Here is a 57,380-nt window from a genome sequence, read left to right on the forward strand (position 1 = left end):
GCTCCGGCGCGGGAGACGCCCTCGCCGCGCGCACCGGCGCCTCCGGCCGCCTTCGCTCCCGCGGCCCCGCCGCCGCCCGACCGGGCCGCCGCCGAAGCACGCGAGGCGGCGGCGACCGCGCCGGATCTCGAAGCGCTGCGTGCATTGCTGGAGCGCTTCGACGGCTGCCCGCTCAAGCACACCGCCACCCGCCTCGTCTTCGCCGACGGCAACCCGCAGGCGCGGCTGATGCTGGTCGGCGAGGCGCCGGGCCGCGACGAGGATATCGAGGGCAAGCCCTTCGTCGGCCGCTCCGGCAAGCTGCTCGACCGCATGCTGGCGGCCATCGGCATCGACCGCACCAAGGCCTATATCGCCAATGTCGTGCCCTGGCGCCCGCCGGGCAACCGCACGCCGACGCCGCAGGAAACCGCCATCTGCCTGCCCTTCATCCGCCGGCAGATCGAGCTCGCCGACCCGGACGTGCTGGTCTGCCTCGGCGGTCCCTCGGCGCAGACGCTGCTCGGCATCCGGGACGGCATCACCAAGGCGCGCGGGCGCTGGGGAGAGTACGATACCGGCACGCGGCGCATCGCGGCGCTGGCGACCTTCCACCCGGCCTATCTGCTGCGCTCGCCGCTCGGCAAGCGCATGGCCTGGCGCGACTTCCTCGCGATCGAGCGCAAGCTGGCCGATCCCCCAGCCGCATCCCCGCCGGCATCCGACTAAAGTCGGCGCGCGGCATCGCGCCGCCGCGACAGCGTGCGCGCTGTCTTTCCTCCGCGAAACCACCGATGTGAGAGTCATTCCATTGTGGCGTGACGGCGCGTAGACTTTCCCCTGGGGGCGCGTCGCCGCCCGCGGATCGACAGGGGCAGCCGATGGATTTCGATCCCGTATTGCTGGCACGCATCCAATTCGCCTTCACGATCTCCTTCCACATCATCTTCCCGAGCTTCACCATCGGCCTCGCCGCCTATATCGCGACGCTGGAAGTGCTGTGGCTGACGACCGGGCGCGAGCATTTCCACCGCATCGCCCGCTTCTACACCAAGATCTTCGCCGTCTCCTTCGGCATGGGCGTGGTGTCGGGCATCGTGCTGTCCTACCAGTTCGGCACCAACTGGAGCCATTTCTCCCGCGTGGTCGGCAATGTGGTCGGCCCGCTGATCGGCTACGAGGTGCTCACCGCCTTCTTCCTGGAGGCGACCTTCCTCGGCATCATGCTGTTCGGCTGGAACCGGGTGCCGAAGGGGCTGCACGTCTTCTCCTCCATCGCGGTGGCGGCCGGCACCAGCCTCTCGGCCTTCTGGATCCTCTCGGCCAACAGCTGGATGCAGACCCCGGCGGGCTATGAGCTGATCGACGGCGTCGCCCATCCCACCGACTGGCTGGCGGCGATCTTCAACCCGAGCTTTCCCTATCGCTTCGCCCATATGGTGACCGCCTGCTACCTCACCACCGCCTTCGTGGTGCTGGCGGTGGGCGCGCGCTACGTCTATGCCGGCCGCTACCCGCAGGACGGCCGCACCATGATGCGCATGGCGCTCGGCCTCATCGCCATCCTCGCGCCGGTCCAGGCCTTTATCGGCGACTCGCACGGCCTCAACACGCTGGAGCACCAGCCGGCCAAGATCGCGGCGGTGGAGGCGAACTGGGGCGGGCATGCGCCGGGCACCGGCGTGCCGCTGGTGGTGTTCGCGATCCCCAACGAGGCGACGGAAAGCAACGATTACGAGATCGCGATCCCGCATCTGGGCAGCCTCATCCTCACCCATAGCTGGACCGGCACCTTTCCCGGCCTCAAGGACTTCCCGCGCGCCGACCGTCCGCCGCTGCTGATCCCGTTCTTCGCCTTCCGCATCATGGTCGGGCTCGGCGTGCTGATGATCGGCATCGGCTGGCTCGGCGCCTTCCTGCTGTGGCGGCGCCGCCTGTTCGAGACCGACTGGTTCCTGTGGCCGTTGCAGCATGTCTGGCCGATCGGCTTCGTCACCGTGCTGTCCGGCTGGTTCGTCACCGAGGTCGGGCGCCAGCCCTGGATCGCCACCGGCATCCTGCGCACCGTGGACGCCGCCTCGCCCGTCGCCGGCTGGGCGGTGGCGACCACGCTGGCGCTGTTCGTCCTCGTCTACGGCATCGTGTTCTCGGGCGGCATCTACTACATCAACCGCCTGATCGTCCGCGGCCCCACCGGCGCCTCCATCGAGACGCCGGACGAAGGCACGCCCGGCCAGCCGCTGTCCTCGGTGCGCGAGGCTGCCCGCGCCGCCATCCAGACCCCGGGGGAGTGAGCCGCGATGATGAGCCTCGGCATGGAATACTACCTCCCCATCGTCTGGGCGCTGCTGCTGGCGGTCGCGATCGCCATGTACGTGGTGCTGGACGGCTTCGATCTCGGCATCGGCATCCTGTTCCCCTTCGCCCGCAGCGAGGTGGAGAAGGACCAGATGATGAACTCGGTCGCCCCGTTCTGGGACGGCAACGAGACCTGGCTGATCCTCGGCGGCGGCGGCCTCTTGGTCGCGTTCCCCCTCGCCTATTCGATCCTGATGCCGGCGCTGTACCTGCCGGTCATCTTCATGCTGCTGGCGCTGGTGTTCCGCGGCGTCGCCTTCGAGTTCCGGCACGTCGCCGACACCAGCCGCTTCCTGTGGAACATCTCCTTCGCCGGCGGATCGACGCTCGCGGCCTTCTTCCAGGGCGTGCTGCTGGGCGGCTTCGTGCAGGGCGTCAAGGTGGCGGACAACGCCTTCGCCGGCGGCCCGCTCGACTGGGCGACGCCGTTCGCGCTGCTCTGCGGCTTCGGCGTGGTCGGCGGCTATGCGCTGATCGGCAGCGCCTGGCTGATCATGAAGACCGACGGTGCCGCGCAGGCCCGCGCCCGCGCCCATGCGAAGCTGCTGCTGCCGGCGGTGCTGGTCTTCATGGGGCTGGTGAGCCTGTGGACGCCGATCGCCTTCCCGCGCATCGCCGAGCGCTGGTTCAGCCTGCCGAACCTCTATTATCTGGCGCCGGTGCCGGTGGTGACGCTCGCCCTCGCCTTCGGCGTGTGGCGCTGGCTGGAGCGCGGCCACGAGCACCTGCCCTTCCTCGGGGTGATCGGCCTGTTCCTGCTCGGCTATGCCGGCATCGGCATCTCGATCTTCCCGCACCTCGTGCCGCCGACGCTCGACGTGTGGCAGGTGGCGGCGGCGCCGGCGAGCCAGGTGTTCATGCTCATCGGCACGGTGTTCATGCTGCCGGTGATCCTCGGCTATACCGCCTTCGTCTACTGGCTGTTCCGCGGCAAGGTGTGCGAGGGCCACGGCTACCACTGAAGCGGCGGCCGCCACTGAAACATGGCGGGCACCGGACCGCCGGCGGCCTATTCCGCCGCGTCCCGCGCGAGGCGCAGCCGGATCGGCGCGAAGGTGGCGCGGTGGTGCCGACAGGCGCCGAGCCGTTCCAGCGCCTCGCTGTGCTGGGCGGTGCCGTAGCCCATGTGCTGCTCGAAGCCGTAGCCGGGATGCTGCCGGCCGAGCCCGCCCATCAGCCGGTCGCGCGTCACCTTGGCGACGATGGAGGCGGCGGCGATCGAGGCGACCAGCCCGTCGCCGCCGATGATCGCCTGGGCGGCGCAGCGCACCTCCGGCACGTCGCGCCCGTCCACCAGCAGCAGCCGCGGCAGGCGCGGCAGGCCCTCGGCCGCCCTGGCCAGCGCCCACAAGGTGGCCTTGCGGATATCGGTGGCATCGATGCGCGCCGGCGGGGCGAAGGCGAGCGACACCTCCGCCGTCGCGCAGATGATCTCGTACAGCGCCTCGCGCCGTGCCGCGCTGAGCTTCTTGGAATCGTCGAGCCCGGCCGGCACCCGCGCCGGATCGAGGATCACCGCCGCGGCGACCACCGGCCCGGCCCAGGGCCCGCGGCCGACCTCGTCGGCACCGGCGACGGGCACCTCGCCCGCCGCCCAGGCGGCCTGCTCGCGGGTGAAATCTGGCGCGATGCGAAGGGTCGGTCGGGTGTTCATTTTCGATAATGATTCGTCGCGGGATGGATTGTGCGCCGCGACCATGCGTCTCTATGCTGCCGCGCGCAATGCCGCCCTGCCTGTCGGCGCCGGACGGCGCCTCGATGGGATTGAGACATGAACTGGTCGGAGCGGCTGCAGGAATTCGTGACGCTGTGGGTGGTGATCGACCCGCTCGGCACGCTGCCGGTCTTCCTCGCGGTCACCGCCGGCATGGAAGCCGCCCATCGGCGCAAGACGGCGCTGCTGTCGATCGCCATCGCGTTCGGCGTGATGATCTTCTTCGCGGTTGCCGGCCACTGGCTGCTCAGCGCGATGGACGTGTCGATCGAGTCGTTCCAGATCGCCGGCGGCATCGTGCTGTTCCTGTTCGCGCTGAGCATGATCCATGGCGGCGGCCACGGCGACGCGCATCCCCAGATCGACACCAACCCGCTCGATATCGCCATCTACCCGCTGGCGATCCCGTCCATCGCCAGCCCGGGCGCCATGCTGGCGGCGGTGGTGCTGTCGGACGACGCGCGGCACGATTTCCCCGACCGCATGCTGACGCTGGCCACGATCAGCGCGGTGCTGCTGGTCACGCTCGTCATCCTGCTGGCGGCGGGGATGCTGTCGCGGGTGATCGGGCGCGGCGGCGGCTCGATCATCAGCCGGGTGATGGGCATGATCCTCGCCGCACTCGCCATCGACCTCATCCTCAGCGCCGCCTCCAAATGGCTGAACCTGCCGCCGATCTGACGGCTCGGGGCCGGATGACGGGGTGACAGCCGCAACGGCCCGGAACGAAAAAGGCGCGGCTTTCGCCGCGCCCTTCTGTATTTCAAGAGCCGATGGGCTTGGATCAGAAATCCATGCCGCCACCGAAGCCGGGCCTGCCCGGCTTCGGTCCCGACCGATCCGCGTGGGCGGAGCGGATTTCCTCAGAAATCCATGCCGCCACCGAAGCCGGGCCTGCCCGGCTTCGGTCCCGACCGATCCGTGTGGGCGGAGCGGATTTCCTCAGAAATCCATGCCGCCACTGAAGCCGGGCCTGCCCGGCTTCGGTCCCGACCGATCCGCGTGGGCGGAGTGGATTTCCTCAGAAATCCATGCCGCCCATGCCGCCGCCCGGCATGGCGGGGGCCGACGAGCCCGACTTCGGCAGATCGGCGACCATGGCTTCGGTGGTGATCAGCAGGCCGGCCACCGAGGCGGCGTCCTGCAGCGCGGTGCGCACGACCTTGGCCGGGTCGACGATGCCGGCCGCGATCATGTCGACGAACTCTTCGGTCTGGGCGTTGAAGCCGAAGTTCTGGTCCTTCGATTCCTGCACCTTGCCGACCACGATCGAGCCTTCCACGCCGGCATTCTCGGCGATCTGGCGGATCGGCGACTCGAGCGCCTTCAGCACGATCTTGATGCCGGCCTGGATGTCCGGGTTCTCGGAGGTCAGCTTCTCGACCGCCTTCTTGGCGCGCAGCAGGGCGATGCCGCCGCCCGGCACGATGCCTTCCTGAACCGCGGCGCGGGTCGCGTTGAGCGCGTCGTCGATGCGGTCCTTCTTTTCCTTCACCTCGATCTCGGTGGCGCCGCCGACGCGAATCACCGCGACGCCGCCCGCCAGCTTGGCCAGGCGCTCCTGCAGCTTCTCGCGGTCGTAGTCCGAGGAGGTCTCCTCGATCTGCGCCTTGATCTGCGCCACGCGGCCCTCGATGTCCTTCTTCTTGCCGGCGCCGTCGACGACGGTGGTCTTTTCCTTCTCGATGATCACCTTCTTGGCGCGGCCGAGCATGTTGAGCCCGACGCTCTCAAGCTTGATGCCGAGTTCTTCGGAGATGACCTGGCCGGCGGTGAGGATGGCGATGTCCTCGAGCATGGCCTTGCGACGGTCGCCGAAGCCCGGCGCCTTCACGGCCGCGACCTTGAGGCCGCCGCGCAGCTTGTTGACGACCAGCGTGGCCAGGGCCTCGCCCTCGACGTCCTCGGCGATGATGAGCAGCGGCTTGCCCGACTGCACCACGGCCTCGAGGACCGGGAGGATCGGCTGCAGGCCGGAGAGCTTCTTGTCGAAGATCAGGAAGTACGGATCGTCGAGCTCGACGACCATCTTCTCGGCATTGGTGACGAAATAGGGCGAGAGATAGCCGCGGTCGAACTGCATGCCCTCGACCACTTCGAGCTCGGTCTCGGCGGTCTTGGCTTCCTCGACGGTGATGACACCCTCGTTGCCGACCTTCTGCATCGCGCCGGCGATCATCTCGCCGATCGACACGTCGCCATTGGCGGAGATGGTGCCGACCTGGGCGACTTCGTCGGTGGACTTCACCTTCTTGGCGCGCTTGACGATGTCCTTGATCGCCTCGGCGGCGGCGAGGTCGATGCCGCGCTTCAGGTCCATCGGGTTCATGCCGGCGGCCACCGACTTCGCGCCCTCACGCACGATCGCCTGGGCCAGCACGGTGGCGGTGGTGGTGCCGTCGCCGGCGAGGTCGTTGGTCTTCGAGGCCACTTCGCGCACCATCTGGGCGCCCATGTTCTCGAACTTGTCCTCGAGCTCGATCTCCTTGGCGACGGTGACGCCGTCCTTGGTGATGCGGGGCGCGCCGAAGCTCTTGTCGATGACAACGTTGCGGCCCTTCGGACCCAGCGTCACCTTCACCGCATTGGCGAGGATGTCGACGCCGCGCAGCATCTTGTCGCGCGCTTCGACCGAGAATTTAACTTCCTTGGCAGCCATGAGGCTCACTCCTGAATTGTGTCGGATCCGGCCGTCGCGCGCGGTCAGCCTCGAGGGCGGCGCGGGGACAGCCGGTCGCGCGGGCTCGTGCGGCTCAGATCAGCCGACGATGCCCATGACGTCGGATTCCTTCATGATGAGGTAATCGACGCCGTCGAGCTTCACCTCGGTGCCGGACCACTTGCCGAACAGCACGCGGTCGCCGGCCTTGACGTCGAGCGGGACGAGCTTGCCGGCTTCGTCGCGAGCGCCGGGGCCGACGGAGACGACTTCGCCCTGCGAGGGCTTTTCCTTGGCGCTGTCGGGGATGATGATCCCGCCGGCGGTCTTCTCTTCGGCGTCGATGCGCTTCACCACGATGCGATCGTGCAGGGGACGGAATTTCAGCTTGGCCATCGGTGATCCTCGGCTATTCCTCTATGGCGCCGGCATGGCGCCCGGTGGGCAGGCCGGCTGGCACTCAGGGCAAGCGAGTGCCAAAGCCGCTGCCGAGATAGGCAGGCCGCATGGCGGAGTCAAGGCGAGGATCCGGGTAGGGTATGCGAAATTCCGCCGGACGGGAAATCGTCAGGCGCAAGCGCCGGCGCACGCACGAAAAACCCGGCCTGCGGGGGCAGGCCGGGTTTTGAGGGCCGGAGCGGTGGAGACGCTCAGGAAGCCTTCTTCATGTTCTTCTCGACCGAGGCCTTGATCGGCTCGGCGGTCTCGGAAGCGACCTTCTGGGCGAGGACCGAGAGATCCTTGGCCTGGGCGGAGAGCACGTCGAACTGCTTGCGCAGGTGGCCGGTGGAGAGCTCCACCGCCTCGGACAGGCTCTTGGTGCCGAGCAGGGCGCTGAAATAGTCGAAGGTCGCGTTCACGTTGGTGCGCAGGGATTCCAGCGCCATCGTGTTGTATTCGGCGACGCCCTTGGAGGCGGTCGAATAGGTGTCCTCGAGGAGGTCGGTGGTTTCCTCGGCGCTGGACTTCATCTTCTCATAGGCGTCGCGGGCGCTCTGGACGCTCTTCTCGGCCATTTCGCGCACGGCGGCGGGCACTTCGAGATTGGGCATTTCCATCTTCGGCAGGGCCGACTCGAAAGCGGCGGCGGCGGCCTTGACGGTCTTCTTCGGGGTGGGGGTAGCAGCGGCCTCGGTCATGGGTTTCTCCTCGCGTTCACGGGTGCTGATGAAAGTTGCCCGGTCCGGCCGAAGCGCGGATCGGGAACGGCGCTCGGAAAACGCGAACGGGATCGCCTGATCACCGCCCTTTCCGACTTCGCATCATTTAATTGTGCATTGCAATATCATATTGCAATGCACAATCAAGCTGCCTCGGAAGATTTTTTCTCGTCCCGCCGGACGCGCGGCTTCCCGATGGCCCGCGCGTGCGCCGACATATCAAACCGCGTGCGCGCGAAAATGTTGCGCCACCCGCTCATCAACGCCGCCCGCCCGGCGAGCGCTTGACCGGCGACGGCTTGGCGGCCGAGGCTTTGGCAGTCGAGGCTTTGGCAGTCGAGGCTTTGGCGGCCGAGGCTTTGGCGGCAGAAGGCTTGGCCGCGGCCTTCCCCGCTGCCGCGACGCCGGCCTGGGAAAGCGTGCGCGCCTGCTCGGACAGGCGCTGGGCCTGCTCGGTCACGAATTCGGCGTGCAACCGGTTCCATTGCTCCAGCGACGGCGCGCGGGCGAGCCGCGCGGCAAAGTCGAAGGCGGCGGCGATATTGGTCTCGGCGAAGTCGACCGTGGTGCGCCCGATGTCGCGGGCATTCTGCTGCGCCTCGTCCATTCGCTGCTCGACGTCGCTCAGCGCCTTGTGGGCGGCGCCGAACATCCCGTCTATGGCGGACCTGGCCTGGTCCACCCCCTTCTCGGCGAAGTTCCGCAACTCGTTCGGAATGTCCAGCTTAGGGTCGTCCAGTTTGGGATCCTGGGCCATGGCGCGCCTCCCGATGGATTGATCTTATGATAGTGGGGCGCAGCCTGCTGTCTATTCGTAGCCTCGCCTACGACTAAAGTATGTGATGCACTGCAAAAGGCAATCGGAAACCGCGCGGATGGCGTGGTCGCATCCGGTTAACCGCGAAACGCGAAGGTGACCGCGCGGCAGCCTCGCGCCATGGCGTGGCGGCAAGGCTCGCCTTATGATCCGGGCCGTGGACGTGCTCCGGCCGCAGCCGAAGGCGCGTCGCCATTTCTCTCGATCCCGCATGGGGCGGATAGTCTGGGTTCATGAGCACACCGACCGACGGACATGACGCGGCGGGCGCCGGCGATCCGGGCGGCATCGGCGCCCTGCCCGATGCATCGCACCCGCTCGCCGCCGATGCCCGCGTGGCCGGGGCGCTTGCCGCCGATCTCCGCGTGGTCGAGGCGCTTGCCGCCTCGGCGCCGGCGCTGCTGGTCGATGCCGCCGGCCGCGTGCTCGCCGCCAATGCCGCCGGGCGCGCTTTGGTCGGAGCCCCGTCTTCGCCATCGCTGGCGCGCGATCTCGCCGGGCTCGTCGCCCGCAGCGTGGCGGCGCGCGGCGCCCGTAGCCCGCGGCTGGAGCGCCTGCGGCTGCCCGCCCGCCTCACGCCCGTCACCCTCGCCTGCACGCTGATCGCCGGCGGCAGCCAGCGCGCCGTGCTGCTGGTCAGCCTCGATGCGGTCGCCGCCGGCGCGCCCCGGCCGGCCGCCCCGGCCGCGGCATCCCGGCCGGACCCCGTCGAACCGCCCCTCCTGGCGGCGCCACTTCGGGAGCCGGCCCGGACCGGTCCTCCCGCTCCCGCGGCGCCGACGGACATGCCCGCCGCGCCGCTGGCGCCGGCTCCGGCGCTGCGCTTCACCTGGCACGCCTCGGCCGAGGGCCGGCTCGGCCCGGTCGACGAGCGGCTTGGCACCCTGCTCGGCCGTCCGGCCGGCGAGATCGCCGGGCGCAGCTGGGCCGAGCTCGGCGCCCCCGAGGCGCATCGCGCCGTCACCGCCGGGGCGAGCTTCGCGCATCTGCCGGTGCGGTTGCCGAGCGCGCTCGGCGACGCCCTGCAGGTCGAGCTCGGCGGCGCGCCGCTGCGCGAGGGCGGCATGCGCGGCTTCGGCGTGGTAAAGGGCCGGGTGATGCACGCCGCCCCGCCGCAATCCCTCGGCCCTGCACAGCCCCTCGCCACCGGGCCCGCCGCCCGCCAGACGGTGGCGGCCGAGCCGACCAAAGCCGCCGACCTTCCGCCTGCCGACGAGGCACCTGCCGCGCAGGCGCCGCCCGCTGCTCCCCTGTCCGCCGCCCCCGCGCCGGCGGCCCCGACAATGCCGGCCGTCACCCTGCCGCCCGAGCGTGCGCCGGAGCTGCCGCGCCCGACGCTCAGCCTCGTGCCTCCGATCCCGAATGTCGTGCCGTTGCGCGCCGGCGAGAACGGGCGCGGCGACGCCGCCCGCACCTCGTGGGAGGGCCTGTCGACCGGCGAGCGCAATGCCTTCCGCGAGATCGCCCGCGCCCTCGGCGCCCGCATTGAGGGAATGGACCCCGACCTGCCGGCCGATATCCCCGCCGCGGAAATCCCGGCTCCTGCAATCCCGGCCCCGGAAATCCCGGCCGCTTCAACCCCGCCCGTGGCATCCCCTGCCGCCGAAGCCCCGGCGGCTCGGCCTCCGGCAGGCGACGACGACGTTCCGCCGGCCGTCGTGCTGGTCCCCGATGCCGGGGCGACGGCGCCCTCCACGCTTGCGCCCGCCGAACCCGTCCCGCCCGCCGAACCCGCCGCGCCGCGCCGGGCCGAAGGCCTGCGCCGCGTCGTCGGCGAGGGAGAGCGCCCGGTGCTCGACCGGCTGCCGGTCGGCCTCGTCGCCTATCGCGGCGACCGGCTGCTCTATGCCAATCGCGCGCTGCTGGACTGGACCGGCTATGCCGACACCCGCGCCCTGCAGGCGGCCGGCGGCCTTTCCGCGCTGTTCGACGGCGCCGGCGAGGGCGAGGACGGCGGCATGCTCGCCATCCGCCCGCGCGCGGGCAACCCCATCGCCGTCGAGGCGCGGCTGATGTCGGCGCCCTGGGACGGCAACCCGGCCATGCTCTATCTGCTGCGCCGCCTCGGCGGGGTGGCGGACGAGCGGCTGCGCCAGGCCGAGCTCGCGCTGCGCCAGTCCGAGGCCACCGCCCGCGAATTGCGCTCCATCCTCGACACCGCCACCGACGGCGTGGTGCTGATCGACCAGGCCGGCATCATCCTCAGCATGAACCGCCCGGCCGAGGCGCTGTTCGGCTTCGATTCCGCCGAGGTGCAGGGCGAGGCCTTCACCCTTCTCTTCGCACCGGAGAGCCAGCGCGCCGCCGTCGACTATCTCGACGGCCTCGCCTCCAACGGCGTCGCCAGCGTGCTGAACGACGGGCGCGAGGTGATCGGCCGGGTGCGCGAGGGCGGGCTGATCCCGCTGTTCATGACGGTCGGGCGCGTCGGCGAGGATTCGACCAAGTTCTGCGCCGTGCTGCGCGACATCACCCAGTGGAAGCGCGCCGAGGAGGAGCTCACCGAGGCCAAGCGCCTCGCCGAGCGCGCCAATCTCGCCAAGTCCGACTTCCTCGCCAAGATCAGCCACGAGATCCGCACGCCGCTCAACGCCATTATCGGCTTCTCGGAAGTGATGATGGAGGAGCGCTTCGGCGCCATCGAGAACCAGCGCTACCGCGACTATCTGCGCGACATCCACGCCTCGGGCGGCCACCTGATCTCGCTGATCAACGACCTCCTGGACCTCTCCAAGATCGAGGCCGGCAAGCTCGATTTGTCCTTCACCAGCGTGGCGCTCAACGAGATCGTGCAGCAATGCATGGCGATCATGCAGCCGCAGGCCAATCGCGAGCGCATCATCATCCGCTCCTCGCTGGCCGCCGACCTGCCGCCGGTGGTGGCGGATGCGCGCTCGATCCGCCAGATCGTGCTGAACCTCGTCTCCAACTCGATCAAGTTCACCCGGCCGGGCGGCCAGGTGATCCTGTCGACGGCGCTCACCGCCGACAGCGAGATCGTGCTCCGGGTGCGCGACACCGGCATCGGCATGTCGGAATCCGACATCGCCATCGCCATGGAGCCGTTCCGCCAGCTCGCGACCTCGGGACGTTCGGGCTCCGGCGGCACCGGGCTCGGCCTGCCGCTCACCAAGGCGCTCGCCGAGGCCAACCGCGCCTCCTTCGCCATCCGCAGCGCGGTGGATTCCGGCACCATGGTCGAGATCACCTTCCCCTCGACACGGGTGCTCGCGGAATAGTGCTCGCGGAATAGGTCAGTGCGCCGGGACGCTCACGGCGTCGGCGCCAGGATGCCGGTCGCCTCCATCCGCGGGCCGAAGAGCGGGCGCGCCGCGCCGGAGCGGCGGATCAGCGCCTGCGGGTCGGGCAGCAGCAGCGGATCGTCCCAGGGGCCGCGCACCACGAAGGGCAGGTCGAACGGGCTCGCCGTGCCGCTGGCATCCTTCAGCTGGGCGGTGCCGGCGAGATCGAGGTCGCGCGCTTCCAGCGACGCCGTGCCGGTCATGCGCACCGCCAGCCGCGCGCTGTCGATGGAGAGCGAGGCGAGGCTGGCAATGCCGGCCTTGATGGTCGCCTCGGCGAGGATGCTGTCGAAAGCGGTACGCCCACCGCGCAGGTTGCCGACGCCGGAGAGCGGGCGCTGCGCCAGCCGGGTGAGAATGCGCCCGGCGTCGATGCCGACCAGCGCCCCGTCGGCGCCGTCGAGCCGGAAATTGCCGTCGAGGCTGCCGAGAATGCCGGCGATGCTGGCGCCGGTGCCGGCAGCGACCAGGCGGAACGAGCCGGTCCCCTCCAGCCGCTGGGTGCGGAAGATGTCGCCGAGCGCCTGGGCGAGCGCCACGTCCTCGCAGGCGATCTCGACACGCACATCGGCGGCGTTGCCGGAGGCGGCCGGCGCCACCTGGGCGGAGGCGCGGAAAATGCCGTTCCAGCCCTCGGCCTCGCCGATGGCGAGCGACAGCCGTCCGCCCTTCACCACCGCGCTGGCGGCAAGGCGCTGCAGGCGGGTGCCGCCCGCCCGCACCTCGCCGGCCGACAGCCGCAGGTCGAGGTCGAACCGCCGCAGCTTCTGCGTCTGGATCGGGTCGCGGCTCCAGTCGCTGCCGTCCGGCGCCGCCAGGACGAGCTGGCCATAGGGGGTCAGGTCGAGCGAGCCGGCGGCCAGCGAGCCCTGCACCTGCGGGCGTCCGCCGTCGAGCCGCAGGTTGAAGCCGCCCTCGCTGACATTGCCGTCGAGTTCGAGCCGCACCCGGCTCAGCGAGGCCGCCTGCCCGGAATAGAGCATGTCCGCCTTGAGCGCGAACGGGCCGAAGCCGCCCTCGGTCGGCGCGTCGAGCCCCAGCCATTCCAGCGTCGCGCGGGCCGAGCGCGAGGCGGCGTAGATCGCCCCCTCGGCGGAAAGCCCGCCGGCGAAGCCGAAGCTGCCCTCATAGGACAGGTCGCCGGCCGGGCTGGCGGCGGAGGCGCGCAGCCGGGCGCTGCGTCCCTGCGCCAGCGCGCCCAGCTGCGAGAAGGCGATGTCGACATCCATCGGCTCGTCGCGCCAGATCAGCCGTCCGTCGAGCACCAGCCCGCTGCCGCCGCGCCAGCCGATATTGGCGTCGACCTTCGCCGTGACCGCCGCGTCGCCGTCGGCATCGACGAGGCGCAGCGTGCCGTCCACCACCCGCACCGCGGCGCCGATCGGCTCGGCGCCGACCCGGCGCAGCAGCCCGGCGAGCATGTCGGTGCCCGGCACATTGTCGGTGAGGGTGAGGACCGGGCGGGTCAGCACGATATGGTCGGCGCGCGCGGTGCCGGTAAGCATCGGCAACAGGTCGAGCACGATGCGCAGGCCGGGGACCGAGAGGGTGGTGCCGCCCTCGCTGCCGACCTTCAGGCCGTCGACTTCCAGCGAGGGCCAGGGCAGCACGGCGAATCGCACATTGCCGACAATGGCCGCGTCCATGCCGGTCGCGGCGCGGACCAGCGCATGCGCCTCGGTGCGCAGCCGCTGTTCCGACGCGAGCTTGGGGGCCAGTGCGGCGGCAATCAGGACCAGAACGATGGGCAGCAGCAGGATTGCAAGCAGTTTTCTCATCGAGTGTCGCCACAACCCCCGTCGGCATGCTGCGTCGTGCACCTGCCCGTTGAACCAGCCCGACGGCCTGCCCCGCCTGTCAGCGACCGATCCGCGAATTGGCATAAAAACCAATTGCCAGCATCCTGCAACATCCTGTCTGTCTGTGTCTGTTTCATGGCCTGACAACCGGTAGGCTCGGCGCTATGAATTCGCCGGGGCGCGCCAAGATCGCCCATGGGAAGCCTGGGGAGGAATGAACTCGATGAGTGCGGGCAACGAAACGCCGCTATGGACGCCGAGCGAGGAGCGCGTCGCGCGCACCGCCATCGTCTCCTTCATCCGCACCGTCAACGAACGCCACGGCACCAGCCTAGCGGATTATCGCGACCTGCACGCCTGGTCGATCGCCGAGCCGGCCGCCTTCTGGGAGGCGATCTGGGATCTCGGCGACGTCATCGGCGAGCGCACCGGGCCCAGCCTCGTCGACGGCGACAGGATGCCCGGCGCGATGTTCTTTCCCGAGGCCCAGCTCAACTACGCCGAGAACCTGCTGCGCCCGCGCGACCCGCTGAGCCTCGCCATCGTGTTCCGCGGCGAGGACAAGGCCGAGTGGCGCATGAGCTTCGGCGAGCTCAACTCGCTGGTCTCCCGCCTGCAGCAGGCGATGCGCGCCGCCGGAATCGGCGTCGGCGACCGGGTGGCGGCGACCATGCCGAACATGCCGGAAACCATCGCCATCATGCTGGCGGCCACCTCGCTCGGCGCCATCTTCTCCTCCTGCTCGCCGGATTTCGGCGAGCGCGGCATTCTCGACCGCTTCAGCCAGATCGCGCCCAAGCTGTATTTCGCCTGCGACGGCTACTGGTACAACGGCAAGCAGGTGCCGATCGGCGACAAGCTGCACGCCGTGGTGCCGCATCTGCCCAGCGTGTCGGCGACCGTGGTGGTCCCCTATCTCGGCGAGGCGGAAACGGTGGCCGGCTTCCTGCCGAACGGGGTGTCGCTCGACGGCTTCCTCGCGCCCTTCGCGCCGGCGCCGCTGGAATTCACCCCGGTGCCGTTCAACCATCCGGTGTTCATCCTGTTCTCCTCCGGCACCACCGGGGTGCCGAAATGCATCGTGCATGGCGGCGGCGGCACGCTGCTCCAGCACATCAAGGAGCACCGGCTGCACTGCGACCTCGATCCGGGCGACCGGCTGTTCTACTTCACCACCTGCGGCTGGATGATGTGGAACTGGCTGGTGTCCGGCCTCGCCAGCGGCCTCACGCTGTGCCTGTTCGACGGCTCGCCCTTCGCCCCGACCCCCTCGGTGCTGTTCGACTATGCCGAGAAGGAAGGCTTCGCGCTGTTCGGCACCTCGGCGAAATACATCGATTCGCTGCGCAAGGAGGGGCTGCGCCCGGCCGACACCCACGACCTGTCGCGGCTGAAGGCGCTCACCTCCACTGGCTCGCCGCTGGCGCCGGCGGATTTCGCCTATGTCTATGAGGCGATCAAGCCGGACCTGCACCTCGCCTCGATTTCCGGCGGCACCGATATCGTCTCCTGCTTCGTGCTCGGCGATCCCACGTCGCCGGTCTACAAGGGCGAGATCCAGGCCCCCGGCCTCGGCATGGCGATCGAGGTGTGGTCGGACGACGGCAAGCCGATTGTCGGCGAGCGCGGCGAGCTGGTCTGCACCCGGCCGTTCCCCTGCATGCCGGTGATGTTCTGGAACGACCCGGAGGGCGCCAAGTACCGCGCCGCCTATTTCGAGCGCTTCCCGAACGTCTGGTGCCATGGCGACTTCGCCGAATGGACCGCGCATGGCGGCATCGTCATCCATGGCCGCTCCGACGCGACGCTGAACCCGCAGGGCGTGCGCATCGGCACCGCCGAGATCTATGCCCAGGCCGAGCAGGTGCCGGAGATCGTCGAGGCCATCGCCATCGGCCAGGAATGGGACAATGACGTGCGCGTCGTCCTCTTCGTGCGGCTGAAGGCCGGCACGGCGCTCGACGCCGATCTGGAAAAGCGCATCAAGACCCAGATCCGCACCGGCGCCAGCCCGCGCCATGTGCCGGCGAAGATCGTCGCGGTGGCGGATATTCCGCGCACCCGCTCCGGCAAGATCACCGAGCTCGCCGTGCGCGAGGTGGTGCATGGCAGGCCGGTGAAGAACACCGACGCGCTCGCCAACCCGGAATCGCTGGAGCTCTACCGCGACCTGCCGGAACTGGCGTCCTGATCCGGCAGAGCCGCAGCCTGCTCCCTCTCCCCGTCGGAGAGAGGGATGGGATGAGGGGCTTTTTGCCGGCCGTCATTGTTCGGGAAGGCTCCCCAGACGTCTACCGTCGCGCGCCCTCACCGACCCGCGGAGCCTGTCCTCGGGCTCGCCGTAGGCGAGACCCGTGGGCGGGCCACCTCCCCCCAAATGAGGAGAGGAAGGTGGACGAGTTCAACATCTTCTCGCGGCCTCACCCCGCCCGCGGCCGCGACAGCCGCGCCAGCAGGATCACCGGCACCAGCCCGACCAGCACGATGAGCAGGGCGGCGAGCGCGCCGTCCTCGTAGGAGCCGCGCGCGGCCTCGCCATAGACCTGGCTCGCCAGCGTCTCGAAATTGAGCGGGCGCAGCATCAGCGTCGCCGGCAGTTCCTTCATGCAGTCGACGAAGACCAGCAGCGCCGCGGTGCCGAGCGCCGGGCGCAGCAGCGGCAGGTGGATGCGCTTCACCACCCCGCCCGGCCCCTCGCCGAGGCCGCGCGCGGCCATGTCGAGCGTCATGCCGACCTTCTCGTAGCCGGTCTCCAGCGAGCCGACCGGAATCGCCAGGAAGCGGATGACATAGGCGATGACCAGCGCCGCGCCGGAGCCGGACAGGATCAGCCCGGTCGCCGGCCCGCCGAGCGAGCGCACCGTCGAGGAGACGAGATTGTCGAAGCCGGCCAGCGGCACCAGCAGCCCGACCGCCAGCACGGTGCCGGGCACCGCATAGCCGAGGGCGGCGACGCGCAGCAGCCGCGTCGAGCGCACCGTGCCGGTGCGGGCGGCGATCGCCAGCAGCAGCCCGCAGCCGAGCGCCAGCGCCGTGCCGATCAGCGCGAACAGCGCGGTATTGATCGTCTCCTGCACCAGCGTCTCCGGCAGGCCGCGGAACATGAAGCGCCCATAGGCGGCGTGGACGAGATGGCCGGCCGGCATCAGGAAGCCGAAGATCACCGGCACGAGGCAGGCGAGCACGGCCATCGCCGCCGCCCCGGCGGAAAGCTGGCGGCGCATCGGCGGGCGGGCGCGGGCGCCGATGGCGGCGTGGCTGATATGGCGCCGGCCCCAGCGCTCCAGCATCACCAGCCCGATCATGATCAGCAGCATGAACAGCGCGATCTGCGCCGCCCCCGGCAGGCTGGAGCGGTTCAGCCAGGTCGAATAGATCGACAGCGTCAGCGTCTGCACGCCGAGGAATTCCGAGGCGCCGATATCGTTCACCGTCTCCATCAGCGCCAGCGTCACCCCCACCGCGATGGCCGGGCGGGCGAGCGGCAGCGCGATGCGAAAGAAGGTGCCCGTCGCGCCATGGCCGAGCGTGCGCGCCGCATCGAGCGCCGAGGCGGTCTGCACCAGGAAGGCCGCACGGGCCGGCAGGTAGACGTAAGGGTACAGCACGAAGCCGAGCAGCACGATGCAGCCCGGCAGCGTGCGCACCTCCGGCAGCCACAGGTCGCGCGGGCTGGTCATGCCCAGCAGCGCCCGGATCAGGGTGGGGATCGGCCCCAGCGGATGCACCGCGTCGACATAGACGAAGGCCTGGATATAGGTCGGGATCGCCAGCGGCAGCAGCAGCGCCCATTCGAACAGGCCGCGGCCGGGAAACCGGCACACCGCCACCAGCCAGGCGGTGCCGGTGCCGATGGTGCCGGCGATCAGCCCGACGCCGAGCACCAGCAGCGCGGTGTCGGTAATGGCGACCGGCAGCACGTTGCGCAGGATATGCGGCCACAGGTCGCCGGTGCTCTGCGCGGCGGTGGCGACCAGCGCGGCGAGCGGCAGCAGCACCAGCGCCGCCACGGCGAACGCACCGGCGCGCACCAGCCGTCCGGGCATGCCGGCAATGCCGGATACGCGGCTCGGCCTGTAGGTCGCCATCGAACTCAACGCCACCGAACGGATCGCCTCAACGAGAGCGGAAGGAGCGGGGCGGCGCGTGCCGCCCCTGCCCGTGTCGTCAATTGTCGAAGCCGACCTTGTCGACGAGATCGGCGGCGGCCTTGCGGGCGGCGGCGATCTTGGCGAGGTCGATCGTATCCGGCTTCAGCGTGCCGAGGGCGGCGATGATCGGGTCGACCGGCACGCCGGCGACGACGGGATACTCGTAATTCGCCTGCGCATAGACGTCCTGCGCCTCATGCGAGACCAGGAATTCGAGCAGCTTGGCGGCATTCGCCTTGTTCGGCGCGCTCTTGGCCACCGAGACGCCGGAGACGTTCACATTGGTGCCGCCGCCCGCGAAGGTCGGCAGGACCACGTTGATCGCGTCGCCCCATTTCTGCTGGTCCGGGCCGCCCTTGCCCGAGCGCATCAGGCCGACATAGTAGGAATTGCCCACGCCGATGTCGCAGATGCCGCCGAGGATGTCGCGGGCATTCTCGCGGTCGCCGCCGGCCGGCTTGCGGGCGAGATTGGCCTTGACGCCCTTCAGCCATTCCTCGGCCTTGGCCTCGCCGTGATGCACGATATAGGCGGCGATGAGCGCGGTATTGTAGGGGTGCTTGCCCGAGCGGATGCACAGCTTGCCCTTCCATTCGGGCGCCGCCAGGTCCTCATAGGTGATGGCGGTGAGCTTGGTGCGGTCGTTGGAGGCATAGACCACGCGCGCGCGCATCGAGACGGCGAACCACTCGCCATCGGCGCCGCGCAGATTGGCCGGGATCGCCTTTTCCAGCACCTCGGACTTCAGCGGCTGGGTGACGCCCTGGTCGACGAGGTCGAGCAGGTTGCCGATGTCGACGGTCATCAGCACGTCGGCCGGCGAGGCGGCGCCTTCCGCCTTCACGCGCTCGGCGAGCCCGTCCTTCACGAAGACGGTGTTCACCTTGATGCCGGTCTTCTCGATGAAGGCGTCGAATACCGGCTTGGCGAGTGCCGGCTCGCGGGTGGTGTAGACATTCACCACCTCTTCCGCCGCCGCGGCGAACGGGGCGAAGGCAGCGGTGGCGGCGACGAGGCCGCCCAGAATCGTGCGCCGCGCCACGGCGCCGGCCGAATGCTTCGTCATGCGTGAATCCTCCTCTCGGGTCCGACCGCCGGTTACCGACGACAGCCACCGGACGATGCGGAGGGCCCCTGCGCAGGTGCCGTAGAAGAGGGGTTACGGTAGGTCAATCAAAAGATGAGTGATATCAATTATTTATAGTGATTCCAACTTGGTGTCGTTCTAATCTCGCCGGTATCCGGCTGCACGAAAAAGGCCGGTCTCGCGACCGGCCCCTTGTCGTCACGCGGCGTCGGACGCCGACGGCCTCACCCTAGCTCGCCGATATGGTGCTGGGCGTAGAGTTGCACGCCGAGCCGGCCGATGAGGTCGAGCTGGGTCTCCAGGAAGTCGATATGGCCTTCCTCGTCCGCCATCAGCTCCTTGAACAGGTCGCGGCTGGGATAATCGCGCACCTCGGCGCAATAGGCGGCGGCCTCCTGATAGAGCGCGCGAGCCTCGATCTCGGCGGCGAGATCGCACTCGATCACTTCCTTGATGTCCTGGCCGATCCGCAGCGGGTCGAGCACCTGCAGGTTGGGGAAGCCTTCGAGGAACAGGATGCGGTCGACGAACTTGTCGGCGTGCTGCATCTCCTCGATCGATTCGGCGCGCCACTTGGCAGCCAGCTTCTTGAAGCCCCAGTTGTCGAGCATGCGGTAATGCAGCCAGTACTGGTTGATCGCCGTCAGTTCCGACCGCAGGCCGCGATTGAGATATTCGATGACTTTGGAATCGCCCTTCATGGCCTCGCCTCTTTCGATGTTCAGGCGAGCTTTTTAGAATTATTCCAATCGGATGACAAGCCGGGATCCCGCCTCAAACCGCTGGCAATCGGGGGAAAAAGGCTATTCGGCCGCCAGGAGGTCGGCAAAGTCGGCGCCTGCATGCGGCGCGGCGTCGGCATGCGCGGGGGCGGGGGCAGTGGCATGAGAATGGGCATGGGAATGCGCCGCATGGCCGGCGGCCGGGCATTCCAGCGGGCAGGCGCCGCAGGCCGGGCCGTTGATGTCGTCGATCAGCTTGCGGATGGTGCGGGCGCAGCGGCCGCATTGCGGGCTGCAGCCGAGGCAACGATAGACCTGACCAGCGGTGCGCACGCTCGAATCGGGGTCTGCGATGGCAGCACGGACCTGCCTGTCGGACAGCACATTGCAGGAACACACAATCATCGAGCGGCGGAACCAAGTGACGCTGTCTTTAGAATTATTCTAAATTTCAGCTTGTACTTAATTCCTTGCGCTATTCAGCCGCGCCGTCAATCGGGAAAACCCGATCGGGCGATCATATGGACGAATATTCATCTTCGTTAGCCAGTAGTTTTTAGGACTTCTAGACAAGAAGCGTGCGTTCAGATCTCGCGATCACCACCGATGGTGTGTACCAGCGTCGGGCGTGCCGCCCCCGGCGCCGGCGCGACCGGATCGCTGGAGAGCCGCGCGAACAGCAGGTGGTCCTGCCACACGCCGTTGATGCACAGATATTCCCGACCGTAGCCCTCGCGGCGGAAGCCGACCCGCTGCAGCAGCCGGATCGAGGGCGCGTTGTTCGGCAGGCAGGCCGCCTCGATGCGCCTCAGGCCGAGCGTGCCATGCGCATAGGGCAGCAGCGCCCGCACCGCGGCGGTCATGTAGCCCTTGCCGGCATGGGTCGCGCCCATCCAGTAGCCGAGGCTGGCGGTCTGGGTCACGCCGCGCCGGACATTCGACAGCGACAGGCCGCCGAGCAGCGCGCGGTCGGCGGCGCGGAACACCAGGAAGGGATAGGCGCTGTCCTCCTTCAGGTCGCGGGCATAGCGGCGCATGCGGCGGCGGAACGAGCCGCGCGTCAGGTCATGCGCCGGCCACAGCGGCTCCCAGGGGGCGAGGAAGCTGCGGCTCTCCTCGCGCAGCGCCGACCAGGCGGCGAAATCGGCCATCTGCGGCATGCGCAGCACCACGCCTTCGCCTTCGATCAGCGAAGGCGGTTCCGGCCAGGAGACGCTGCGGAACAAGGCCATGGAGGGTCGACGGAGCGAGAGGTCAGACAGACCCCAGACGTTCGGCGAAGCGCGCCGCGGATTCAAGGGGCTTTGAAGGCCCCAGCGCCGCGAAGGTCGGCTTGCCGCCGGTGAGCAGCCGCCGTCCGGCCGCCCGTGCATCGTCCAGCGTCACCGCCTCGACCTTGCCGACGATCTCCTCCAGCGGGATCGGCCGGCCGAAGGCCAGCATCTGCCGCGCCAGCTGGTCGGCCCGCGCGCCGGAGCTTTCGAGCGCCGCCAGCAGCCCGACCTTGGCCTGCGCCTTGGAGCGGGCGAGCTCCACCTCGGTCAGGCTTTCCGTGGTCTCGGCAATCTGGTCGATCACCATGTTGACCAGTTCGCCGAGGTCGCCGGCATCGGTGCCGGCATAGACGCCGAACAGGCCGGTATCGCCATAGCCCCAGTGGAAGGAATAGACCGCATAGCAGAGCCCGCGCTTCTCCCGCACCTCCTGGAACAGCCGCGAGGACATGCCGCCGCCGAGAATGTTGGTGAACACCTGCAGGGCATGGATGCCGGGGTCGCGATAGGACACCCCTTCGAGCCCCAGCAGCACATGCGCCTGTTCGAGGTCGCGCCCGCCGCCGATCTCGGTGCCGCCGCGGTAGTGCCCCTCGGCGGGCACCGGCTTGTCGCCCTTCGGCAGGCCGCCGAGCCGCCTGCCGGCCTCCTCCACCAGCGCGTCGTGGTCGACCGCGCCGGCGCCGGCGACGATCATCCGGCCGGCACGGTAGTTGCGGTCGAGATAGGTGCGCAGGCTGCCGGGCCCGAAGGAGCGCACCGTCTGCGGCGTGCCGAGGATCGAGCGGCCGATCGGCTGGCCGGGGAAGGCCCGCTCCTGGAACAGGTCGAACACCAGGTCGTCGGGCGTATCGGCCGCGGCGCCGATCTCCTGCACGATCACATTGTGCTCGCGCGTCAGCTCCTCGGGGTCGAAGGCCGGCTCGGTGAGGATGTCGGACAGCACGTCGAGCGCCAGCGGCATGTCCTCGCCCAGCACCCGCGCGTGATAGGCGGTGTGCTCGACGCTGGTGGCGGCGTTGATGTCGCCGCCCACCGCCTCGATCTCCTCGGCGATGGCGCGGGCCGAGCGGCGTCTCGTGCCCTTGAACGCCATGTGCTCCAGCAGGTGCGAGATGCCGTGCTCGTCCGCCGCCTCGTCGCGCGAGCCGGCCCCCGCCCAGATGCCGAGCGAGGCGGTGGCGAGGTGCGGCATGGCGTCGGTGACGACGGTGAGGCCGTTGTCGAGCGTGGTGATGCGAGGTTCGTTCATGTGTCCAATGCTCATGCCGCTGCTCATGCCGCGTCCGCGCGGATGCGCGCATGCGCCTCGATATAGGCGCGGATCGCCGCGATGTCGTTCGGCAGGGTCGGGGTGCGCTCGGGGCGCTCCATGAGGTCGGCGAGGTGCGGCGGCAGCGCCGGGCGCTCGCCGCAGGCCTTCTCCACCGCGTCGGGGAACTTGGCGGGATGCGCGGTGGAGAGCACCACCTGCGGCACCTTGGGGTCGTGCGCGATCTTCTCGGCTACCGCCACGGCGACGGCGGTGTGCGGATCGATGAGGTAGCCGGTCTCGCGGCGCACCCGCGCGATGGTCCCGGCGGTCTCGCCCTCGTCGGCGCGGCCGGCATCGAAATCGGCGCGGATCGCCTTCATCGCCTCGTTGCTCGGCGAGAAGGCGCCGGACTGCGCCAGCGAGGCCATCAGCCCGCGCAGCGCCCCGGCGTCGCGGCCGAGCACGTCGAACAGCAGCCGCTCGAAATTCGACGACACCTGGATGTCCATCGAGGGCGAGGAGGACGGCACCACGCCGGTCACCTCGTAGCGCCCGCTCGACAGCGTGCGGGCGAGGATGTCGTTCACATTGGTGGCGATGGTGAGCCTGGAGACCGGCAGGCCCATCTGCTTGGCGACATAGCCGGCCAGCACGTCGCCGAAATTGCCGGTCGGCACCACGAAGGAGACCGGGCGATGGGGCGCCCCCAGCGCTACGCCGGCGACGAAATAATACACCACCTGCGCGACGATGCGGGCCCAGTTGATCGAGTTCACCCCGGCGAGCGCCATGTCGTCTCGGAAGCGGTGGTCGTTGAACAGCGCCTTCACATGCGCCTGGCAGTCGTCGAACGTGCCGTCGACGGCGATGGCGTGGACATTGGCGTCCGCCACCGTGGTCATCTGCCGGCGCTGCACCTCGGACACGCGCCCGGTCGGATACAGGATGAACACATCGGTGCGCGCCCGGCCGCGGAACGCCTCGATGGCGGCGCTGCCGGTATCGCCGGAGGTGGCGCCGACGATGGTGGCGCGGGCGTCCCGCTCGGTCAGCACATGGTCCATCATGCGGCCGAGCAGCTGCATGGCGACGTCCTTGAACGCCAGCGTCGGGCCGTGGAACAGCTCCAGCACGAAGCGGTTCGGCGCGATCTGGACGAGCGGCGTCGTCGCCGGATGGCGGAAGCCGGCATAGGCCTGCTGCAGCATCGGCGCCAGCACCGCGGGGGCGAAGGCGGTGTCGACGAAGGGCGCGATCACCCGGCCCGCCACCTCGGCATAGGAATGGCCCGCCAGCCGCGCGATGTCGGCCGGCGCCATCGCCGGATAGGCCTCGGGCACATAGAGCCCGCCGTCGCGGGCGAGCCCGGCCAGCAGCGCGTCGGAAAAGGCGAGCGCCGGCGCTTCGCCGCGTGTCGAGATGTAGCGCACGGATCGCGCCTCCGCTTGAAGAGGTCGGGCAGGACCGGATCGCCGGCCCCGTGCCGGAAAGCGCCGCAACCTAGTGGCGGCGCGGTCCATAGGCAAGCATGTCGAGATCCGTCCTGCCGACGCCGCCGTCTCGCCACCTCCCACGGATAGCCGGCATGGTTGCGTCGACCTCCCGCGTCCCTCAAAGCTCGCTACGCTCGCTCCTCAGGATGACGGGGTTCTTTTCGAAGCAAGTCAAAAAAACCTTCGTCATGCTGAGGAGCGGGGTATCACCCCGCGTCTCGAAGCACGCACGCCCCGCCCGCGCCTATCCCCGCCGCCGCGCGCGGCGTCCCCGGCGCAGCAGCACCGCGAGGCCGACGCCGGCCAGCGACGCCGCGAGGCCGAACCAGGTCAGCGCATATTCGAGATGGCGGTTCGGGAAGGCGATGCGTGTCTGCCCGCCCAGCGGCCAGCCGCCGGCATTGGGCGCCGCATCCGCGTCGACCAGGAACGGCGCGACGCGGAGCAGTCCCCTGGCCTCGGCGATGGCGAAGGGGTCGCGCACGAACCAGACCTCCCTGGCCGGGTCGTTCTCGGGCGTGAACAGCCCGCCCTCCTCCGGCATGCGGACCAGCCCGGTCACGGTGACCGGCCCCTCCACCTGCCCCGCCGCCCGCAGGACGGGATCCTTCAGCGCCATCGGCACGAAGCCGCGATTGACCAGGATCGCCGCGTCGTCGGCGGTGATCAGCGGCGTGATCACCCAATAGCCCGGCCCGCCGCCGCCGTCAGGCGTCTGGTCGATCAGCGTATAGACCTGCACTTCGAGGTCGTGGCGGAATCGGCCGGTGACGCTCACCCGCCGATATTCGTCATCCTCGAAATTCACCCGGCCCCAGCTTTCCTCGTCCGGCAGCGGCACCGCCGCCTGATGGATGCGCGCCTCGACCTTGGCGATCAGGTCCTGCTTCCAGTCGAGCCGCTCCAGCTGCCACACCCCGAGCGCGATCAGCAGCGCGAAGGCGAGGACGCCGGTCAGCGCCGCGAGCCGCGCCGACAGGCGCGAGCCTTCCTCGGCAGCGTTCACGCATCACCTTTGTCGAGACGGCCCGGTGCGGCCTTCTTGGCATATTGCAGGGCGATCATCGTCGCCTTCAACGGCCGCAGCAGGCCGAGGGTGGAGATCAGCACCAGCGGCGTCCACAGCAGCGCGTGCACCCAGAAGGGCGGCGCGAAGCTGAGCTCCACCCACAAGGCGAGGCCGACCACCAGCGAGCCGGCGGCGAGGATGATGAACACCACCGGCCCGTCGCCGGAATCGTCGAAGCTGTAGTCGAGCCCGCAGGCATCGCAGGACGGCGCCACGGTGAGGAAGCCGGAGAACAGCCTGCCGCGGCCGCAGCGCGGGCAGCGGCAGGCCAGTCCCGCCGCATAGGGGGACACGCCGGTGTGGAAGGGTTGCAGGTCCATGTCTCGCCTCTCGGGGCCGTCTGGAAAGGAAGGTGGGGGCGGCCTCGTGCGTCCCTCGGGACCCGCAGGGCCGGGCGCCTCGGCGCCTCGCTCATCATTCAGCTCGGCCGGTCGAAAGCCGGCCTTTACCCTCCTGCCCGGGGCTCGACCCGCGCGCCCGACTGTCTTGCCTGTAGCTGAGGTCGGGCCGGGTTGCCGGGTCAAGTCCGGGGATGAGGGTATAGGTGAATTTTCAGTCGGGCGCCCGGAATGGCGAGGACTGCCCCTCGCGGGGACTCACCTCGCTGGAACGCCCTCGTCATGCCGGGATGCGCGATGACGTCCTGCGCCCGAAGCCGGCCCCCGTCCGGCGACGGTTTGCGAACCCGCCCCTGGCTCCCTGCCGGACGGTCGCCCGGCATCGCCGCGCGCTGTTCCCGAAACGCGAACGGGGCGGCCACCGCCGCCCCGTCCTGACATCGATCCGTGCCGGTCAGTGCGCCGCGACGGCGCCACCGCCCCACACATAGATGAAGGTGAACAGGAACAGCCACACCACGTCGACGAAGTGCCAGTACCAGGCCGCCGCCTCGAAGCCGAAATGCGCCGTCGGCGTGAAGTGGCCGGCATAGATCCGCCCGAGGCACACGGCGAGGAAGATGGTGCCGACGATGACGTGGAAGCCGTGGAAGCCGGTCGCCATGAAGAAGGTGGCGCCGTAGATGTTGCCCGAGAAGGCGAAGGTGGCGTGGCTGTACTCATAGGCCTGAAGGCTGGAGAACAGCACGCCGAGCGCCACCGTGCACCACAGGCCCCACTTGGCGCCCTGGCGGTCGCCATGCACCAGCGCGTGGTGCGCCCAGGTCAGCGTGGTGCCGGAGGTGAGCAGGATCAGCGTGTTCAGCAGCGGCAGGTGCCACGGATCGAAAGTCTCGATGCCGGTCGGCGGCCAGTGGCCGCCGGTGAATTCGGCGCGGGTGAAGTTGATGGCCTCGCCGGCGAAGATCGAGGCGTCGAAGAACGCCCAGAACCAGGCGACGAAGAACATCACTTCCGAGGCGATGAACAGGATCATGCCGTAGCGCAGGTGCAGTTGCACCACGCGGGTATGCAGATTGTGCTGTCCCTCGTGGATGACGTCGCGCCACCACACGATCATCGTGTAGACCACGCCGATGAAGCCGGCGATGGCGACCAGCGCCGTCAGCTGGCCGTGCATCCAGAACACCGCGCCCACCGCCAGGATGAAGGCGAACACCGAAATGACGAACGGCCACGGGCTCGGATCGACGAGGTGGTAGTCGTGCTGCTTGGCGTGGGCGTCAGCGTGGGCCTGGGCCATGGGTCGCGCTCTCCGTTCCGTCTCATTCCTAGCGGTCCGACTTTGCGGCCGCAATGTGTCGTTCTGCCTCTGGAGCACGATCCGGTCGGATCCTGCCCGGTCGGTCGATCCTGCCGCCCTTCCCTCGAACGGCGGCTGCCATCCGGTCGCAAGGGGCCCCCAGCCGGTTCCGCAAAAGTCGCAGGACCCTTGCGGGGAACCCGAACCCTTGCGGGGAACCCGGGCCCCTTGCGGGAACCGGGCCCCGGCCTGTCGTTTCGAGAGCGCTTCCGTCGATCGGGCGGCGTCACCCGACCGGGAAAGGCCCTAGAGTGGCGATTTGCCCGCCGCGTCCGTCTTCGGTTGCGCCGCCGCCACCGGATTCGGTTTGGCGAAGAAGGTGTAGGACAGGGTGATGCTCGTCACCCCGGTCGCGTCCGGATCGTCGGCCAGCGCCGGATCGACGAAGAACACCACCGGCATGTCGAGGCTCTCGCCCGGCTGCAGCGTCTGGTCGGTGAAGCAGAAGCACTGCATCTTCGCGAAATAATAGCCCGACTGCTCGGGCGTGACATTATAGGTCGCCGAGGCGGTCACGGGCTTCGAGCCGGTATTCTCCACCTTGTAGAACACCAGCCTGGTCTCGCCGAGCTTCACGTTCACCAGCCGCTGCTCCGGCTCGAAGCGCCATGGCACGCCGGGAGCGACATTCGCGTCGAAGCGCACCTCGATGGTGCGGTCGGAGGTCGTGGCCGGGGCCGCGGTGGCGACCTGGGTGGTGCCGCCGAAGCCGGTCACCTTGCAGAACATCTGGTAGAGCGGCACGGCGGCATAGGCAGCGCCGACCATGGCGAGCACGAACAGAACGCAGCTCGCCGCCACGATGCCGTGCCGGCGATCGGATGCCGCGGGCGCGGGGGGGGTCGCGGCACCGGTCTCATCGGTCGGCGGCAGATGCGGCTCGGTCATCGCGCCCTCACAGCGGCCGGATCAGCACGGCGGGGCCGAGCTTCACGATGGTCACCACATAGAACAGCACGCACAGCGCGCCGAGCACCACCGCGATGGCGACCGAGCGCGAGCGGCGGCGGCGGCGCTGCTCCTCGGTCAGCACCACGCCGTCGGGCGGCGGGCCGCTGCGCTGGAGCGGCGGGGAATCGCCCTGCCGGGCCTCCCCGCGCGTGCCGTCGCCGGGCTTCACATCGCCGGGCTTCACATCGTCATGGACCATGGTCAGGCTCCCTTGCCGCATCGGCTCACCCGGCGAGCCAGGAAGGAACCCGCACCGCCTCGACCAGCAGCACGGCGAAGAGGACGAACAGATAGAGGATCGAGAAGCCGAACAGCCGCTTGCAGGCGGTCACCGCCTCCTTGCCCTCGCGCCGGCGGTAGACCCGCAGGGCGAGGCCCATCATCATCGCCCCGGTCACGCCCGAGACGAGGCCATAGCCGAGGCCGGCCATGCCGAGGAACCAGGGCGACATCGCCAGCGGCACCAGCACCAGCGTGTAGAGCAGGATCTGCCGGCGGGTCTCGTCCGGCCCGGCGACCACCGGCAGCATCGGCACGCCGGCGCGGGCATAGTCGTCGGACTTGTAGAGCGCCAGCGCCCAGAAATGCGGCGGCGTCCAGAAGAAGATGATGGCGAACAGCAGCAGGCTCTCGAGCCCGACATGGCCACAGGCGGCGGCCCAGCCGACCATGGGCGGGAAGGCGCCGGCGGCGCCGCCGATCACGATGTTCTGCGGCGTCCAGCGCTTCAGCCACATCGTGTAGATCACGACATAGAAGAAGATGGTGAAGGCGAGCAGCGCCGCGGCGAGCTCGTCGACCAGGAGCCCGAGCACCAGCACCGAGCCGACCGACAAGGTGAGGCCGAAGGCCAGCGCCTCGCGCGGCAGGATCTTGCCGGCGGGAATCGGGCGGCGCCGGGTGCGGCTCATCACCGCGTCGATATCGGCGTCCCACCACATGTTGAGCGCGCCGGAGGCGCCGGCGCCGATGGCGATGCACAGGAGCGCGGTGAAGGCGATGACCGGATGCACGTCGCCCGGCGCGCGCAGGATGCCGACCAGCGCGGTGAACACGACGAGCGACATCACCCGCGGCTTCAGGAGCGCGATGTAGTCGGATACCGACGCGTAGGACGGCCCGTCGAGCGGGCGCTCCTCGGCGGCGGAGAGGTCGTAATCGCGCGATGCGACGTCGGTCATGGGCTCACTCCGGCACCGCACGGGGCGGCGCTGCATTCGCTGGGGCCGAGGCCCGCGATCCGGGCCGGCCGGTCCGATCCTCGCGGATCGATCCGGCCGCGCCGATTCGGGTCACGCCCGGAAGGCGGGCCGCTGGCGGCTCGCCTTCGTGTCGGGGCGGACGGCGCGCCGTGCCGGCGGCACCGCCCGGTCAGGCAAGGCCACTCACTTGATGCGCGGCAGCACGTCGAAGTGGTGGAAGGGCGGCGGCGAGGACAGCGTCCATTCCAGCGTGGTCGCGCCTTCGCCCCACGGATTGGCGCCGGCCGGCACCTTGGCGGCGAACATGCGGTAGATGCCGAACAGGAACACCAGCACCGCGAAGCCCGAGATGTAGGAGCCGACCGAGGAGATGAAGTTCCAGCCGGCGAAGGCGTCGGGGTAGTCGGCATAGCGGCGCGGCATGCCGGCGAGGCCGAGGAAGTGCTGCGGGAAGAACACCAGGTTCACGCCGACGAAGGTCAGCCAGAAATGCAGCTTGCCGATGGTCTCGGAGTACATGTAGCCGAACATCTTCGGCGCCCAGTAGTACCAGCCGGCGAAGATGGCGAACACCGCGCCGAGCGACAGCACGTAGTGGAAATGCGCCACCACGTAATAGGTGTCGTGCAGCGAGCGGTCGACGCCGGCATTGGAGAGCACCACGCCGGTGACGCCGCCGACGGTGAACAGGAAGATGAAGCCGAAGGCCCACAGCATCGGGGTGCGGAACGAGATCGACCCGCCCCACATGGTGGCGATCCAGGAGAAGATCTTCACCCCCGTCGGCACCGCGATGATCATCGTCGCCGCCACGAAATAGGCCTGCGTCGAGGAGGACAGGCCCACCGTGTACATGTGGTGCGCCCACACCACGAAGCCGACCACGCCGATGGCGACCATCGCATAGGCCATGCCGAGATAGCCGAAGACCGGCTTCTTCGAGAAGGTCGAGACGATGTGCGAGATGATGCCGAAGCCCGGCAGGATCAGGATGTACACTTCCGGGTGGCCGAAGAACCAGAACAGGTGCTGGAACAGGATCGGGTCGCCGCCGCCGGCCGGGTCGAAGAAGGTGGTGCCGAAATTGCGGTCGGTGAGCAGCATGGTGATGGCGCCGGCGAGCACCGGCAGCGACAGCAGCAGCAGGAAGGCGGTGACCAGCTGCGACCAGGCGAAGAGCGGCATCTTGTGCAGCGTCATGCCCGGCGCGCGCATGTTCAGGATGGTGGTGATCAGGTTGATCGCGCCGAGGATCGAGGAGGCGCCGGCAATGTGCAGCGAGAGGATCAGCAGGTCCATGGCCGGGCCGGGATGGCCGAGCTTGGAGGAGAGCGGGGGATAGATGGTCCAGCCGCCGCCGAAGCCGGTGGAGCCGGCCGCGCCCTCGACGAACAGCGAGAGGATGGCCAGCGCGAAGGACGGCGGCAGCAGCCAGAAGGCGACGTTGTTGATGCGCGGGAAGGCGGTGTCCGGCGCGCCGATCATCAGCGGGATGAAGTAGTTGCCGTAGCCGCCGATCATCGCCGGCATCACCATGAAGAAGATCATGATGAGGCCGTGGCCGGTTGTGAACACGTTGAAGGTCTGCGGATCCGAGAAGATCTGCAGGCCCGGCTGCTGCAGCTCCATGCGGATGCCGATGGAGAGGATGCCGCCGACGATCCCCGCGACGATCGCGAAGATCAGGTACATCACGCCGATGTCCTTGTTATTGGTCGAATAGACCCAGCGTTTCCAACCCGTCGGGTCGCCCGCGTGACCGGCTGCGTATGCCATGGCTCCGTCCCTCACTGGCACGCTTGCGCGCGCTTAGAACTTCAAATCGACTGCGTCGTCCGTCCGCCGTCCCGTCAGCGGGCCGCGGCAGCGGCAGTATCAACGGCGTCGTCATTGGCCGCGACGCGCGCGGCCGGCGCGTCGGCAGCGGCGAATTTCTGCTTGGCCTGCGCGATCCAGCTGGCGAACTCGGCGTCGTTCACCACCCGCACCGTCATCGGCATGAAGGCGTGGTCCTTGCCGCACAGTTCCGAGCACTGGCCGTGATAGACGCCTTCCTTGGTGGCCTGGAACCAGCTCTCGTTGAGCCGGCCCGGCAGCGCGTCGATCTTCACCCCGAAGGACGGCATGGCATAGGAGTGGATGACGTCGGCGGACGTCACCTGGATGCGCACCACCTTGTTCACCGGCACCACCACCTCGTTGTCGACGGTGAGCAGGCGCGGCTGGCCGGGCTGCAGGTCCGCCTCGGCGACCATCAGGCTGTCGAAGCCGAACGGGCCGTTGTCGGGATATTCGTAGGACCAGTACCACTGGTGGCCGGTCACCTTCACCGTCAGGTCCGCCTTGGGCAGGTCGAGCTGCAGGAACAGCAGGCGGAAGGAGGGAATCGCGATCGCCACCAGGATCAGCACCGGCACCACCGTCCACAGCACCTCGATGAGGGTGTTGTGGGTGGTGCGCGAGGGCACTGGATTGGCCTTCTCGTTGAACTTCACCGCCACGACCGCCATCAGCACCGCCACCAGCAGCACCACCGCGACGATAATGACCAGCAGGAAGGCGTGGAAGGAGTGGATGTTCTCCATCACCGGGCTGGCGGCGTCCTGGAGGTTGATCTGCCAGGGAGAGGGCTGGCCCATGCCGGCGAAAGCCGAGTCCGCGGCGGCGGCGAGACCCAGCACCAGGCCGGACAGCGCCCCGATGAAGCCCGCGCCGGTGCGCATGGCATTTCTCGTCCACGAGTTCATCGCGATCGTCTCTCCCCTCGACGCTTCGTCACCCCCGCGGCGGCACCTCGAAGTGCAGGGCCGGCGGTCGCATTTGATCTTCATCAAACACAAAATGCCCCCCCGAGCAACGAGACAACGGCCTCTGCCTCTGCGACAAGACGTCGGGTGGCTGGAACCGTTCTATCTCCATCTCGCCCGCGCAAAGATGAACGCACGAGGAGACGCCGCATTCTTGACATCGCGCTGGGGCGTTGTACGCCCTTGCTTCGAGCGGGGGTTCCCTCGCCTCGAACGGGGGTTTCCTTGCCCCAGGCGGGGGGCGCCGTCGTTTCGTCCGACGATTCGCCCTTTCTTCACCGCCCGCTATTATCGTCGTCCCGGGCTTGCCCCCGAATGACCAATCCTGAATGGGAGAGACACCCCATGCGCGGCTTCCCGGCCCTCCACCCTGCCATCCTCGCGGTGCTCGCCCTGCTCGGCTTCGCCGGCGGGTCGGCGCATGCGCAGGGCGTCGTGCGCTCGGTGCACGGCGAATGGCAGATCCGCTGCGACACGCCGCCCGGCGCCCAGTCCGAGCAGTGCGTGCTGCTGCAGAGCGTGCAGGCCGACGACCGGCCGAATGTCGGGCTCACCGTGATCATCCTGAAGACCGCCGACCAGCAGAGCCGCCTGCTGCGCGTGCTGGCGCCGCTCGGCGTGCTGCTGCCCTCGGGCCTCGGGCTGAAGATCGACAACACCGATGTCGGCCGCGCCGGCTTCGTGCGCTGCGTGCCGAATGGCTGCGTGGCCGAGGTGGTGCTGGACGACAAGCTCACCCAGCAGCTGCGCAACGGCCAGAACGCCACCTTCATCGTCTTCCAGACACCGGACGAGGGAATCGGCATCCCGCTCAGCCTCAAGGGGTTCGGCGAGGGATACGACGCGCTGCCGTGACGGCGGCGGCGGTGACTCCCCCGACCGACGGGCCCTCCCCTCCCCGCCTCGTCATCTTCGACATGGACGACGTGCTGCTGCATTACGACGTGGCGGCGCGCCAGCAGGCGATCGCCTCGCTGTCGGGCCTGAGCCGGGAGGCGGTCGCCCGCGCCATCTGGGAGAACGGCATCGAGGACGCCGCCGATGCCGGCCGGCTCGATGCCGACGGCTATCTCGCCGCCGTCTCCGCCGCGCTCGGCGTGAGCTTCGGGCGGGCGGAATGGGCGCAGACCCGCGGCCTCGCCATGACGCTGTTTCCCGACGTGGTGGAACTCGCGGTGCGGGTCGCCGCGCGCACGCCGATCGCGCTGCTCACCAATAACGGGCACATCATGAAGGAGCATTTCGACCTCCTGGTGCCCGGCCTGCGCGCGGTGTTCGGGCCGTCCATGCATGTGGCCGCCGAGTTCGGCACCAAGAAGCCGGACCCGGACATCTATCGCCGCCTCGCCGCCCTCTATGGCGCGCGCCCGCACGAGGCGGTGATGATCGACGACAAGCAGGTCAACATCGACGGCGCCCTCGCCGCCGGCCTCCACGGCCATCGATTCACCGACGCCGCCGAACTGGAGAGGTTTCTCGCCGGACTCTCTCTTATATAGAGGACGTGCCTGCCAGGAGCCTGCGATGCCCGAACTGCCCGAGGTCGAAACCGTCCGCCGCGGACTCGCCCCGGTGATGGAGGGCGCGCGCATCGCCGACGCGCTGGCGCGGCGGCCGGACCTGCGCTGGCCGCTGCCGGAGCGCTTCGCCGAGCGGCTGACCGGCCGGCGGGTGGCGGGGCTGGGGCGGCGCGCCAAATATCTCGTCGCCGATCTGGAGCCGCTCGGCGATCAGCCGGCCGAGGTGCTGGTGATGCATCTCGGCATGTCCGGCTCCTTCCGCATCGAGCTGCCGGAAGCCCATGGCGAGGTCGAGGCGCGGATGCCGGGAGCCTTCGCCCTGCCGCGCTCGAAGGCGGCGGCGCACGACCATGTGGAACTCGGCTTCGAGGGCGGCGCGCGCATCGTCTACAACGACCCCCGCCGCTTCGGGGCGATGCTGCTGGTGCCGCGCAAGGACCTCGAGACGCATCCCCTGTTCCGCGACCTCGGGCCAGAGCCGCTCGGCAATTCCTTCGACGCCGGGACGCTGGCGGCCGCCTGCGCCGGGCGCCGCTCCCCCATCAAGGCGGTGCTGCTCGACCAGACGGTCGTGGCGGGCCTGGGCAACATCTATGTCTGCGAGGCGCTGCACCGGGCCGGAATCGCGCCGGATCGGGCTGCTTCGAGCCTGATCGGTCCCATCGTACACCCCACCATACTGATCGGACGCCTCGTCGAGGCGATCCGGGAGGTATTGGAGGAGGCGATCCGCGCCGGCGGCTCGACCCTGCGCGACCATGCCCAGGTCGACGGCACGCTCGGCTATTTCCAGCATTCCTTCCGCGCCTACGGACGCGCCGGCGAGGCGTGCCCGACGCCCGGATGCGGCGGAACCATCGAGCGGCTGGTGCAGAGCGGACGCTCCACATTCCATTGTAAAACCTGCCAGAAATAGGAAAGGCGCCGCCAATGGCCTATGAAAACATCCTCGTCGAGACCAATGGGCGTGTCGGCATCGTCACGCTCAACCGGCCCAAGGCGCTGAATGCCCTCAATTCGGCACTGATCGGCGAGCTCAACCGGGCGCTCGATGGCTTCGAGGCCGATGCCGGCATCAGCGTCGTCATCCTCACCGGGTCGGAGCGCGCCTTCGCCGCGGGCGCAGATATCAAGGAAATGCAAGAGCTTAGCTTTCCCGGCACCTATTCCGACGACTTCATCACCTCCTGGGAGCGGCTGTCGCGCTGCCGCAAGCCGGTGATCGCGGCGGTGGCGGGATACGCGCTCGGCGGCGGCTGCGAGCTCGCCATGATGTGCGACATCATCCTCGCCGCCGACAATGCCCGCTTCGGCCAGCCGGAAATCCAGCTCGGAATCATGCCCGGCGCCGGCGGCTCGCAGCGCCTCACCCGCGCGGTCGGCAAGGCGAAGGCGATGGAAATGTGCCTTACCGGACGGACACTTACCGCCGATCAGGCCGATATGTACGGCCTCGTCTCGCGGGTGGTGCCGGCCGCGGAGCTGATGACCGAGGCGATGAAGCTCGCCGATACCATCGCCAATCTCTCGCTGCCGGCGGTGATGATGGCGAAGGAGAGCGTCAACCGCGCCTTCGAGAGCTCGCTGAGCGAGGGAATCCGCTTCGAGCGCCGGCTGTTCCAGGCGATGTTCGCCACGGCCGACCAGAAGGAGGGCATGGCCGCCTTCATCGACAAGCGCAGCCCCTCCTTTAACAACAGGTAAACCGCCCGCCGGCCCCGGCCACTATTGACGCCGCAGCGGCCCGCGACTATAAGCCCGCCACTCACGCGGGGATCCTTCTGGAGCGCCCGCTCCCCCGTGTCACACGACATTCCCGCAGGAAACGGCTCTTCGCCGCGCCTGCAACGATTGAAGAGGATGGCCGATGGCCAATACGCCCTCCGCCAAAAAGGCGGCTCGCAAGATTGCGCGTCGCACCGAGGTCAACATCAACCGCCGCTCGCGCATGCGCACCTTCGTGCGCAAGGTCGAAGAGGCTCTGGCGGCCGGCGACAGCACGGCAGCCAGCGTGGCCCTGAAGGCTGCGGAGCCGGAGATCATGCGCGCGGCGCAGAAGGGCGTTCTCCACAAGAGCACCGCCTCCCGCAAGGTGTCGCGCCTGACCCAGCGCCTCGCCAAGCTCGGCGCCTGACCCACCGATATTCACCACAACTTCAGGTGGTTTGAAAAGCCCGGCGACCCGCCGGGCTTTCTGCGTTCGCACCCGGCTCGGAGAGCGGCGCGGCGGTAGCGGGAAACGGCGTTGCCGATTCGTCACATGACCGACACACATGGCGACGCACCCCGCCGGCAAGCCCATTCGAAACTTGACTCCCTCGGTCTGCTAACGCAGCGACAATTCTGTCGCGAACGCTCGAAACCCCTTAACGGGCGCACAAATATTCGCGATACATTTCAATGAATTAGATGGCACGCCATGCACGTGCCGTCGAATCGACTGCGCCACTGCGATTCCATGCGTGTCCATCGAAAAAAACCTGCTTCGGCCGGCGGCGATGCCCCCTCCCGAATCTCGCAAAGGAGTCAGAGATTTGCCGACTAGGGGTTCTGTTCGACCGGCGCCACCGGCGCGAATCGTCCCCTCGGGAAGCGGCCCGATCCGCCAAGAGCGTTGCGCGAGCGGGGGCCCCTGTGTATGTTCTCTTCATCCGGCGAGGCCGGGCATCTCAGCGAAAAGTTGAGTTTGGAAACTACTCATTGCACGTGAGGAGGGAAGTTGCGTGTTGTCCACAGCATTCAGCCTCCTTACGTATATAGAGTACGCCGAGAATGACAGAGCGGCTCGGAAGACGACTTCCCGGCTTTGTCGTAATTCTAGTTGCGTTCGTTTATAGCGTCACCTGAAACCAATAAACGTCAACAGGGACGGCAATGCACTTGCCGCGAAGGGGCTGTTATGTTCACGCGAATGGGCGCGCTCCATCTGACGCGCACAGGATTTTCCTGCGGCATCGACCGCACAGTTCAGGGAATATATGTCGGCCTCGGCCTGCCGGACCGCCCCTCGGAATCCTGCCCGCCCGCGTCTCCGCCCTGTTCCGGGCCACCCGCCTGACCGGGTGACGCCATCGCCGAACCGGCGTCTGGCCCTTCCGATTTTTCCATCGACCCCGTCGCGCTTGTCGCGCGTCGACGCAGCTTCGTTGCGTGGACGCGCCGCCGATCGGTGTCCCCAATAAACCGCCAAAAAGCAGCGGAGAACCCATGTTCAAGTCCAGCCTCGCCGACACGAGCGTTTCCGACCCCGTCGCCGCGCCGCTCTGCACGGAGGATGACGCCCGTGGGTTCGATGGCGACCCGCGGAGCTTCTGGGACCGGGTTCGCCGCCGCCTGCGCGCAGAGATCGGCGAAGAGGTCTATCTGAGCTGGTTCGCGCGTGTGGAACTCGACGGCATTTTCGGCGAGACCGTGCGCCTCTCGGTGCCGACGCGCTTTCTCAAGAACTGGATCCAGCAGCACTATATCGAGCGCCTGACCGCTCTGTGGCACGCGGAAGTGGCGCATTCGCGCGTCGAACTGGTGGTGCGCACCGCGGTGCTGCGCAGTCCCGGCCAGGTTCAGGCGAACCTGCGCGCCGAGCCGCCGGTGCTGGTGCCGCGCCTTCCGGCGGAGACCAAGCCTGCCGCGGCCGTCGCCGCGACGCCGGATCTCGGCGCCGGCTCGCCGCTCGACGCCCGCCTCACCTTCGCGACCTATCGCCTCGGCAGCTCGAACCGGCTCGCCCATGCGGCGGCGCTGAAAGTGGCGCAGGCCCCGGCCGGCGGTCCCGCCGTGTTCAACCCGCTCTATCTCCATGCCGCGGTCGGCCTCGGCAAGACCCATCTTCTGCAGGCGATCGTCGCCACCGGTGCCGAGCGCGGCCGCCGCGTGGTCTATCTCACGGCCGAGCGCTTCATGTACGGCTTCATCGCCGCGCTGAAGAGCCAATCCTCGCTCGCCTTCAAGGAGCAGGTACGCGAGATCGACACGCTGGTGATCGACGATCTGCAATTCCTGCAGGGCAAGAGCGTGCAGCAGGAATTCTGCCACACGCTCAACGCGTTGATGGATTCCGGCCGGCAGATCGTCATCGCCGCCGACCGTCCGCCGTCGGAGCTCGACGCGCTGGAGGAGCGGGTGCGCTCGCGCCTGGCCGGCGGCCTGGTGGTCGAGATCGATGCGCTCGACGAGGACCTGCGCCTCGACATCCTGACGAGCCGCGTCGCCGCCCTCGCCCAGCAGCATCCCGGCTTCAGCGTCCCGCAGGACGTGCTGCAGTTCATCGCCCGCAATTGCGGGCAGAACGGGCGCGATCTCGACGGCGCGCTCAACCGGCTGCTCGCGCATAATCAGCTCACCTCGCGGGCGATCACGCTGGACATGGCCGAGGAAGCGGTGCGCGACCTGGTGCGTTCCTGCGAGCCCAAGCGCGTGCGGGTCGACGACATCCTGCGCATCGTCGCCAAGCACTACAACGTCACCCGCGCCGACATCCTCTCGCAGCGCCGCACCGCCAATGTGGTGAAGCCGCGCCAGATCGCGATGTACCTCGCCAAGATGCTCACGCTGCGTTCGCTGCCCGAGATCGGCCGGCGCTTCGGCGGTCGCGACCACACCACGGTGCTGCATGCGGTGCGCAAGATCGAGGGCCTGGTCGGCAGCGACAGCGCGCTCGCCAGCGAGGTCGAGACGCTGAAGCGGCTGGTCAGCGAATAGGCCCTGCGGCACCCGGCGCGTACCCTTATCCCCATTAATTCGCCGCGCTGCGGCATGGTGGGCTTGTGTTGGAAAGGTACTGGCGGCAATGTCGTCAGCCCGGTGGCGCGCCCGCGCCGCCCGCCGGAGCGCGATGTGAGGCAGCGCCCGCTTCATGCGCGCCCCGGGCGTCCTCCCCTTTCCGAAAGCCACGGGTGTCGCGGCCATGAAGGTCACCGTCGAGCGGGCCGAGCTGCTCAAGTCTCTCGCCCATGTCCATCGTGTCGTCGAGCGGCGCAATACCATTCCGATTCTGGCGAATGTGCTGATGCGCACCGATGCGCGCGGCCTCGCCCTGCGCGCCACCGACCTCGATATCGAGGTGGTGGAGACCATTCCGGCCGAGGTCGGGCAGGAAGGCGCCACCACGGTGCCGGCGCACACCATCTACGAGATCGTGCGCAAGCTGCCCGAGGGCGCGCAGGTGCAGATCGAGACCAGCGGCGACCGCGGCACCCTCACCGTGCGTGCCGGGCGCTCGCGCTTCCAGCTGCAGACGCTGCCGGAAGCCGAATTCCCCGACCTCGCCGCCGGCGAGATGAGCCATCGCTTCACGCTGTCGGCAGGCGAGCTGAAGCGCCTCGTCGACAAGACGCAGTTCGCCATCTCGACCGAAGAGACCCGCTATTACCTGAACGGCATCTATTTCCACGTCGCCGACGCCTCGGGCCCGGTGCTGCGGGCGGTGGCGACCGACGGGCATCGCCTCGCCCAGGCGCAGACCGCGGCCCCGGCCGGCGCGGCCGGCATGCCGGGCGTCATCGTGCCGCGCAAGGCGGTCGCCGAGATCCAGCGGCTTGCCGAGAATGCCGAGGCGGAAGTCACCGTCGAACTGTCGAGCGCCAAGATCCGCGTCTCGCTCGACCGCGTGGTGCTGACCTCCAAGCTGATCGACGGCACCTTCCCCGATTACGGCCGGGTGATCCCGCTCAACAACGACAAGACGCTGGTCGTCGACAAGGCGGATTTCGCCGCTGCGGTCGATCGCGTCTCGACGGTGGCCAGCGAACGCGGGCGGGCGGTGAAGCTGTCCATCGCCGACGGGAAGCTGACCCTCTCGGTGACCAACCCGGATTCGGGCAGCGCGACCGAGGAGATCGAGGTCGAATACGCCGCCGAGGCGATCGATATCGGCTTCAACAGCCGTTATCTGCTCGACATTACCGGGCAGATCGAGGGAACCACCGCCGAGCTGAAATTCGCCGATCCGGGCTCGCCGACGCTGGTGCAGGACCCCGAGCGGCGCGGCGCGCTCTACGTGCTGATGCCGATGCGCGTGTGAGTGCGCCCGCTACCCGCATCACCCGCCTGCGGCTGACGCACTTCCGCAGCTACGCCGCAGCGGAATTGCGAACGCAGGCGGATACCGTGGTGCTGATCGGCCCGAACGGTGCCGGCAAGACCAATGTTCTCGAAGCCATCTCGCTGCTCGCTCCCGGCCGCGGGCTGCGCCGTGCCGGGCTCGACCAGTTCGCCACCCGCACCGGCGATGCGGCGGCGAGCGGATGGGCGGTCTCGGCGACGCTGCACGGCCCTTATGGCGAGGTGACCCTCGGCACCGGACAGGAGCCCGATCCCGCAACGGAAAGCCGGTCGCGCCGCTGCCGGATCGACGGCGAGCCGGTCGGCTCGGCCGCCGCCTTCGCCGATCATGTACGCGTCATCTGGCTGACGCCGGAGATGGATGGCCTGTTCATCGGCCCGCCCTCGGAACGCCGGCGCTTCCTCGACCGGCTGGTGCTGGCGGTGGATGCCGAGCATGGCGCGCGGGTGAACGCGCTGGAGCGAGCGCTGCGCTCGCGCAACCGGCTGCTGGAGGAGCTGCGCACCGATCCGCGCTATCTCGACGCGATGGAGCAGGAGCTCGCCGCTCTCTCCGTGGCGGTGGCTGCCGCGCGGCTGGAGACGGTGCGCCGGCTCGCCGCCGGGCTCGAGACGGCACGGGACGACAATTCGGCCTTCCCCTGGGCGACGCTGGCGCTCGACGGCGAGATCGAGCGCGGGCTCGCCCACCTGCCGGCGACGCAGGTCGAGGACCGCTACCGGGCGAGCCTTCGCGCCAGCCGTGCCCGCGACCGCGCCGCCGGCCGCACGCTGGACGGCGCCCATCTCTCCGACCTCCTGGTCGGGCACGGACCGAAGGGCATGCCGGCGGCACGGGGCTCCACCGGCGAGCAGAAGGCGCTGCTGATCGGCCTCATCCTCGCCCATGCCCGCCTCGTCACCGAGATGGCCGGCATGAGCCCGGTCATGCTGCTCGACGACGTCGTCGCCTATCTCGATCCCGGCCGCCGTGCGGCGCTGTTCGCCACGCTGGCGGCGCTGGGCGGGCAGGTGTGGATGACCGGTGCCGATCCCGCCGCCTTCACCGCCCTGCCCGCCGGCGCCGACCGCTTCGCCATCGGCCCGGGGCGGATCAAGCCGCAGCCGGACAGCGTCGCCTAAGCTCTTGTTCCGATTTTCTGATTTTAATTCTTGACCTTTCGCGCGCACACGCGCACGTAGGCCCCATGGACCTTCTGGGACTGCTCGTCTTCGCCGCCGCCCTCGCGCTGGCCGCCGCCTCGCCGGGACCGAGCGTGATCGCGCTGATCGCCCGCACCCTGGCGCGTGGCCGCGAGGGCGCCGCGCCGCTGGTGGCCGGCATCATCCTCGGCGACATGGTGTGGCTGGCCGCTGCCGCGCTCGGGTTGGCGGCACTCGCCGCCGCGCTCGGCTCGCTGTTCATCGTCGTGCGGCTGGCGGCGGCCTTCTATCTGCTGTTCCTCGCCTGGAAGCTGTGGACGGCGCCGGCCCAGGCCGCGGGCGGTGCGGCGGCGATATCGGCGGATTCGCGCTCCGGCCTGTTCCTGACCGGCCTCGGCATGACGCTCGGCAATCCCAAGGCCATGGCCTTCTATCTCGCCCTGCTGCCCAGCATCGTCGACCTCAACCACCTGACGCTGCTCGGTTTTGCCGAGCTGTGCGGGGTCATCGCGCCGGTGCTGACCGTGGTGTTCGGTCTCTATGTCGTCCTCGCCGACCGGGCGCGGCGGCTGGCGGCGAGCCCGCGCGCGGTGCGGCTGATCAACCGCACCTGCGGCGCCGCCATGGCCGGGGCCGCCGTCATGGTGGCCACGAAATAGGCGCGCGATTGCGCTACAAAGAAACCTGACGACCTCAACGATTCGAAGAGCTGAACCCATGGCCGATTCCGATTCCGCCCCGTCTCCCGAAGAGTACGGGGCGCAGTCCATCCAGGTCCTCAAGGGACTGGACGCGGTGCGCAAGCGGCCGGGCATGTATATCGGCGACACCGATGACGGCTCGGGCCTGCACCACATGGTCTATGAGGTGGTGGACAACGCCATCGACGAGGCGCTGGCCGGCTATGCCGACGAAGTCACCGTCACCCTCAATGCCGAAGGCTCGGTTACCGTGACCGACAATGGTCGAGGCATCCCGACCGATATCCATTCGGAAGAAGGCGTGTCGGCGGCCGAAGTCATCATGACGCAGCTGCATGCCGGCGGCAAGTTCAACCAGAACTCCTACAAGGTTTCCGGCGGCCTGCACGGCGTCGGCGTCTCGGTGGTGAACGCGCTCTCGACCACGCTCGATTTAACCATCTGGCGCAATGGGTTAGAGCACAAGATGCGCTTCCGTCACGGCGACGCGGAGGCCCCTCTTGCCGTGGTCGGCCCGGCGCTGGAAGGCCGGCGCGGCACCATGGTGACCTTCGTGCCGAGCCCGCAGACCTTCACTCATATCGAATTCGACTACGCGACGCTGGAGCATCGCCTGCGTGAACTCGCCTTCCTCAATTCCGGGGTCCGTATCGTCCTCACCGATGCACGCCACGCGGAAGTGAGACGCGAGGAGATGATGTATGAGGGCGGCGTTGAAGCTTTCGTGCAGTATCTCGACCGCTCCAAGCAGGCTCTGCTGCCCAGGCCCGTGGTCATTCGCGCCGAGAAGGACGGGATTTCGGTTGAATGCGCACTCTCATGGAACGACAGCTACCATGAGAACGTGCTGTGCTTCACCAACAACATCCCCCAGCGCGACCGCGGCACCCATTTCACCGGCTTCGCCGCCGCGCTGACCCGGCAGGTGATCGGCTACTCCGAGCGCTCGGGCATCGCCAAGAAGGAAAAGGTCGACCCCACCGGCGAAGACTGCCGCGAAGGGCTGACCGCGGTGCTGTCCGTGAAGGTACCGGATCCGAAATTCTCCTCTCAAACCAAGGACAAGCTGGTCTCCTCCGAGGTGCGGCCGGTGGTCGAGGCGCTGGTCAACGACGCGCTCAACAACTGGCTGGAAGAGCACCCGGCCGAGGCGAAGTCGGTGGTCGGCAAGGTGGTGGAAGCCGCCGCCGCCCGCGAGGCCGCCCGCAAGGCGCGCGAATTGACGCGACGCAAGAATCCGCTCGATGTCGCCTCATTGCCAGGTAAACTCGCGGATTGCCAGGAGCGCGACCCGGCGAAATCCGAGTTGTTCATCGTCGAGGGCGACTCGGCCGGCGGCTCCGCCAAGATGGGCCGCAATAGAGCCTTCCAGGCCATCCTGCCATTGCGCGGCAAGATCTTGAATGTCGAGCGTGCCCGCTTCGACAAGATGCTCTCCTCCGACCAGATCGGCACGCTGATCACTGCTCTCGGCACCGGCATCGGCCGCGACGACTTCAATGTCGAGAAGTTGCGCTACCACAAGATCATCATCATGACGGATGCGGACGTCGACGGGTCGCATATCCGCACGCTTCTGCTGACCTTCTTCTTCCGTCAGATGCCGGAACTGCTGGATCGCGGGCATATCTATATCGCCCAGCCGCCGCTCTACAAGGTGACGCGCGGCAAGTCCGAGCAGTATCTGAAGGACGAGCGGTCGCTGGAAGATTACCTGATCGGCCAAGGACTTGACGACGCCGCGCTGGTCGCGGCCTCCGGCGAGGTACGGGCCGGTGCCGACCTGCTCTCGGTGGTGGAAAGCGCCCGCGCCTTCCGCGCCACGCTGCAGGGCCTGCACCCGCGCTACAATCGCGCCGTGGTGGAGCAGGCGGCGATCGCCGGCGCGCTGGCACCGGGCCTGCTGCTGGACGAGGAGCATGCGGCGTCCGTGGCCGTCAATGTCGCGCAACGTCTTGATAATATTGCCGAAGATACCGAACGCGGCTGGGTCGGCGAGGGCGATTCCCATGGTTTCCGCTTCACCCGCACGGTGCGCGGCGTGAAGGAAGTCGCGGTGCTCGACGCCACCTTCGTCGGCTCGGCGGAGTCGCGACGGCTCGATGCGCTCGCGGCCGAACTCCAGGAAGCCCACGCGCAGGCGGCGACGCTGAAGCGCAAGGGCACCGAAACGCTGGTGCACGGGCCGATGGACCTGTTCGACGCCATCACCGATGCCGGGCGAAAAGGCGTGGCCCTTCAACGCTATAAGGGCCTCGGCGAGATGAATGCCGAGCAGCTGTGGGAAACCACGCTCGACGTCAATGCCCGCTCGCTGCTGCAGGTCAAGGTGAAGGAGGTCGCCGATGCCGACGACCTGTTCAACCGGCTGATGGGTGATGTCGTGGAGCCTCGGCGCGAGTTCATTCAAGATAACGCCCTGCGCGCCAGCGTTGACGTCTAGTCTTGAGCTGCGGAAAAATCGTGGTCGCACGAGAGCCGCAAGCTCATTGGTAGACATTCCGAACCGACGCGCCCTCGGCGCAAGTGGAACGTGGCGCCCGGCAAGTCGTTCGCCTCAGGCCCGTCGGACGGGCCGCAGTGCAGTGAGGTGTACGATGAGGCCAATTCCAGCCCGATTTGACCGATGAGGCCAGGCTGGCGCGCGGCGTCGCCATCCGGCGATCCATCGGGCGATCCATCGGGCGATCCATCGGGCGATCCATCGGGCGATCCACCGGAGTTGCCCGCACCGCTGGCGTGATTGTGAGCGCCGGCGGGTCGCCTTTGCGTGGGTTCGCGACTTAACCTGACGTCAGGTACGTCCGCGACAGGAGAGACCCTCCGACAGGAGAGCCTCTCCGAGAGGAGATCGCCATGCGTCGCTCCATGCACCGCCCATCCCTCGTTCTCGCCGCCGCCTTCGCGGTCACGCTCGCCGCCGCCGCTCCCGCTCCCGTCCTGGCCCATCACGGCTGGTCCTGGGCGGAAGGCGAGAAGATGACGCTCACCGGCACCATCAGGACCATCTCCATGGCGCCGCCGCACCCGACCCTGCATGTCACCGCCGGCGACGGCACCGTCTGGCAGGTAGATCTGGGCAATCCCGGCCAGACCGCCCGCTCCGGCTTCACCGCCGATACCGCCAAGCCGGGCGACGCCATCACCGTGCTCGGCAACCGCGCGCTGGACCGGTCGAAGGCGCATATGAAAGCGGTGCGCATCACCATTGCCGGCAAGAATTACGACATCTACCCGGAGCGGATCGGCAGCTGAGCCATGGACCTCGTCGCGGTGCTGGCGCAATGGCCGGGCGCGCGTTGGCTGCAGGGCTCGCCGACCGCCTATCTCATCGTCAACGCCGCGCATATAACCGGGATCGGGCTGGTGATCGGCGCCATCCTCCCGCTCGACGCCCGGCTGCTCGGGCTGGTGCGAGGCGCCCCGTCGGCGGTGCTCGGCCCCTTCCTGTCGCGCGCGGCGGCTTTCGGGGTGGCGATGGCGATGCTGACCGGCCTGTGGCTGTTCTCGGTGCGTCCGGCCGACTATCTCGAGAACCCCGCCCTGCCGATCAAGATCGGCCTGCTGGCGCTGGCGCTCGCCAATGCCGGCTGGCAGCATGCGAGCGGCGGCTACCGCCGGGTGCTCGCCGGCCAGGCGCCGGGAGCCGGCGTGCGGATCCGGGCGCTGACGTCGATGCTCCTGTGGCTTGGCGTGCTGCTCACCGGGCGCTGGATCGGCTTCCTCTAGCCGGCCCGCCGATTTCCGCGCGAATCCGCCCCGCCGCTGCGTCCACGGCGCTCATCTTGGCATCGTCGATGCATGTGCCGCAGGCACGCCTCCGGGGCAAGCCCGGGCGACGGCAAGCAGCGAGGATAGGATATGGCAACGGCGACGGACACAGTGGATGCCCCAGACTACTCCGACGAAGCCAAGCATGCCGACGTAAAGGTCCTGCATGAGATGGGCTATGCGCAGGAACTCGAGCGCCGGATGAGCCGGTTCTCGAATTTCGCCATCAGTTTCTCGATCATCTGCATCCTGTCCGGCGGCATCAATTCGCTGGCGCAGGCAACCTCCGGCGCCGGCGGCGCGGCCATCGGCCTCGGCTGGCCGCTCGGCGTCGCCATTTCCGGCGTGTTCGCGCTCGCCATGGCGCAGATCGGCTCGGCCTACCCGACCGCCGGCGGCCTCTATCACTGGGGCTCGATCCTCGGCAACCGCTTCACCGGCTGGGTCACCGCCTGGTTCAACCTGCTCGGCCTCGTCACCGTGCTGGGCGCCATCAATGTCGGCACCTATTATTTCTTCTTCGGCGCCTTCGGGGCGATGCTCGGCATGGAGGACACCATCACCACGCGCGTCGGCTTCGTGGCGGTGCTCACCGCCGCGCAGGCGCTGGTCAACCATCTCGGCATCGGCCTCACCGCCAAGCTGACCGACTTTTCCGGCTACCTGATCCTCGCCACGGCGGTGGTGCTGACCATCGTCTGCCTGGTCTTCGCGCCGGGCTACGATATCGGCCGGCTGTTCACCTTCTCCAATTATTCGGGCCCGGCGGGCGCCGACGTGTGGCCGGAAGTGTCCACCGGCTGGGCGTTCCTGCTCGGCCTGCTGCTGCCGATCTACACCATCACCGGCTATGACGCCTCCGCCCATACCTCCGAGGAAACCCGCGACGCGGCGCGCGCGGTGCCGCAGGGCATGGTGATGTCGGTCGTGTGGTCGGGCGTGTTCGGCTACATCATGCTCAGCGCCTTCGTGCTGATGATCCCGAACATGGACGACGCCGCCAAGCAGGGCTGGAACGTGTTCTTCTGGGCGATGGACGCCCAGGTGCCCGGCACGCTGAAGGAGATCCTCTACGTCGCGATCTTCGTTTCTCAGTTCCTGTGCGGCCTCGCCACCGTCACCTCGGTGTCGCGCATGATGTTCGCCTTCGCCCGCGACGGCGGCCTGCCGGCCTCCTCCGCGCTTGCCAAGGTCAGCCCCAAGCACCGCACCCCGGTGGCGGCGATCTGGACCGGCTCCACGCTGGCGGTGCTGTTCGTGTGGGGCACTTCGCTGGTGTCCTTCGGCGGCACCTCGGCCTATGCCATCGTGGTGTCCTGCACCGTGATCTTCCTGTTCTTCTCCTTCGCCATCCCGATCGCCCTCGGCCTGTTCGCCTACGGCACCGCGAAATGGCCGAAGATGGGGCCGTGGAACATGGGTCCGGCGCTGTTCAAGCTGGTGGCGGTGCTCTCGGTGGTGGCGATGGCGCTGATCTTCGTGCTCGGCATCCAGCCGCCCAACGATTGGGCGCTCTACATCACCGTCGGCTTCCTCGTCCTGTCCGGCCTGGTGTGGGTGCTGTTCGAGAAGCGCCGCTTCAAGGGCCCGCCGATCGGCGACGAGATCGCGCGCCGGCAGGCGGCGATCCTTGCCGCCGAGAAGGCGGTCGGCGAGGCGAGCTGACCCTCGCGCCCCGGCGGCCGATGGCGGCCGATGGCGGCCGGGGCGATGCCGGCAGGCGCAAGGCAAGGCGCGGGACGGCGCCGTTGGCGGAAGCGCGAAGCGGCCGCGGGTTGGCCCCGCGGCGTTTTCTTCACGCGAACCGGTATCCACGTCGCTCGAAAACGCTCTAAGTTGCGGCCGGATCGGCGACAGCCGGTCCGGCTTCAACCGCGCCCGGCGCGCCAATCCGCGTGATCCATGACGTCCCCTCCGAACCCCGCGTCGCTTTCGACCTCCCCCCTCCCCGCCCGCTCCGGCGCCCGCATCCTCGTCGACGCCCTGCTCGCCCAGGGCGTCACCCGCGCCTTCGGCGTGCCGGGCGAGAGCTATCTCGACGTGCTCGACGCGATGTCCGACACCGATATCGACTTCGTGGTGTGCCGGCACGAGGGCGGCGCGGCGATGATGGCGGAAGCCTCCGCCAAGCTCACCGGCAGGCCGGGCATCTGCTTCGTCACCCGCGGGCCGGGCGCCACCAATGCCAGCGCCGGGGTGCATGTCGCCCAGCAGGATTCCACCCCGATGATCCTGTTCGTCGGCCAGATCGGCCGGGCGATGCGCGGGCGCGAGGCGTTCCAGGAGGTCGACTACCGCGCGGTGTTCGGCACGCTGGCCAAATGGGCGGTGGAGATCGACGACGCGGCGCGCATCCCCGAAATCCTCGCCCGCGCCTTCCGCGTGGCGACGCAGGGCCGCCCCGGCCCGGTGGTGATCGCGCTGCCGGAGGACATGCTCGCCGACATCGAGGACGTGCCGGACGCGCCGGTCGTCGACCCGGTCGAGACCTGGCCGGGCCTCACCGACATGATGCGGCTGCAGAAGCTGCTGTGGAAGGCCGAGCGGCCGGTGCTGATGCTCGGCGGCAGCCGCTGGAGCGAGAAGGCCGTCGCCTCGGTGAAGCGCTTCGCCGAACGCTTCGACCTGCCGGTCTGCGTCAGCTTCCGCCGGCAGATGCTGTTTCCCGCCGACCACGCCTGCTATGCCGGCGATGTCGGGCTCGGCATCAACCCGAAGCTGGTGGCGCGGCTGAAGGCGGCGGACCTCGTCATCCTCGCCGGCGGGCGGCTCGGCGAGGTGCCCTCGCAGGGCTATTCGCTGTTCGGGATCCCCGATCCCGGAATCGACCTCGTGCATGTGCATGCCGACCCCGACGAGATCGGCCGGGTGTTCCAGCCGGCGCTGGCCATCAACGCCTCGCCGCAGGCTTTCGCCGCGGCGCTGGAAGGCGTGCAGCCGCCGAACGCGATAGGCTGGGGCGACTGGCGGGCGCAGGCGCGGGCGGACTATGCCGCCTGGAGCGACGAGCCGCCGGCCAATCCCGGCCCGGTGCAGATGGCGACGCTGGTGCGCTGGCTCAGGTCGCAGCCGGCCGACACCGCGATCTGCAACGGCGCCGGCAATTTCGCCACCTGGGTGCACCGCTTCCACCATTTCCGCGGCTTCGGCACCCAGCTGGCCCCGACCTCCGGCTCGATGGGCTACGGTTTTCCCGCGGCGATCGCGGCCAAGCGCGTACATCCCGAACGGCTCGCGGTGGCGGTGTGCGGCGACGGCGACTTCCTGATGACCGGGCAGGAGCTCGCCACCGCCGTGCAGCACGCGATCCCGGTGCTGGCGGTGGTGATCGACAATGGCATGTACGGCACCATCCGCATGCACCAGGAGCGGGAATTCCCCACCCGCGTGTACGGCACCAGCCTCGTGAACCCGGACTTCGCCGCCTATGCCCGCGCCTTCGGGGCTTTCGGGGCGACGGTGGAACGCGACGAGGACTTCGTGCCGGCGCTCGACGCCGCGCTCGCCTCCGGCCTGCCGGCGGTGGTGCATGTGAAGCTCGATCCCGAGGCGATCACGCCAACCACGACGCTGTCGGCGCTGCGCGAGAAATCGCTCGGGGACCGCTCGGTGAGCTGACCGGCCGCTGTCGCGTGGGGGCTGCGCAGAAGCTGGATGACTTTTGCCGGGAGAACCGGCTCCAGTGTGGTGAAACGAGAGCCCGTTCTGATCGATCCGGTAATTCCGCCGGATCGGAGACGGCTCCAGCCCGGTGACGCCATGCTCCGCCTTCCTCTTCCCGGCCTCGTCCTGCTGATCCCCGCCCTGGTGTCGGCGCCGGCGCGGGCGGAGCCGGCCTGGTACGGCACCGCGCAGGGCGAGAGCGTGCACCTGGTGCTCGGCGAGAGGGAGGCCGACAAGCGGGTGCTCGACATCGCCTGCGTGCCGGGCAGCGGCCTCCTCACGGTGCGCAGCCTGATCGGTTCCAACGGCCTGCTGGCCGGCGAGGCCGCCGAGGTGATGCTGGAGAACAACCGCGCCCGCGTGGCCTTCCCCGGCAAGGCGGTGGCCAATGACGCCAGCGGCGGCATCGATGTCGAGGGGCACGGCCCGCTCGCCGGGCTCGCCACCATCGTGAAGACCAACCGGCCGTTCGTGATGGCGGTGCCGGGCGCGCGCTTCATCATGAGCCAGGCCGGCATGGCGGAGCCCTATGCCGCGCTGCTGGCCGCCTGCGCCAGGAAGGGGTGATCGCTGAGCCGGGCGCCCCTCAACCCGGCGCCTTGTGGATCGGGTCGACCCAATAGACCGCCTCCGGCTTCTCCACCGCCTCGATATCGGCGAGGTTCACCACCACCGCCTCGTTATCGGAGCGCACCAGCACGCATTCCAGCGGCTGCTCCGCATCCGCGTTGATCTCCTGGTGCGGCACATAGGGCGGCACGAAGATGAAGTCGCCCGCCTCGGCCTCCGCCACATATTCCAGCCGCTCGCCCCACCGCATGCGCGCCTTGCCGCGCACCACATAGATCACGCTCTCCAGCGCGCCGTGATGGTGCACCCCGGTCCTGGCATCGGGCTGGATCGTCACCGTCCCGGCCCAGATCTTCTGCGCCCCGACGCGGGCGTGGTTGATCGCCGCCTGCCGGAACATGCCGGGCGTCTGCGCCGTGTTGGAATCCAGCCGGTCTCCCTTGATCACCCGAACCCCATCATGCTTCCAGCGCTCGGCCTCGGAATGGCTGTGGGAATGGTGATCGTGGGAATGGTCGTGGGACATCTCGTGTCTCCTTCCCGGCGTGGGGCGGTCGCCTGCGTGCTTCGAGGCCGGCCGATGGCCGGCACCTCAGCATGACGAGGTGGTTCATATCGGCAGCGACGATGTCGTGCACACCGGTAGCATGGCGCGGTTGTTCATGGCGGCAAGCAAGCCCCCGTCATCCTGAGGTGCGAGCGCAGCGAGCCTCGAAGGACGCACCGCGCCCGCCATGCCTCGGGAAGCGCCGATCAGGCTGCCCCCCTGGCCAGCTCCCCCGACAGCGCGCGAGCGATGAGGGCGCGGGTCTCCGGGATGCCGTAGGCGGCGACGAAGGTGCCGAAGCGCGGGCCTTCCTTCTCGCCGAGCAGCAGTTCGTAGAGCGCGCTGAACCAGGCGAAGGACACGCCCGGCCCGCCATCCGGCCCCTTGCGCTTGAGGTCCTGATAGCGCGGCACCGGCCGGGCGACGTCGAGCACCGCGTTCTGGATGGCGTCGCGATCGGTACCGTCCAGCGGAGCGAGCGCGGCATCGAGGCGGGCGAGCGCATCGGCCTCCACCTCGTCCGGCAGGCGGAAGGCACGGCGCGGCTTCACCCGGTCGATGAAGTAGCGCACCGCATAGCCGGCCAGCCTGTCCATGTCCGGATGCGTCTGCGCGGTGACGCCCGGCGCGTAGCGGCGGATGAAGCGCCACAGCACGTCCTTGTCCTCGGCATTCGACGCCGAGGCGAGCTTGAGCAGCAGGCCGAAGCTGATCGGCAGCTCGATCACCGGCGGGTTGCCGGAATGGATGTGCCAGACCGGGTTGCCGAGCCGGTTCTTCCAGTCCTGCTGGGGATAGCGGGAGAGGAAGGCGTAATATTCGTCCACCGCCTTGGGGATGACGTCGAAATGCAGCTTCTTGGCCGAGCGCGGCGACTGGAACATGTACAGCGCCAGGCTCTCCGGGCTGGCATAGGTCAGCCACTCGTCGATGGTGAGGCCGTTGCCCTTGGACTTGGAGATCTTCTGGCCGATCTCGTCGAGGAACAGCTCATAGACGAAATGCTCGGGCGCGGTGCCGCCGAGGATCTCGCAGATGCGGTCGTAGATCGGCGCGTTGGTCTGGTGGTCCTTGCCGAACATCTCGAAATCGACGTCGAGCGCCGCCCAGCGGGCGCCGAAATCCGGCTTCCACTGCAGCTTCACATTGCCCCCGGTGACCGGCAGCGTCTTGTCCACCCCGTCCTCGTCGGTGAAGGTGATGGTGCCGGCACCGGCATTCACCTCCTTCAGCGGGACATAGAGCACCCGCCCCGAGACCGGCGAGATCGGCAGGAACGGCGAATAGGTGGCCTGGCGCTCCTCGCCGAGGGTGGGGAGCATCACTTCCATGATGGCGTCGTATTTCGCCGCCGCGCGCAGCAGCACGGCGTCGAGCTTGCCGGACTTGTAGTAGTCGGTGGCGCTGGCGAATTCGTAGTCGAAGCCGAACGTGTCGAGGAAGCGGCGCAGCATGGCGTTGTTATGGGCGCCGAAGGTCGGCTCGCCGCCCTCGAACGGATTGGGCACCACGGTGAGCGGCATCTGCAGATACGGCTTCAGCGCCGCGACGTCCGGCACGTTTTCCGGGATCTTGCGCATGCCGTCCATGTCGTCGGAGAAGCACAGCAGCCGGGTCGGGATGTCGCCGCCGGTGAGCACATGGAAGGCGTGGCGCACCATGGTGGTGCGCGCCACCTCGCCGAACGTGCCGATATGCGGCAGGCCCGACGGGCCGTAGCCGGTCTCGAACAGCACCTCGTCCTTGGGTTTCCGCTTCAGGCGCTCGACGATCTTGCGGGCTTCCTCGAACGGCCAGGCGCCGGCGGTCTCCGCCAGCGTGCGCAGTTCGGCAGCAAAATCCTCGACCGGAGCGGTCGCCGTCATGATGGTGTCTCCAAGGCTTCAGGAATGGGCGCGGACACTAGGGAGTCGTGCCCGCAGCGTCAATCGAAGGCAGGCGGGCGGCGGCTCGACAGGCCGCGATGTTCATATTATGTTCTATCCATCCTATCGGCAGGGGATCGTCATGAAGCTCTATTGGGCACCGCATTCGCGCGCCTTCCGGGCCCTGTGGGTGATGGAGGAATCCGGGCTTGTCTATGAGGGCGTGCGGATCGACATCCGCTCCGGCGAGCAGAACAGTGCCGCCTTTCGGGCCGTCAATCCGATGATGAAGGTGCCGGCGCTGGTCGACGGCGGCGCGAAAGTGTCCGAATCCGGCGCCATCTGCGCCTATATCGCCGAGCGCGCACCCGAGGCGGCGCTGGCGCCGCATCTCGGCGATCCGGCGCGCGGCGCCTATCTGCGCTGGCTGTTCTTCTCGCCCGGATGCATCGAGGGGGCGTTTCTGGAGAAGTTCGCCAAATTGCAGCTGCCGAGCGGGACGGTCGGCTGGGGCTCGTTCGATCGGGTGTTCGACGTGCTGGACGAGGCGCTGACGACCGGGCCGTGGCTGCTCGGCGAGCAGTTCACCGCCGCCGACGTGCTGATCGGCGCCGATCTGCTGTTCGGCATCGAGGCGTTCAAGCTGGTGGAGCCGCGGCCGGCCTTCACGGCCTATCTCGACCGCTGCAAGGCACGGCCGGCCTTCGTGCGCGCCCGCGCCATCGAGGCCGGGGATCAGTAGACCCCGATCGGGAACCAGCGCAGGTAGAGGTCGATATAGACGCCCTTCTCCCAGAGCTGGGCGAGGGCGTAGTTGAGCGTCTGGCGCAGCGCGTCGTTGCCGCGCCGCAGGGCGATGCCCATGCCCTCGCCGAAATACAGGCTCTCGGTGAACGGCCCGCCGGCAAAGGCGCAGCAGCCCTCCGACGAGGAACCGTTCAGCCAGAAGGCGAGTTGCACGCCGTCGCCGAAGACGAGGTCGACCTCGCCCTTGCGCAGCGCCGCCCGCGCCTCCTCCGGCGTCGGGAAGGAGCGGATCGCCACTTCGGCGAACAGGTCGCGCAGATAGGCCTCATGCGCGGTGCCGGCGACGACGCCGACGGTCTTCGATGCCACGAGATCGGGCGTGACCACCGGCAGCGGGTCGGCCTTGCGGGCGACGAAGCGGGCCGGCGAGCGGAAATAGCGGTCGGAGAAGTCCACCGCCTCGCGGCTGGCCGAGGAGATGGCGAGGCCGGCAATGGCGGCATCGGCCTCGCCGCGCTCCAGCGCCTGGGTGAGCGCCTCGAAGGGCAGCACCTCCAGCGAGCAGGTGATGGCGAGCTCGGCGCAGATGGCGCGGGCGATGTCGACATTGAAGCCGGCCGGGCGGCCGTCCTCGCCGCGGAAGCTGAAGGGCGGGTAGTCCTCGGTGGTGACGAAGCGGATCTGGCTCGGTATGCGGGTGACGTCCGGCTTTTCCGGCCGGCGCTTCGGATCCCAGAAGCCGGGCACCGCCACCTCGGGCGGGGAGACGGCGGGGGTGGCAGCGGCGGGGGTGGCAGCGGCAGCCGGGCCGGACGAGGCCGGAAGCGCGGCCCCGAACAGGGTACCGGCGCCGAAAAGCGCGGCAATGAGGCCACATGTGAAGGATTTCGTCGTCGCGTACCGCACCAGCCGCCTCGATCCCGCGCCGGCGGATTGAAGACCGGCATCGATCTTGTAGCGTCTCGTCGGGGATAGCGCGAGAGGCGAGCCGGGGGACGTCTTTGGGGGAAGACTCGTGCAGGACGCGCGCGGAACCGGCTGCCGGTGCGACGGCTGCAGGGGCGGCGGCGCGCGGCCCGGCGGACGAGGGAGCCGTGGACAAAGGCACCGCGCGGATGGCCACGGCCGTCGACCCGAGCCCGCCGGCGGCCGGCAAGGCCTCGCGGATGAAGCAGCCTGACGAACACGCGCGACCGGGAGGGACGACCGGCGCGAAACGGCCGAAGCCCGGAACGGCGATGCGGTCCGGCACGGCCGCGGGGACGGAGGCCCCGGCCGGACGCGCGTCGCGACCAGCCCTCACACAGGGCGAGCGCCGACTGGAGGCCGCTCGCAGCGCCCTCGGCGGGATCATGCGGGCGATCGCCGGAGCGCTTCGCCCGCCCGGTCGTCGCCTCGCGGCAGGCGGCTCGTCCGCCTTCCCTGGCAAGCCGGCCGCACGGGTCCGGCAGGTTCGGCGCAAGACCGATGGAAACGGGCCGGCGCAGGGCGCGGCCGGCGGGCGGACGGTGGTCCTGAGGAGAAGGACCGGAGGCGGGAAACGCGCCGACGCCCATCCCCGCCAGCGGGCATCCGGCGCGGCGACGCGCGTGACCGCCCGGCCGGGGAGCGTGGAATCCGCCGATATTCCCCGGAACGACCGCCCGCCCGACGTCGCAGGCCCGGACGGCGCCGGGCGGGAGGTATGGTTCGTCCCGACGCCCGCGCCCGGCGGGACGGCGGAAGGCCGGCCCTCCGCTCCGATCCACGCGATGCCGACAGCCGCAATGGATTTCGCCGGAAGCGACGCGGCCACGCGGCCGGCCGGAGCCGTCGGCGCGCCGACGCAGCCCCTATTGCCGGAGAGCCGCCCCGAACGTGATGCGCCCGCTTCGGACAGGCCGCCGCCGGCGCCGCAGCCATGGGACATGCCGCAGCCCCCGCAGCGGTCGGCCATGTCGATGGACGTGATCCCGCCGGGGCACCCCCTCTCCGAGATGCCTCCACCCGATCCGCCGCTGTCGGATCCGCCGCCGGACACTCTTCCGGGGGACGAAGCCGCGCCGGAAACTGCCTCGGCGTCCCCTTCGTCCCCTGAGGCGCCCGCGGCGGCCGGCATCCCGCCCGAGCTTCCCGTCGAGATCGCCGGCCTTGCCGGGCGGCTGCCGGCCGGCCTGCTCGCCGAGGCGCGCGAGCGGGCGGAGCGGCTCGGCATCGGGGCGGACGAGGTGCTGCTGGCACAGGGGAGCGCCACGCCCGACCTGATCGCCGCGGCGGCCGCCGCTCGGCTCGGGATCGAGGTCGACCCCCTCGACGAGGCGACGGCGGTCGCGGGGCCGGCGCCGGAGACGCTCGCCGGCGTGATGCGGAGCGGGACGCTGCGCCAGCCCGACGGCCGCCTGGTGATCGCCGCGCGCGGGCTGAGGCTGCGCCGTCTCGCCGCGACGCTGGCCGCCATGCCGGAATTGCGCGGGCGCGTGCGGCTGACCACGCCGGAGCGGCTTGCCCTGCATGTGCGCCGGCGCTGCGTCGATCCGCTCGGCCAGCTCGCCGCCTTCCGGCTGCGCGACGAATGCCCCCGGCACAGCGCCGCCACGCTCGGCCGGTCGCGTCACCTGCTGGCGCTGGCGGCGCTCGGCGCGGTGGCGCTCGCCGCCCTGACGCTGGTAGTGCCCGGCGTGCTGCTGCTGTTGCCCGCGCTGCTGGTGGCGCTGGTGCTGCTCGGCTGGTCCGGCCTGCGCCTCGCCGCCTCCACCGTCGCGCCCCATGCGACGGCGGCGCCGCCGCGCGACGATGCCGGCCTGCCGGCCTACAGCCTCATCGTGCCGCTCTATCGCGAGGCGCGGGTGGTGCCGCAGCTGATCGAGGCGCTGCGGGCGCTCGACTACCCGCCCGAGAAGCTGCAGGTGCTGCTGGTGATCGAGCCCGACGATGTCGAAACCGCGATGGCGCTGGTGCGCCACGCCATGCGGCCGGGATTCGAGATCCTCACCGCGCCGGATATCGGCCCGCGCACCAAGCCCAAGGCGCTGAACGCCGCCCTGCCCTTCGCCCGCGGCGACATTGTCGGCATCTACGACGCCGAGGACATGCCGGACCCGCTGCAACTGCGCCGCGCCTGCGCCGCCCTCGCCGCGCCGGGCAACCGGCGGGTCGGCTGCGTGCAGGCGCGGCTCGCCATCGACAATGTCGCCGACAGCTGGATCACCCGGCAGTTCGCCGCCGAATATGCCGCGCATTTCGACGTCGTGCTGCCGCTGCTCGCCAGCGCCCGGCTGCCGCTGCCGCTCGGCGGCACCTCGAACCATTTCCGCCGCGAGGCGCTGGACGGCGTCGGCGCCTGGGACCCCTACAATGTCGCCGAGGACGCCGATCTCGGGCTGCGGCTTGCGCGCGAGGGCTGGCGCACGCTGATCATCGCCTCCTCGACCGACGAGGAGGCGCCGCGCACCGCCGGCGCCTGGCTGCGCCAGCGCACCCGCTGGTACAAGGGCTGGATGCAGACGCTGCTGGTGCATGGGCGCGAGCCGCGCCGGCTGGTCGGCGAGATCGGCTGGACGGGCATGCTCACCTTCCTGTTCCTGCTGGGCGGCGGCCTCGTCTCGGCGCTGATGCACCCGGTCTTCGCGCTGGCGCTGGCGGTCCACTGGTGGCGGGGCGGCACCGGAGACGGCTCGCTCGCGAGCGCGCTGCTCGACGGCATGGGCCTCGCGGTGCTGCTGGTCGGCTATGGCGCCACGGTGCTGTGCACCGTCGTCGGCATGCGCCACCGCCGGCTGCCGGGCCTGTGGAAGGTGCTGCCGTTGATTCCGGTCTACTGGCTGATGCTGTCGGCGGCGGGGTGGCGGGCGCTGTTCCAGCTGATCGCCGCGCCGCATCGCTGGGAGAAGACCGAGCACGGCCTCGCCCGCACCTCGCGCCGGCGCCCGGTGCGGATCCGGCTCAGAAATACGGGCGCAGCGCGGCCGCGGCCTCGGCCGGTGGCCGCTTGAGGTCGAAGGGGGCTATGAAATTGCCGTCCCTGTCCATGAGATAGACGATGGCGGTGTGGTTCATCGTGTAGTCGCCGCCCTGCCCCGGCACCTTCTGCGCATAGGCGCGATAGGCCTTGATCACGGCGGCCACCTGCTCCGGCGTGCCGGTGAGCCCCTGGATGCTGGGGTGGAAGCTGCCGATATAGGATTTCATCACCTCCGGCGTATCGCGCTCGGGATCGACGGTGATGAACAGGCCCTGCAGCTTGCGCGCGTCCGGCCCGAGGGTGTCGAACAGCTGCGACATCTCGAACAGCGTGGTCGGGCAGATGTCCGGGCAATGGGTGAAGCCGAAGAAGATCAGCGTCGGCTCGCCCTTGAAGGTCTCGTCGGTGACGGCCTGCCCGTCCTGGTCGACCAGCGCGAACGGCCCGCCGATGCTCGCCTGGGTCGCGACCTTGCCGCCCGGCGGCTGCCACAGCGCGAAGACGCCGATGGCGACGACGCAGGCGCCGACCAGGAAGGCGGAGAGGAGCAGGAGCAGGCGGCTGCGAGCGGACATGCGTGTTCCATGGACGAGGGGATGGGGCGGGCGGCAGGCGGGCGCGCCTCCCGGCCGCCGGCATCAGAAGCAATAGGCGATGCCGCTCGCTATGAGATCGAAGAAAACGGCCGAACCGTGACGCGCCCACAGGCCGATCGCCGCGGCCAGCAGCCCGACGCCGACCAGACCGAAAGCCGCATACGCGACCCGCGAACCGGCTCCGGCGGAGCGGCGCAGAGGATCGGGCGGGCTCGGTGCGGCGCGATGGATGTCGTGTGTCATTTTTTTGGCGTCCCGGCGGAACTCCCCGGCAAAGTCGGCATTAATCGTTATCACGGATACTCCGCATTCCGAACGCGGCTATCATTGCGCTTGTTTCACCGCCCTGCTTTATATTTGACCGGGTGCATGACGCTGGGTTTGATCGTCTAAAGGAAATGCGGGAGACCGATCGTAATGGTCAAGGCCGGCGCTTCCGACGAACGGAGCCGACACGACACCGGAGTCGCGTCGCGAGGTTTGCCGCAACGCGCTGTCCCCGACATGCGTGAGGCGCTCGATTTTCTCAGCGACGGCTTCGCCCTGTTCGACATCGACGACCGGCTCATCATCCACAATTCCCGGTTCATCGAGCTGTTTCCCTTCCTCTCCGTGCTCGGCGATCTCGAAGGTTTGAACTTCTTCGCCCTCGCCTCGGTGCCCTGCGGCGAATGGAGCTGGGTGGACGACCCCGATGCCTATGTCGCCGAGCGGATGCGCCGCCATCACCTCGCCAATGGCGAGCCCTTCGACATCC

Annotated in this window: 50 protein-coding genes (1 of these 50 running past the window's edge); 24 read left to right on the forward strand and 26 right to left on the reverse strand. The window is 69.1% G+C overall.

Annotated elements, in window-relative coordinates; genetic code table 11:
- From AC1RU4_RS04250 to cydB, 3 genes are all read left to right on the forward strand, one after another.
- A partial coding sequence (locus AC1RU4_RS04250; protein ID WP_492889785.1) for a uracil-DNA glycosylase occupies positions 1-708 on the forward strand: 708 nt, incomplete at its 5' end.
- 152 nt (positions 709-860) lie between these two features.
- Complete coding sequence (locus AC1RU4_RS04255) at positions 861-2,273, forward strand: cytochrome ubiquinol oxidase subunit I (RefSeq protein ID WP_492889786.1); 1,413 nt, start codon at positions 861-863, stop codon at positions 2,271-2,273.
- A gap of 21 nt (positions 2,274-2,294) precedes the next feature.
- Complete coding sequence (cydB, locus tag AC1RU4_RS04260) at positions 2,295-3,299, forward strand: cytochrome d ubiquinol oxidase subunit II (RefSeq protein ID WP_492889787.1); 1,005 nt, start codon at positions 2,295-2,297, stop codon at positions 3,297-3,299.
- 47 nt (positions 3,300-3,346) lie between these two features.
- Here cydB and rnhB read toward each other — a convergent pair whose 3' ends face one another.
- Positions 3,347-3,991: a ribonuclease HII gene (gene rnhB / locus AC1RU4_RS04265; RefSeq protein WP_492889788.1), complete on the reverse strand. Its 645-nt coding sequence runs from the start codon at positions 3,989-3,991 to the stop codon at positions 3,347-3,349.
- 117 nt (positions 3,992-4,108) lie between these two features.
- On the opposite strand from rnhB, the gene AC1RU4_RS04270 reads away from it, so the two are divergent.
- Entirely contained in the window at positions 4,109-4,732 is a 624-nt protein-coding gene (locus tag AC1RU4_RS04270) for a MarC family protein (protein ID WP_492889789.1), read from the forward strand.
- Positions 4,733-5,072: 340 nt separating this feature from the next.
- On the opposite strand, the gene groL is transcribed toward AC1RU4_RS04270, so the two are convergent.
- The 4 genes from groL to AC1RU4_RS04290 form a co-directional block, all read right to left on the reverse strand.
- A complete protein-coding gene (groL, locus tag AC1RU4_RS04275) occupies positions 5,073-6,710 on the reverse strand; it encodes a chaperonin GroEL (protein WP_492889790.1) in 1,638 nt (545 codons plus the stop codon).
- Positions 6,711-6,809: 99 nt separating this feature from the next.
- Positions 6,810-7,106, reverse strand: a complete 297-nt coding sequence (groES, locus tag AC1RU4_RS04280) for a co-chaperone GroES (protein ID WP_213364840.1) — start codon at positions 7,104-7,106, stop codon at positions 6,810-6,812.
- 254 nt (positions 7,107-7,360) lie between these two features.
- A complete protein-coding gene (locus AC1RU4_RS04285) occupies positions 7,361-7,849 on the reverse strand; it encodes a phasin (protein ID WP_492889791.1) in 489 nt (162 codons plus the stop codon).
- 280 nt (positions 7,850-8,129) lie between these two features.
- Positions 8,130-8,627, reverse strand: a complete 498-nt coding sequence (locus tag AC1RU4_RS04290) for a phasin family protein (protein ID WP_492889792.1) — start codon at positions 8,625-8,627, stop codon at positions 8,130-8,132.
- A gap of 293 nt (positions 8,628-8,920) precedes the next feature.
- On the opposite strand from AC1RU4_RS04290, the gene AC1RU4_RS04295 reads away from it, so the two are divergent.
- Complete coding sequence (locus AC1RU4_RS04295; RefSeq protein ID WP_492889793.1) at positions 8,921-11,926, forward strand: ATP-binding protein; 3,006 nt, start codon at positions 8,921-8,923, stop codon at positions 11,924-11,926.
- A 32-nt stretch (positions 11,927-11,958) separates the two neighbouring features.
- On the opposite strand, the gene AC1RU4_RS04300 is transcribed toward AC1RU4_RS04295, so the two are convergent.
- Complete coding sequence (locus AC1RU4_RS04300) at positions 11,959-13,767, reverse strand: AsmA family protein (RefSeq protein ID WP_492889794.1); 1,809 nt, start codon at positions 13,765-13,767, stop codon at positions 11,959-11,961.
- A gap of 244 nt (positions 13,768-14,011) precedes the next feature.
- On the opposite strand from AC1RU4_RS04300, the gene AC1RU4_RS04305 reads away from it, so the two are divergent.
- Positions 14,012-15,979, forward strand: coding sequence for an acetoacetate--CoA ligase (locus tag AC1RU4_RS04305; RefSeq protein WP_492889795.1), 1,968 nt, complete (start codon positions 14,012-14,014; stop codon positions 15,977-15,979).
- Between the two features lie 229 nt (positions 15,980-16,208).
- Here AC1RU4_RS04305 and AC1RU4_RS04310 read toward each other — a convergent pair whose 3' ends face one another.
- The 15 genes from AC1RU4_RS04310 to coxB all read right to left on the reverse strand — a co-directional run bounded on the left by AC1RU4_RS04310 (position 16,209) and on the right by coxB (position 31,416).
- Positions 16,209-17,876 carry an ABC transporter permease gene (locus AC1RU4_RS04310; RefSeq protein ID WP_492889797.1) on the reverse strand — a complete coding sequence of 556 codons (1,668 nt, stop codon included), beginning with the start codon at positions 17,874-17,876 and terminating at the stop codon, positions 16,209-16,211.
- Between the two features lie 79 nt (positions 17,877-17,955).
- Positions 17,956-19,005: an extracellular solute-binding protein gene (locus AC1RU4_RS04315; RefSeq protein ID WP_492889798.1), complete on the reverse strand. Its 1,050-nt coding sequence runs from the start codon at positions 19,003-19,005 to the stop codon at positions 17,956-17,958.
- 245 nt (positions 19,006-19,250) lie between these two features.
- Positions 19,251-19,727, reverse strand: a complete 477-nt coding sequence (bfr, locus tag AC1RU4_RS04320; RefSeq protein ID WP_492889799.1) for a bacterioferritin — start codon at positions 19,725-19,727, stop codon at positions 19,251-19,253.
- A 102-nt stretch (positions 19,728-19,829) separates the two neighbouring features.
- Complete coding sequence (locus tag AC1RU4_RS04325) at positions 19,830-20,153, reverse strand: (2Fe-2S)-binding protein (protein WP_492889800.1); 324 nt, start codon at positions 20,151-20,153, stop codon at positions 19,830-19,832.
- 179 nt (positions 20,154-20,332) lie between these two features.
- Complete coding sequence (locus AC1RU4_RS04330) at positions 20,333-20,980, reverse strand: GNAT family N-acetyltransferase (RefSeq protein WP_492889801.1); 648 nt, start codon at positions 20,978-20,980, stop codon at positions 20,333-20,335.
- Positions 20,981-21,002: 22 nt separating this feature from the next.
- Positions 21,003-22,274, reverse strand: a complete 1,272-nt coding sequence (locus tag AC1RU4_RS04335; RefSeq protein WP_492889802.1) for a M16 family metallopeptidase — start codon at positions 22,272-22,274, stop codon at positions 21,003-21,005.
- Positions 22,275-22,297: 23 nt separating this feature from the next.
- Positions 22,298-23,707 carry a threonine synthase gene (thrC, locus tag AC1RU4_RS04340; protein ID WP_492889803.1) on the reverse strand — a complete coding sequence of 470 codons (1,410 nt, stop codon included), beginning with the start codon at positions 23,705-23,707 and terminating at the stop codon, positions 22,298-22,300.
- Positions 23,708-24,014: 307 nt separating this feature from the next.
- The gene (locus AC1RU4_RS04345; RefSeq protein WP_492889804.1) at positions 24,015-24,776 is read right to left on the reverse strand and encodes an SURF1 family protein; all 762 of its coding nucleotides are present in this window, start codon (positions 24,774-24,776) and stop codon (positions 24,015-24,017) included.
- Entirely contained in the window at positions 24,773-25,159 is a 387-nt protein-coding gene (locus AC1RU4_RS04350; protein WP_492889805.1) for a DUF983 domain-containing protein, read from the reverse strand. Before AC1RU4_RS04350 ends, AC1RU4_RS04345 begins: the two co-directional genes overlap by 4 nt.
- Before the next feature lie 472 nt (positions 25,160-25,631).
- On the reverse strand, positions 25,632-26,480 hold the full coding sequence (locus AC1RU4_RS04355) for a cytochrome c oxidase subunit 3 (protein ID WP_492889806.1): 849 nt from the start codon (positions 26,478-26,480) through the stop codon (positions 25,632-25,634).
- A gap of 306 nt (positions 26,481-26,786) precedes the next feature.
- The gene (locus AC1RU4_RS04360; protein WP_492889807.1) at positions 26,787-27,428 is read right to left on the reverse strand and encodes a cytochrome c oxidase assembly protein; all 642 of its coding nucleotides are present in this window, start codon (positions 27,426-27,428) and stop codon (positions 26,787-26,789) included.
- Positions 27,429-27,435: 7 nt separating this feature from the next.
- Positions 27,436-27,576 carry a cytochrome c oxidase system small membrane protein gene (locus AC1RU4_RS04365; protein WP_492890113.1) on the reverse strand — a complete coding sequence of 47 codons (141 nt, stop codon included), beginning with the start codon at positions 27,574-27,576 and terminating at the stop codon, positions 27,436-27,438.
- 139 nt (positions 27,577-27,715) lie between these two features.
- Positions 27,716-28,672, reverse strand: coding sequence for a heme o synthase (locus AC1RU4_RS04370; protein WP_492889808.1), 957 nt, complete (start codon positions 28,670-28,672; stop codon positions 27,716-27,718).
- 204 nt (positions 28,673-28,876) lie between these two features.
- Positions 28,877-30,469 carry a cytochrome c oxidase subunit I gene (gene ctaD, locus AC1RU4_RS04375; protein WP_492889809.1) on the reverse strand — a complete coding sequence of 531 codons (1,593 nt, stop codon included), beginning with the start codon at positions 30,467-30,469 and terminating at the stop codon, positions 28,877-28,879.
- Positions 30,470-30,543: 74 nt separating this feature from the next.
- Complete coding sequence (gene coxB, locus AC1RU4_RS04380; RefSeq protein ID WP_492889810.1) at positions 30,544-31,416, reverse strand: cytochrome c oxidase subunit II; 873 nt, start codon at positions 31,414-31,416, stop codon at positions 30,544-30,546.
- A 429-nt stretch (positions 31,417-31,845) separates the two neighbouring features.
- Between coxB and AC1RU4_RS04385 the strand changes: the two genes are divergently transcribed.
- From AC1RU4_RS04385 to AC1RU4_RS04455, 15 genes are all read left to right on the forward strand, one after another.
- Positions 31,846-32,355 (forward strand): invasion associated locus B family protein, encoded by a 510-nt coding sequence (locus tag AC1RU4_RS04385; RefSeq protein ID WP_492889811.1) that lies wholly within the window; start codon positions 31,846-31,848, stop codon positions 32,353-32,355.
- An 11-nt stretch (positions 32,356-32,366) separates the two neighbouring features.
- Positions 32,367-32,999: an HAD family hydrolase gene (locus AC1RU4_RS04390; protein ID WP_492889812.1), complete on the forward strand. Its 633-nt coding sequence runs from the start codon at positions 32,367-32,369 to the stop codon at positions 32,997-32,999.
- 25 nt (positions 33,000-33,024) lie between these two features.
- Positions 33,025-33,936, forward strand: a complete 912-nt coding sequence (mutM, locus tag AC1RU4_RS04395; protein WP_492889813.1) for a bifunctional DNA-formamidopyrimidine glycosylase/DNA-(apurinic or apyrimidinic site) lyase — start codon at positions 33,025-33,027, stop codon at positions 33,934-33,936.
- A gap of 14 nt (positions 33,937-33,950) precedes the next feature.
- Complete coding sequence (locus AC1RU4_RS04400; protein ID WP_492889814.1) at positions 33,951-34,724, forward strand: enoyl-CoA hydratase; 774 nt, start codon at positions 33,951-33,953, stop codon at positions 34,722-34,724.
- Between the two features lie 163 nt (positions 34,725-34,887).
- The gene (gene rpsT, locus AC1RU4_RS04405) at positions 34,888-35,154 is read left to right on the forward strand and encodes a 30S ribosomal protein S20 (protein WP_492889815.1); all 267 of its coding nucleotides are present in this window, start codon (positions 34,888-34,890) and stop codon (positions 35,152-35,154) included.
- A gap of 1,073 nt (positions 35,155-36,227) precedes the next feature.
- Positions 36,228-37,718 (forward strand): chromosomal replication initiator protein DnaA, encoded by a 1,491-nt coding sequence (gene dnaA / locus AC1RU4_RS04410; RefSeq protein ID WP_492889816.1) that lies wholly within the window; start codon positions 36,228-36,230, stop codon positions 37,716-37,718.
- Between the two features lie 205 nt (positions 37,719-37,923).
- Positions 37,924-39,039 carry a DNA polymerase III subunit beta gene (gene dnaN / locus AC1RU4_RS04415; protein ID WP_492889817.1) on the forward strand — a complete coding sequence of 372 codons (1,116 nt, stop codon included), beginning with the start codon at positions 37,924-37,926 and terminating at the stop codon, positions 39,037-39,039.
- Positions 39,036-40,202, forward strand: coding sequence for a DNA replication/repair protein RecF (recF, locus tag AC1RU4_RS04420; protein WP_492889818.1), 1,167 nt, complete (start codon positions 39,036-39,038; stop codon positions 40,200-40,202). The genes dnaN and recF overlap by 4 nt, the downstream gene beginning before the upstream one ends.
- Positions 40,203-40,267: 65 nt before the next feature.
- Entirely contained in the window at positions 40,268-40,882 is a 615-nt protein-coding gene (locus AC1RU4_RS04425) for a LysE family translocator (RefSeq protein WP_492889819.1), read from the forward strand.
- 58 nt (positions 40,883-40,940) lie between these two features.
- Positions 40,941-43,367 (forward strand): DNA topoisomerase (ATP-hydrolyzing) subunit B, encoded by a 2,427-nt coding sequence (gene gyrB / locus AC1RU4_RS04430; RefSeq protein ID WP_492889820.1) that lies wholly within the window; start codon positions 40,941-40,943, stop codon positions 43,365-43,367.
- A 413-nt stretch (positions 43,368-43,780) separates the two neighbouring features.
- A complete protein-coding gene (locus AC1RU4_RS04435) occupies positions 43,781-44,179 on the forward strand; it encodes a DUF6152 family protein (protein ID WP_492889821.1) in 399 nt (132 codons plus the stop codon).
- 3 nt (positions 44,180-44,182) lie between these two features.
- The gene (locus AC1RU4_RS04440; RefSeq protein WP_492889822.1) at positions 44,183-44,653 is read left to right on the forward strand and encodes a DUF2214 domain-containing protein; all 471 of its coding nucleotides are present in this window, start codon (positions 44,183-44,185) and stop codon (positions 44,651-44,653) included.
- A 213-nt stretch (positions 44,654-44,866) separates the two neighbouring features.
- Positions 44,867-46,360, forward strand: coding sequence for an amino acid permease (locus AC1RU4_RS04445; protein WP_492890114.1), 1,494 nt, complete (start codon positions 44,867-44,869; stop codon positions 46,358-46,360).
- 237 nt (positions 46,361-46,597) lie between these two features.
- The gene (locus AC1RU4_RS04450) at positions 46,598-48,313 is read left to right on the forward strand and encodes a thiamine pyrophosphate-binding protein (RefSeq protein WP_492889823.1); all 1,716 of its coding nucleotides are present in this window, start codon (positions 46,598-46,600) and stop codon (positions 48,311-48,313) included.
- 141 nt (positions 48,314-48,454) lie between these two features.
- Positions 48,455-48,925, forward strand: coding sequence for a hypothetical protein (locus AC1RU4_RS04455; RefSeq protein WP_492889824.1), 471 nt, complete (start codon positions 48,455-48,457; stop codon positions 48,923-48,925).
- Positions 48,926-48,944: 19 nt separating this feature from the next.
- On the opposite strand, the gene AC1RU4_RS04460 is transcribed toward AC1RU4_RS04455, so the two are convergent.
- Together AC1RU4_RS04460 and AC1RU4_RS04465 are read right to left on the reverse strand one after the other, a co-directional pair.
- Positions 48,945-49,454 carry a cupin domain-containing protein gene (locus tag AC1RU4_RS04460; RefSeq protein ID WP_492889825.1) on the reverse strand — a complete coding sequence of 170 codons (510 nt, stop codon included), beginning with the start codon at positions 49,452-49,454 and terminating at the stop codon, positions 48,945-48,947.
- Positions 49,455-49,681: 227 nt separating this feature from the next.
- On the reverse strand, positions 49,682-51,340 hold the full coding sequence (locus AC1RU4_RS04465) for a lysine--tRNA ligase (protein WP_492889826.1): 1,659 nt from the start codon (positions 51,338-51,340) through the stop codon (positions 49,682-49,684).
- Positions 51,341-51,482: 142 nt separating this feature from the next.
- Between AC1RU4_RS04465 and AC1RU4_RS04470 the strand changes: the two genes are divergently transcribed.
- On the forward strand, positions 51,483-52,082 hold the full coding sequence (locus tag AC1RU4_RS04470; protein WP_492889827.1) for a glutathione S-transferase family protein: 600 nt from the start codon (positions 51,483-51,485) through the stop codon (positions 52,080-52,082).
- Here AC1RU4_RS04470 and AC1RU4_RS04475 read toward each other — a convergent pair.
- Entirely contained in the window at positions 52,076-52,993 is a 918-nt protein-coding gene (locus tag AC1RU4_RS04475) for an ABC transporter substrate-binding protein (protein WP_492889828.1), read from the reverse strand. The two genes, AC1RU4_RS04470 and AC1RU4_RS04475, sit on opposite strands and share 7 nt — an antisense overlap.
- Positions 52,994-53,994: 1,001 nt before the next feature.
- Here AC1RU4_RS04475 and AC1RU4_RS04480 point away from each other — a divergent pair.
- Positions 53,995-56,058 carry a glycosyltransferase gene (locus AC1RU4_RS04480; protein WP_492889829.1) on the forward strand — a complete coding sequence of 688 codons (2,064 nt, stop codon included), beginning with the start codon at positions 53,995-53,997 and terminating at the stop codon, positions 56,056-56,058.
- Here the strand turns inward: AC1RU4_RS04480 and AC1RU4_RS04485 are convergent.
- Together AC1RU4_RS04485 and AC1RU4_RS04490 are read right to left on the reverse strand one after the other, a co-directional pair.
- Positions 56,009-56,602, reverse strand: coding sequence for an SCO family protein (locus tag AC1RU4_RS04485; RefSeq protein WP_492889830.1), 594 nt, complete (start codon positions 56,600-56,602; stop codon positions 56,009-56,011). The genes AC1RU4_RS04480 and AC1RU4_RS04485 overlap by 50 nt on opposite strands.
- Positions 56,603-56,665: 63 nt before the next feature.
- A complete protein-coding gene (locus AC1RU4_RS04490) occupies positions 56,666-56,866 on the reverse strand; it encodes a hypothetical protein (RefSeq protein ID WP_492889831.1) in 201 nt (66 codons plus the stop codon).
- 261 nt (positions 56,867-57,127) lie between these two features.
- Between AC1RU4_RS04490 and AC1RU4_RS04495 the strand changes: the two genes are divergently transcribed.
- Positions 57,128-57,380: the 5' end (the start) of a putative bifunctional diguanylate cyclase/phosphodiesterase gene (locus tag AC1RU4_RS04495; protein WP_492889832.1), read on the forward strand. Its footprint extends 1,802 nt past the window's final position; the window shows 253 of its 2,055 coding nt (coding positions 1-253); it begins with the start codon at positions 57,128-57,130; the stop codon falls past the right edge of the window.

It is taken from the genome of Ancylobacter sp. GW821-FHT10E12, assembly GCF_058809335.1.

Coding starts and splice junctions, on each gene's coding strand:
- AC1RU4_RS04360 (WP_492889807.1), bottom strand. CDS start 27,428: ATGACCGAGCCGCATCTGCCGCCGACCGATGAGACCGGTGCCGCGACC.
- AC1RU4_RS04315 (WP_492889798.1), bottom strand. CDS start 19,005: ATGACGAAGCATTCGGCCGGCGCCGTGGCGCGGCGCACGATTCTGGGC.
- groL (WP_492889790.1), bottom strand. CDS start 6,710: ATGGCTGCCAAGGAAGTTAAATTCTCGGTCGAAGCGCGCGACAAGATG.
- AC1RU4_RS04255 (WP_492889786.1), top strand. CDS start 861: ATGGATTTCGATCCCGTATTGCTGGCACGCATCCAATTCGCCTTCACG.
- AC1RU4_RS04335 (WP_492889802.1), bottom strand. CDS start 22,274: ATGAACGAACCTCGCATCACCACGCTCGACAACGGCCTCACCGTCGTC.
- bfr (WP_492889799.1), bottom strand. CDS start 19,727: ATGAAGGGCGATTCCAAAGTCATCGAATATCTCAATCGCGGCCTGCGG.
- AC1RU4_RS04300 (WP_492889794.1), bottom strand. CDS start 13,767: ATGAGAAAACTGCTTGCAATCCTGCTGCTGCCCATCGTTCTGGTCCTG.
- AC1RU4_RS04435 (WP_492889821.1), top strand. CDS start 43,781: ATGCGTCGCTCCATGCACCGCCCATCCCTCGTTCTCGCCGCCGCCTTC.
- ctaD (WP_492889809.1), bottom strand. CDS start 30,469: ATGGCATACGCAGCCGGTCACGCGGGCGACCCGACGGGTTGGAAACGC.
- AC1RU4_RS04425 (WP_492889819.1), top strand. CDS start 40,268: ATGGACCTTCTGGGACTGCTCGTCTTCGCCGCCGCCCTCGCGCTGGCC.
- dnaN (WP_492889817.1), top strand. CDS start 37,924: ATGAAGGTCACCGTCGAGCGGGCCGAGCTGCTCAAGTCTCTCGCCCAT.
- AC1RU4_RS04455 (WP_492889824.1), top strand. CDS start 48,455: ATGCTCCGCCTTCCTCTTCCCGGCCTCGTCCTGCTGATCCCCGCCCTG.
- AC1RU4_RS04325 (WP_492889800.1), bottom strand. CDS start 20,153: ATGATTGTGTGTTCCTGCAATGTGCTGTCCGACAGGCAGGTCCGTGCT.
- AC1RU4_RS04355 (WP_492889806.1), bottom strand. CDS start 26,480: ATGGCCCAGGCCCACGCTGACGCCCACGCCAAGCAGCACGACTACCAC.
- cydB (WP_492889787.1), top strand. CDS start 2,295: ATGGAATACTACCTCCCCATCGTCTGGGCGCTGCTGCTGGCGGTCGCG.
- mutM (WP_492889813.1), top strand. CDS start 33,025: ATGCCCGAACTGCCCGAGGTCGAAACCGTCCGCCGCGGACTCGCCCCG.
- dnaA (WP_492889816.1), top strand. CDS start 36,228: ATGTTCAAGTCCAGCCTCGCCGACACGAGCGTTTCCGACCCCGTCGCC.
- AC1RU4_RS04370 (WP_492889808.1), bottom strand. CDS start 28,672: ATGACCGACGTCGCATCGCGCGATTACGACCTCTCCGCCGCCGAGGAG.
- gyrB (WP_492889820.1), top strand. CDS start 40,941: ATGGCCGATTCCGATTCCGCCCCGTCTCCCGAAGAGTACGGGGCGCAG.
- AC1RU4_RS04450 (WP_492889823.1), top strand. CDS start 46,598: ATGACGTCCCCTCCGAACCCCGCGTCGCTTTCGACCTCCCCCCTCCCC.
- groES (WP_213364840.1), bottom strand. CDS start 7,106: ATGGCCAAGCTGAAATTCCGTCCCCTGCACGATCGCATCGTGGTGAAG.
- AC1RU4_RS04400 (WP_492889814.1), top strand. CDS start 33,951: ATGGCCTATGAAAACATCCTCGTCGAGACCAATGGGCGTGTCGGCATC.
- AC1RU4_RS04310 (WP_492889797.1), bottom strand. CDS start 17,876: ATGGCGACCTACAGGCCGAGCCGCGTATCCGGCATTGCCGGCATGCCC.
- coxB (WP_492889810.1), bottom strand. CDS start 31,416: ATGCGCACCGGCGCGGGCTTCATCGGGGCGCTGTCCGGCCTGGTGCTG.
- AC1RU4_RS04460 (WP_492889825.1), bottom strand. CDS start 49,454: ATGTCCCACGACCATTCCCACGATCACCATTCCCACAGCCATTCCGAG.
- AC1RU4_RS04470 (WP_492889827.1), top strand. CDS start 51,483: ATGAAGCTCTATTGGGCACCGCATTCGCGCGCCTTCCGGGCCCTGTGG.
- AC1RU4_RS04385 (WP_492889811.1), top strand. CDS start 31,846: ATGCGCGGCTTCCCGGCCCTCCACCCTGCCATCCTCGCGGTGCTCGCC.
- rnhB (WP_492889788.1), bottom strand. CDS start 3,991: ATGAACACCCGACCGACCCTTCGCATCGCGCCAGATTTCACCCGCGAG.
- AC1RU4_RS04290 (WP_492889792.1), bottom strand. CDS start 8,627: ATGGCCCAGGATCCCAAACTGGACGACCCTAAGCTGGACATTCCGAAC.
- rpsT (WP_492889815.1), top strand. CDS start 34,888: ATGGCCAATACGCCCTCCGCCAAAAAGGCGGCTCGCAAGATTGCGCGT.
- AC1RU4_RS04445 (WP_492890114.1), top strand. CDS start 44,867: ATGGGCTATGCGCAGGAACTCGAGCGCCGGATGAGCCGGTTCTCGAAT.
- AC1RU4_RS04440 (WP_492889822.1), top strand. CDS start 44,183: ATGGACCTCGTCGCGGTGCTGGCGCAATGGCCGGGCGCGCGTTGGCTG.
- AC1RU4_RS04270 (WP_492889789.1), top strand. CDS start 4,109: ATGAACTGGTCGGAGCGGCTGCAGGAATTCGTGACGCTGTGGGTGGTG.
- AC1RU4_RS04285 (WP_492889791.1), bottom strand. CDS start 7,849: ATGACCGAGGCCGCTGCTACCCCCACCCCGAAGAAGACCGTCAAGGCC.
- AC1RU4_RS04305 (WP_492889795.1), top strand. CDS start 14,012: ATGAGTGCGGGCAACGAAACGCCGCTATGGACGCCGAGCGAGGAGCGC.
- AC1RU4_RS04330 (WP_492889801.1), bottom strand. CDS start 20,980: ATGGCCTTGTTCCGCAGCGTCTCCTGGCCGGAACCGCCTTCGCTGATC.
- AC1RU4_RS04485 (WP_492889830.1), bottom strand. CDS start 56,602: ATGTCCGCTCGCAGCCGCCTGCTCCTGCTCCTCTCCGCCTTCCTGGTC.
- AC1RU4_RS04295 (WP_492889793.1), top strand. CDS start 8,921: ATGAGCACACCGACCGACGGACATGACGCGGCGGGCGCCGGCGATCCG.
- AC1RU4_RS04480 (WP_492889829.1), top strand. CDS start 53,995: ATGCCGCAGCCCCCGCAGCGGTCGGCCATGTCGATGGACGTGATCCCG.
- AC1RU4_RS04465 (WP_492889826.1), bottom strand. CDS start 51,340: ATGACGGCGACCGCTCCGGTCGAGGATTTTGCTGCCGAACTGCGCACG.
- AC1RU4_RS04350 (WP_492889805.1), bottom strand. CDS start 25,159: ATGGACCTGCAACCCTTCCACACCGGCGTGTCCCCCTATGCGGCGGGA.
- AC1RU4_RS04490 (WP_492889831.1), bottom strand. CDS start 56,866: ATGACACACGACATCCATCGCGCCGCACCGAGCCCGCCCGATCCTCTG.